Annotated in this window: 61 protein-coding genes and 1 tRNA gene (1 of these 62 only partly in view); 25 read left to right on the forward strand and 37 right to left on the reverse strand. The window is 59.9% G+C overall.

Features of this window, described 5'->3' with window-relative positions:
* Window positions 1-1,369: methyl-accepting chemotaxis protein (locus L8K08_RS10425; protein WP_242196444.1), on the reverse strand; the 1,369-nt coding region annotated here is incomplete at its 3' end.
* Between the two features lie 516 nt (window positions 1,370-1,885).
* Here L8K08_RS10425 and L8K08_RS10430 point away from each other — a divergent pair.
* Together L8K08_RS10430 and L8K08_RS10435 are read left to right on the forward strand one after the other, a co-directional pair.
* Window positions 1,886-2,269 (forward strand): RidA family protein, encoded by a 384-nt coding sequence (locus L8K08_RS10430; RefSeq protein ID WP_242196449.1) that lies wholly within the window; start codon window positions 1,886-1,888, stop codon window positions 2,267-2,269.
* A 395-nt stretch (window positions 2,270-2,664) separates the two neighbouring features.
* A complete protein-coding gene (locus L8K08_RS10435; protein WP_145160945.1) occupies window positions 2,665-3,372 on the forward strand; it encodes a hypothetical protein in 708 nt (235 codons plus the stop codon).
* Between the two features lie 222 nt (window positions 3,373-3,594).
* Here the strand turns inward: L8K08_RS10435 and L8K08_RS10440 are convergent, their stop codons facing one another.
* Window positions 3,595-3,771: a DUF3606 domain-containing protein gene (locus L8K08_RS10440; protein WP_242196452.1), complete on the reverse strand. Its 177-nt coding sequence runs from the start codon at window positions 3,769-3,771 to the stop codon at window positions 3,595-3,597.
* 205 nt (window positions 3,772-3,976) lie between these two features.
* Window positions 3,977-4,063: transfer RNA gene (locus L8K08_RS10445), tRNA-Leu, on the reverse strand.
* Window positions 4,064-4,293: 230 nt separating this feature from the next.
* Between L8K08_RS10445 and L8K08_RS10450 the strand changes: the two genes are divergently transcribed.
* Window positions 4,294-4,683: a VOC family protein gene (locus tag L8K08_RS10450; protein ID WP_242196456.1), complete on the forward strand. Its 390-nt coding sequence runs from the start codon at window positions 4,294-4,296 to the stop codon at window positions 4,681-4,683.
* Here the strand turns inward: L8K08_RS10450 and L8K08_RS10455 are convergent.
* The gene (locus L8K08_RS10455) at window positions 4,661-4,942 is read right to left on the reverse strand and encodes a hypothetical protein (RefSeq protein WP_145160938.1); all 282 of its coding nucleotides are present in this window, start codon (window positions 4,940-4,942) and stop codon (window positions 4,661-4,663) included. The genes L8K08_RS10450 and L8K08_RS10455 overlap by 23 nt on opposite strands.
* Window positions 4,943-5,123: 181 nt before the next feature.
* Here L8K08_RS10455 and L8K08_RS10460 point away from each other — a divergent pair, with 181 nt between their 5' ends.
* Window positions 5,124-5,582 (forward strand): GFA family protein, encoded by a 459-nt coding sequence (locus tag L8K08_RS10460; protein WP_242196459.1) that lies wholly within the window; start codon window positions 5,124-5,126, stop codon window positions 5,580-5,582.
* 2 nt (window positions 5,583-5,584) lie between these two features.
* Here L8K08_RS10460 and L8K08_RS10465 read toward each other — a convergent pair whose 3' ends face one another.
* Window positions 5,585-6,112 carry a DinB family protein gene (locus L8K08_RS10465; RefSeq protein WP_242197891.1) on the reverse strand — a complete coding sequence of 176 codons (528 nt, stop codon included), beginning with the start codon at window positions 6,110-6,112 and terminating at the stop codon, window positions 5,585-5,587.
* Window positions 6,113-6,239: 127 nt separating this feature from the next.
* Between L8K08_RS10465 and L8K08_RS10470 the strand changes: the two genes are divergently transcribed.
* Window positions 6,240-6,929, forward strand: a complete 690-nt coding sequence (locus L8K08_RS10470; protein WP_242196462.1) for a tellurite resistance TerB family protein — start codon at window positions 6,240-6,242, stop codon at window positions 6,927-6,929.
* On the opposite strand, the gene L8K08_RS10475 is transcribed toward L8K08_RS10470, so the two are convergent.
* The 8 genes from L8K08_RS10475 to L8K08_RS10510 form a co-directional block, all read right to left on the reverse strand.
* Window positions 6,926-7,747 (reverse strand): hypothetical protein, encoded by an 822-nt coding sequence (locus L8K08_RS10475; protein ID WP_242196465.1) that lies wholly within the window; start codon window positions 7,745-7,747, stop codon window positions 6,926-6,928. The two genes, L8K08_RS10470 and L8K08_RS10475, sit on opposite strands and share 4 nt — an antisense overlap.
* 18 nt (window positions 7,748-7,765) lie before the next feature.
* Window positions 7,766-8,113 carry a DUF2493 domain-containing protein gene (locus L8K08_RS10480; protein ID WP_106579131.1) on the reverse strand — a complete coding sequence of 116 codons (348 nt, stop codon included), beginning with the start codon at window positions 8,111-8,113 and terminating at the stop codon, window positions 7,766-7,768.
* 63 nt (window positions 8,114-8,176) lie between these two features.
* Window positions 8,177-10,891 (reverse strand): magnesium-translocating P-type ATPase, encoded by a 2,715-nt coding sequence (gene mgtA, locus L8K08_RS10485; protein WP_145160928.1) that lies wholly within the window; start codon window positions 10,889-10,891, stop codon window positions 8,177-8,179.
* A gap of 235 nt (window positions 10,892-11,126) precedes the next feature.
* Window positions 11,127-11,435 (reverse strand): hypothetical protein, encoded by a 309-nt coding sequence (locus L8K08_RS10490; protein WP_242196468.1) that lies wholly within the window; start codon window positions 11,433-11,435, stop codon window positions 11,127-11,129.
* A 317-nt stretch (window positions 11,436-11,752) separates the two neighbouring features.
* The gene (locus L8K08_RS10495; RefSeq protein ID WP_242196470.1) at window positions 11,753-12,364 is read right to left on the reverse strand and encodes a LysE family transporter; all 612 of its coding nucleotides are present in this window, start codon (window positions 12,362-12,364) and stop codon (window positions 11,753-11,755) included.
* A gap of 71 nt (window positions 12,365-12,435) precedes the next feature.
* A complete protein-coding gene (locus tag L8K08_RS10500) occupies window positions 12,436-13,227 on the reverse strand; it encodes an AraC family transcriptional regulator (RefSeq protein WP_242196473.1) in 792 nt (263 codons plus the stop codon).
* A 390-nt stretch (window positions 13,228-13,617) separates the two neighbouring features.
* Complete coding sequence (locus L8K08_RS10505; RefSeq protein ID WP_145160920.1) at window positions 13,618-14,901, reverse strand: arsenic transporter; 1,284 nt, start codon at window positions 14,899-14,901, stop codon at window positions 13,618-13,620.
* A 19-nt stretch (window positions 14,902-14,920) separates the two neighbouring features.
* Window positions 14,921-15,277 carry a metalloregulator ArsR/SmtB family transcription factor gene (locus tag L8K08_RS10510; protein WP_242196476.1) on the reverse strand — a complete coding sequence of 119 codons (357 nt, stop codon included), beginning with the start codon at window positions 15,275-15,277 and terminating at the stop codon, window positions 14,921-14,923.
* A 178-nt stretch (window positions 15,278-15,455) separates the two neighbouring features.
* Between L8K08_RS10510 and L8K08_RS10515 the strand changes: the two genes are divergently transcribed.
* From L8K08_RS10515 to L8K08_RS10525, 3 genes are all read left to right on the forward strand, one after another.
* A complete protein-coding gene (locus L8K08_RS10515; RefSeq protein ID WP_043205333.1) occupies window positions 15,456-15,671 on the forward strand; it encodes a hypothetical protein in 216 nt (71 codons plus the stop codon).
* Between the two features lie 71 nt (window positions 15,672-15,742).
* On the forward strand, window positions 15,743-16,438 hold the full coding sequence (locus L8K08_RS10520) for an AzlC family ABC transporter permease (RefSeq protein ID WP_106579139.1): 696 nt from the start codon (window positions 15,743-15,745) through the stop codon (window positions 16,436-16,438).
* The gene (locus tag L8K08_RS10525; RefSeq protein ID WP_145160914.1) at window positions 16,435-16,746 is read left to right on the forward strand and encodes an AzlD domain-containing protein; all 312 of its coding nucleotides are present in this window, start codon (window positions 16,435-16,437) and stop codon (window positions 16,744-16,746) included. The genes L8K08_RS10520 and L8K08_RS10525 overlap by 4 nt, the downstream gene beginning before the upstream one ends.
* Window positions 16,747-16,886: 140 nt before the next feature.
* Here the strand turns inward: L8K08_RS10525 and L8K08_RS10530 are convergent, their stop codons facing one another.
* Window positions 16,887-17,144 carry a hypothetical protein gene (locus tag L8K08_RS10530; RefSeq protein ID WP_242196478.1) on the reverse strand — a complete coding sequence of 86 codons (258 nt, stop codon included), beginning with the start codon at window positions 17,142-17,144 and terminating at the stop codon, window positions 16,887-16,889.
* Window positions 17,145-17,254: 110 nt separating this feature from the next.
* Between L8K08_RS10530 and L8K08_RS10535 the strand changes: the two genes are divergently transcribed.
* A complete protein-coding gene (locus tag L8K08_RS10535) occupies window positions 17,255-17,608 on the forward strand; it encodes a lipoprotein (protein ID WP_242196481.1) in 354 nt (117 codons plus the stop codon).
* Between the two features lie 142 nt (window positions 17,609-17,750).
* Here L8K08_RS10535 and L8K08_RS10540 read toward each other — a convergent pair whose 3' ends face one another.
* The 8 genes from L8K08_RS10540 to L8K08_RS10575 form a co-directional block, all read right to left on the reverse strand.
* Complete coding sequence (locus L8K08_RS10540) at window positions 17,751-18,455, reverse strand: YoaK family protein (protein ID WP_242196484.1); 705 nt, start codon at window positions 18,453-18,455, stop codon at window positions 17,751-17,753.
* Window positions 18,456-18,524: 69 nt separating this feature from the next.
* Window positions 18,525-20,159: an ATP-binding cassette domain-containing protein gene (locus L8K08_RS10545; RefSeq protein ID WP_242196487.1), complete on the reverse strand. Its 1,635-nt coding sequence runs from the start codon at window positions 20,157-20,159 to the stop codon at window positions 18,525-18,527.
* Between the two features lie 124 nt (window positions 20,160-20,283).
* Complete coding sequence (locus L8K08_RS10550; RefSeq protein ID WP_145160905.1) at window positions 20,284-21,333, reverse strand: DNA topoisomerase IB; 1,050 nt, start codon at window positions 21,331-21,333, stop codon at window positions 20,284-20,286.
* Between the two features lie 73 nt (window positions 21,334-21,406).
* Window positions 21,407-22,486 (reverse strand): molybdenum ABC transporter ATP-binding protein, encoded by a 1,080-nt coding sequence (gene modC / locus L8K08_RS10555; RefSeq protein ID WP_242196491.1) that lies wholly within the window; start codon window positions 22,484-22,486, stop codon window positions 21,407-21,409.
* A 5-nt stretch (window positions 22,487-22,491) separates the two neighbouring features.
* Complete coding sequence (gene modB, locus L8K08_RS10560) at window positions 22,492-23,172, reverse strand: molybdate ABC transporter permease subunit (RefSeq protein ID WP_145160901.1); 681 nt, start codon at window positions 23,170-23,172, stop codon at window positions 22,492-22,494.
* The gene (gene modA / locus L8K08_RS10565) at window positions 23,173-23,946 is read right to left on the reverse strand and encodes a molybdate ABC transporter substrate-binding protein (protein WP_242196494.1); all 774 of its coding nucleotides are present in this window, start codon (window positions 23,944-23,946) and stop codon (window positions 23,173-23,175) included.
* A gap of 113 nt (window positions 23,947-24,059) precedes the next feature.
* Window positions 24,060-25,124, reverse strand: a complete 1,065-nt coding sequence (locus L8K08_RS10570; RefSeq protein WP_242196497.1) for a nitronate monooxygenase — start codon at window positions 25,122-25,124, stop codon at window positions 24,060-24,062.
* A gap of 109 nt (window positions 25,125-25,233) precedes the next feature.
* The gene (locus tag L8K08_RS10575; RefSeq protein WP_242196500.1) at window positions 25,234-26,112 is read right to left on the reverse strand and encodes an alpha/beta hydrolase; all 879 of its coding nucleotides are present in this window, start codon (window positions 26,110-26,112) and stop codon (window positions 25,234-25,236) included.
* 173 nt (window positions 26,113-26,285) lie between these two features.
* On the opposite strand from L8K08_RS10575, the gene L8K08_RS10580 reads away from it, so the two are divergent.
* Entirely contained in the window at window positions 26,286-26,876 is a 591-nt protein-coding gene (locus tag L8K08_RS10580; protein ID WP_242196502.1) for an ABATE domain-containing protein, read from the forward strand.
* 144 nt (window positions 26,877-27,020) lie between these two features.
* Here L8K08_RS10580 and ada read toward each other — a convergent pair whose 3' ends face one another.
* The 4 genes from ada to L8K08_RS10600 form a co-directional block, all read right to left on the reverse strand.
* A complete protein-coding gene (ada, locus tag L8K08_RS10585) occupies window positions 27,021-28,064 on the reverse strand; it encodes a bifunctional DNA-binding transcriptional regulator/O6-methylguanine-DNA methyltransferase Ada (protein ID WP_242196505.1) in 1,044 nt (347 codons plus the stop codon).
* A gap of 75 nt (window positions 28,065-28,139) precedes the next feature.
* Entirely contained in the window at window positions 28,140-28,805 is a 666-nt protein-coding gene (gene alkB, locus L8K08_RS10590; RefSeq protein ID WP_242196508.1) for a DNA oxidative demethylase AlkB, read from the reverse strand.
* Window positions 28,806-28,808: 3 nt separating this feature from the next.
* Window positions 28,809-28,976, reverse strand: a complete 168-nt coding sequence (locus tag L8K08_RS10595) for a hypothetical protein (protein WP_164487941.1) — start codon at window positions 28,974-28,976, stop codon at window positions 28,809-28,811.
* Between the two features lie 25 nt (window positions 28,977-29,001).
* On the reverse strand, window positions 29,002-29,304 hold the full coding sequence (locus L8K08_RS10600) for a DUF1883 domain-containing protein (protein WP_003173824.1): 303 nt from the start codon (window positions 29,302-29,304) through the stop codon (window positions 29,002-29,004).
* A 212-nt stretch (window positions 29,305-29,516) separates the two neighbouring features.
* Here L8K08_RS10600 and L8K08_RS10605 point away from each other — a divergent pair, with 212 nt between their 5' ends.
* A complete protein-coding gene (locus tag L8K08_RS10605; protein ID WP_106579154.1) occupies window positions 29,517-29,867 on the forward strand; it encodes a hypothetical protein in 351 nt (116 codons plus the stop codon).
* A gap of 276 nt (window positions 29,868-30,143) precedes the next feature.
* Complete coding sequence (locus tag L8K08_RS10610) at window positions 30,144-30,374, forward strand: hypothetical protein (RefSeq protein ID WP_145160887.1); 231 nt, start codon at window positions 30,144-30,146, stop codon at window positions 30,372-30,374.
* An 8-nt stretch (window positions 30,375-30,382) separates the two neighbouring features.
* Here the strand turns inward: L8K08_RS10610 and L8K08_RS10615 are convergent, their stop codons facing one another.
* Both L8K08_RS10615 and L8K08_RS10620 read right to left on the reverse strand, forming a co-directional pair.
* Window positions 30,383-30,667, reverse strand: coding sequence for a hypothetical protein (locus L8K08_RS10615; protein WP_145160885.1), 285 nt, complete (start codon window positions 30,665-30,667; stop codon window positions 30,383-30,385).
* 145 nt (window positions 30,668-30,812) lie between these two features.
* Entirely contained in the window at window positions 30,813-30,998 is a 186-nt protein-coding gene (locus L8K08_RS10620) for a hypothetical protein (RefSeq protein WP_028616218.1), read from the reverse strand.
* 309 nt (window positions 30,999-31,307) lie between these two features.
* Here L8K08_RS10620 and galU point away from each other — a divergent pair, with 309 nt between their 5' ends.
* A complete protein-coding gene (gene galU, locus L8K08_RS10625; protein ID WP_003230743.1) occupies window positions 31,308-32,147 on the forward strand; it encodes a UTP--glucose-1-phosphate uridylyltransferase GalU in 840 nt (279 codons plus the stop codon).
* Between the two features lie 104 nt (window positions 32,148-32,251).
* Window positions 32,252-33,610 carry a glutathione-disulfide reductase gene (gene gorA, locus L8K08_RS10630; protein WP_242196512.1) on the forward strand — a complete coding sequence of 453 codons (1,359 nt, stop codon included), beginning with the start codon at window positions 32,252-32,254 and terminating at the stop codon, window positions 33,608-33,610.
* Here gorA and L8K08_RS10635 read toward each other — a convergent pair whose 3' ends face one another.
* Entirely contained in the window at window positions 33,611-34,618 is a 1,008-nt protein-coding gene (locus L8K08_RS10635) for a DNA-binding protein (RefSeq protein WP_242196515.1), read from the reverse strand.
* A gap of 170 nt (window positions 34,619-34,788) precedes the next feature.
* On the opposite strand from L8K08_RS10635, the gene L8K08_RS10640 reads away from it, so the two are divergent.
* The 3 genes from L8K08_RS10640 (at window position 34,789) to ahpF (ending at window position 38,111) form a co-directional block, all read left to right on the forward strand.
* Complete coding sequence (locus tag L8K08_RS10640; RefSeq protein ID WP_242196518.1) at window positions 34,789-35,721, forward strand: site-specific integrase; 933 nt, start codon at window positions 34,789-34,791, stop codon at window positions 35,719-35,721.
* 133 nt (window positions 35,722-35,854) lie between these two features.
* A complete protein-coding gene (gene ahpC, locus L8K08_RS10645) occupies window positions 35,855-36,418 on the forward strand; it encodes an alkyl hydroperoxide reductase subunit C (RefSeq protein ID WP_053255965.1) in 564 nt (187 codons plus the stop codon).
* 127 nt (window positions 36,419-36,545) lie between these two features.
* Window positions 36,546-38,111, forward strand: coding sequence for an alkyl hydroperoxide reductase subunit F (gene ahpF, locus L8K08_RS10650; protein ID WP_145160876.1), 1,566 nt, complete (start codon window positions 36,546-36,548; stop codon window positions 38,109-38,111).
* A 63-nt stretch (window positions 38,112-38,174) separates the two neighbouring features.
* On the opposite strand, the gene gloA is transcribed toward ahpF, so the two are convergent.
* The gene (gene gloA, locus L8K08_RS10655; RefSeq protein WP_106579161.1) at window positions 38,175-38,696 is read right to left on the reverse strand and encodes a lactoylglutathione lyase; all 522 of its coding nucleotides are present in this window, start codon (window positions 38,694-38,696) and stop codon (window positions 38,175-38,177) included.
* Window positions 38,697-38,894: 198 nt separating this feature from the next.
* Between gloA and L8K08_RS10660 the strand changes: the two genes are divergently transcribed.
* Window positions 38,895-39,431, forward strand: a complete 537-nt coding sequence (locus tag L8K08_RS10660; RefSeq protein WP_145161232.1) for a DUF4946 domain-containing protein — start codon at window positions 38,895-38,897, stop codon at window positions 39,429-39,431.
* A gap of 112 nt (window positions 39,432-39,543) precedes the next feature.
* On the opposite strand, the gene L8K08_RS10665 is transcribed toward L8K08_RS10660, so the two are convergent.
* The 3 genes from L8K08_RS10665 to L8K08_RS10675 form a co-directional block, all read right to left on the reverse strand.
* Window positions 39,544-39,909 carry a histone-like nucleoid-structuring protein, MvaT/MvaU family gene (locus L8K08_RS10665; protein WP_145160874.1) on the reverse strand — a complete coding sequence of 122 codons (366 nt, stop codon included), beginning with the start codon at window positions 39,907-39,909 and terminating at the stop codon, window positions 39,544-39,546.
* Window positions 39,910-40,109: 200 nt separating this feature from the next.
* Window positions 40,110-41,651: an EAL domain-containing protein gene (locus tag L8K08_RS10670; protein WP_242196521.1), complete on the reverse strand. Its 1,542-nt coding sequence runs from the start codon at window positions 41,649-41,651 to the stop codon at window positions 40,110-40,112.
* Window positions 41,652-41,752: 101 nt separating this feature from the next.
* Complete coding sequence (locus L8K08_RS10675) at window positions 41,753-42,640, reverse strand: LysR family transcriptional regulator (protein WP_242196523.1); 888 nt, start codon at window positions 42,638-42,640, stop codon at window positions 41,753-41,755.
* A gap of 76 nt (window positions 42,641-42,716) precedes the next feature.
* Between L8K08_RS10675 and L8K08_RS10680 the strand changes: the two genes are divergently transcribed.
* Window positions 42,717-43,640 carry an EamA family transporter gene (locus tag L8K08_RS10680; protein ID WP_242196526.1) on the forward strand — a complete coding sequence of 308 codons (924 nt, stop codon included), beginning with the start codon at window positions 42,717-42,719 and terminating at the stop codon, window positions 43,638-43,640.
* Between the two features lie 245 nt (window positions 43,641-43,885).
* Window positions 43,886-44,962 (forward strand): 4-hydroxyphenylpyruvate dioxygenase, encoded by a 1,077-nt coding sequence (gene hppD, locus L8K08_RS10685; RefSeq protein WP_145160866.1) that lies wholly within the window; start codon window positions 43,886-43,888, stop codon window positions 44,960-44,962.
* 55 nt (window positions 44,963-45,017) lie between these two features.
* Here the strand turns inward: hppD and rarD are convergent, their stop codons facing one another.
* The 3 genes from rarD to L8K08_RS10700 all read right to left on the reverse strand — a co-directional run bounded on the left by rarD (window position 45,018) and on the right by L8K08_RS10700 (window position 48,096).
* On the reverse strand, window positions 45,018-45,899 hold the full coding sequence (gene rarD / locus L8K08_RS10690; protein WP_242196529.1) for an EamA family transporter RarD: 882 nt from the start codon (window positions 45,897-45,899) through the stop codon (window positions 45,018-45,020).
* Between the two features lie 202 nt (window positions 45,900-46,101).
* The gene (locus L8K08_RS10695) at window positions 46,102-47,112 is read right to left on the reverse strand and encodes an aldo/keto reductase (protein ID WP_242196533.1); all 1,011 of its coding nucleotides are present in this window, start codon (window positions 47,110-47,112) and stop codon (window positions 46,102-46,104) included.
* A gap of 81 nt (window positions 47,113-47,193) precedes the next feature.
* Entirely contained in the window at window positions 47,194-48,096 is a 903-nt protein-coding gene (locus tag L8K08_RS10700; RefSeq protein WP_242196536.1) for a LysR family transcriptional regulator, read from the reverse strand.
* A 101-nt stretch (window positions 48,097-48,197) separates the two neighbouring features.
* On the opposite strand from L8K08_RS10700, the gene L8K08_RS10705 reads away from it, so the two are divergent.
* A complete protein-coding gene (locus tag L8K08_RS10705) occupies window positions 48,198-48,902 on the forward strand; it encodes an SDR family oxidoreductase (RefSeq protein ID WP_242196539.1) in 705 nt (234 codons plus the stop codon).
* Window positions 48,903-49,031: 129 nt separating this feature from the next.
* Here L8K08_RS10705 and L8K08_RS10710 read toward each other — a convergent pair whose 3' ends face one another.
* Window positions 49,032-50,342: an MFS transporter gene (locus L8K08_RS10710; protein ID WP_242196541.1), complete on the reverse strand. Its 1,311-nt coding sequence runs from the start codon at window positions 50,340-50,342 to the stop codon at window positions 49,032-49,034.
* A 161-nt stretch (window positions 50,343-50,503) separates the two neighbouring features.
* On the opposite strand from L8K08_RS10710, the gene L8K08_RS10715 reads away from it, so the two are divergent.
* The 4 genes from L8K08_RS10715 to L8K08_RS10730 all read left to right on the forward strand — a co-directional run.
* Entirely contained in the window at window positions 50,504-51,610 is a 1,107-nt protein-coding gene (locus tag L8K08_RS10715; RefSeq protein ID WP_145160854.1) for a sugar diacid recognition domain-containing protein, read from the forward strand.
* A gap of 91 nt (window positions 51,611-51,701) precedes the next feature.
* Window positions 51,702-52,841, forward strand: coding sequence for a glycerate kinase (locus tag L8K08_RS10720; RefSeq protein WP_242196544.1), 1,140 nt, complete (start codon window positions 51,702-51,704; stop codon window positions 52,839-52,841).
* A gap of 54 nt (window positions 52,842-52,895) precedes the next feature.
* On the forward strand, window positions 52,896-53,966 hold the full coding sequence (locus L8K08_RS10725) for a DUF1176 domain-containing protein (protein ID WP_242196547.1): 1,071 nt from the start codon (window positions 52,896-52,898) through the stop codon (window positions 53,964-53,966).
* Between the two features lie 61 nt (window positions 53,967-54,027).
* Window positions 54,028-54,369, forward strand: partial view of a GNAT family N-acetyltransferase gene (locus L8K08_RS10730; RefSeq protein WP_145160848.1) — the 5' portion only. Its footprint extends 171 nt past the window's final position; the window shows 342 of its 513 coding nt (coding positions 1-342); it begins with the start codon at window positions 54,028-54,030; its stop codon lies beyond the right edge, outside the window.

Below are 54,369 nucleotides of genomic sequence, written 5' to 3' on the forward strand. Positions count from 1 at the left end.
CTCGCGTGGTGTAGACCTCAGAGGTGCTCTTGTGCATCAACTCGACTGCGGCTGAAGAACCGGCTTGGATGGTGGATATCATCTGTTCGATTTCTTGGGTCGACGTTTGGGTGCGGTGCGCCAAAGCCCGAACCTCATCGGCCACCACTGCAAAACCACGGCCCTGTTCACCCGCCCGTGCCGCTTCAATTGCTGCATTCAACGCCAGGAGATTCGTTTGCTCGGCAATCGCCCTGATCACACTCAGAACTTTGGTGATGTCTTGAGCCTGGCCTGCGAGTTCTTTCACCTGGGTTGAGGAGACTTCGACCAGTTCCGTCAGTCCGCGCATGGCCGTTAACGTTTCAGTCACTTTTTGATTGCCCAGATCAGCCGCCAAGCTGGACTGCGTGGCCGCTTCAGATGTGGAGTTGGCATTGCGGGCGACCTCTTCGACGGCGGCGCTCATTTCGGTCACTGCTGTGGCTGCTTGCTCGATTTCGCTGTTTTGCTGCTGAAGGGTGCGATCGGCACTTTCGGTGATCGAGGTCATTTCAACCGCTGCGGTACTCAGTTGGGCAGACGCTCCCGAGATTTCCAAGATCGTGTTTCTGAGATTTTTCTGCATCCGATTGAGCGCATGCATCAAGCGTGAGGCTTCGTCTGAACCTGTAACTTCAAGGTCGTGGGTGAGGTCGCCAGACGCGATATCTTCGGCCAACTTCAGCGAGGCGCTGATGGGGCTGACAATGCTTTTAGTGAACAGGGTCGCCAGGACGATGGTTAAGATAAATGCGACTACCAGAACCAAGATCAAGACTTTAACGCTATGCGTATATACATCTGTCGCGTCTTGCCCCGACACCACCGCCTGACGCGCATTTTGCTCACGAAGCGTTGTTAGCTGCTCCTGATAGGCGCTTGCTCGCTGTGCCTGCTCTGTGTTCGCAAAAAGGACAGCTTGGTCATGATCAGAAATATCGAGGGCAAGTACATTCTTGAGACCGTCGATGTAGACATTCATAGCTTGGTTTGTCTTCGAAAACTGGATTTCATCCTGCTCGCCAGAAATCAGATGATCACGGTAAAACGCTGTCTTCGACTGGAGCGTCTGTATGGCGCCTTCGACCAACGACAGCGATTTATCATGCACATCCTTGGTCGTGCTCGACAGCATGCGAATACTTTCAAGGCGAGCATGGAGCAGGGCGATTTGAATGTCGTCAATGACCTGGACGCTGGGCAGGGAGTTTTGCTCGATGTCCTGCTCTGCATTACGTAGGTGATCTATCTGCAAATACGAGAAGCCCGCCAGGCTTATGAGCAGGAGTGTAATTAGCCCAAAGCAGACGAAAGCCCTGCGCGCGATATTCAAGGATCTTAATTTCATATAGGCCTCCGAGGGCCGGGATTTATTGGCGTGGCAACCCACGTCATTTTGTTGAGCGCGAACAAGACAGACTGTTCATGCGGCACAGTGACTCTCGGCTGCAGCTTGGGCGGCAGACGTAAATCCAGGAATACAAAAGAATGCATCGGGATAATAGGCGCGCTAAATAATTGCGCGCTCATGAGTTGCAGGCGCTCATACCGTAAGAGGGTCGGAGGGGAATTTTCGATTAATCCAAGCGGGGGCGTGCCGCAACGACGTGCGCACCGTTGCAGGCTTCGCGCAGTGAACTACGCTGCCGGGAACGCCATGACTTCGATCATTTTGGTAACTGAAAGGGCACGATGGACAAGCGGCTTGCGGGTCTTTCAATACTGCTGACCCTCGGCTGGGTCGCCACAGTGGCGACTGTCATGTGGTATTTCTACGACAATTAATCTAAAGGCCGAATCAATTCAGGCCCCTTAGTCCTCACGTTTCCCACAGCCGTTCTACTGACATGTCGGACACGCCAATATGCCAAGCAATAATATCGAACGTAAAACTTACGCAGCACTTCCTCCTGCCGTGGGGCCCTATTCGCATTCGGTGAAACATGGCAATACCCTGTACCTGTCAGGCTTCACAGCGTTCGGAACTGATGCTCAAGGGCAGAGCCTAGAAAAACAGGCCAATGCTATTTTGGAGCAGATTAAAGCGGTTGCCGCCGAAGAGGGCACCGATATGTCTGCACTCTTGAAGGTGACTCTATTCATCACCGACTTCAGTCAACTCGGCGAACTGCGCAAGGTGCTGATGCAGCACTATGAAGGGCATTTGCCTGCCAGCTCCCTGGTCGAGGTTTCAAAGTTGTTTTCCCCGGAACTGAATATCGAAATTGAGGCTATTTTCGGGGTGTGACAGGCTGTAGAGGCGGCTTTGCATGGTCGAACAGTGTGCAAACTGCCCAAAAAATGGCCATGGAAAAGAAGGCTCAATTTTGCAATCAGGGCAGCCGATGTTAGTTCACCCGGGGATCAGCGAGGAGCGACGCCAGCGCCAACAGCAAGACCTTCGAGCACTTGTTCGTGCCCGGCTTGCGCAAAGGGTGGGTGATCACGTCTTTGGACCGTAGCGAGCGGGGGTTACTGGTTGCGTAATGGCATCCAGTTGTGCGGGCACAGCTCAGCAATTTTGCTCGCTGCGGGAGTTTAAACATTTGGCAACGACATCAATTCAATGAGGCATGGCTTTCATCTTGCTCGCGCCGCTCGCCGAGCATACTCTCGGAGCCGCATTTCTTAGGCCTTACTGCCATGTATTATTGGAACAATGATAATTTCGAAGGGCTTCTGGCGCTTGCGGAGAGCCTTGATGCACATTCTGACCTGAAGCCACTTGCGAGCTATTGTCGATATCGAGAACAAGGGCTACGTCGCGAAGCATTTTCTGCACTTGAACGGTTTCTCGTCGCATCCAGTTCGTTTGATAGCGCCGCCGCACGTCGCGCAGCAATCGAAATTCTCGAAGCCAATTCGCGATCCTCAAAAACCCATCAGTTTCTGACGCAGCCGCTCACCGCCCGGTTTCTGGTGCCTACGTTGAAGGCATGGATGGAGGAAGATGCAGTCACAACCTTACCCGTGCGATGGCTCGGGATGCTCAACCGTGACCCTGAACTGCTTACCAGAGCACTTTCTGGGTTCCCCGAAGATATGCCTGTCCGCAGGATGCTGATCGACTTCGCGCTTGGAGGGATTGACTATGCCACCCATCATCTTGACGAGTCTTTCTTCTTAGGCAGTGTTGACGAGGCGACCTCAGCGCTGGAGCGTGCCAGAAGACTCATAGCAGAAGCTCCTGATCCCGAAGCGCTGGCTTATCTGACATCTGAAGTGCAGCATTTCGATCGCCTCATCGCGGACTGGAAAGCCTATTCGGAAAATCCCATAGGCGGCTTCCCCGAATGGTGCGCGAAACTGGGACGAGACTACAAATATTCCGCCAAGGTCTACTACGAGTAGATGAAGGGGCGACAGATCAAGCGCGCATCAGGTTTCCTCAAGAGCGAGTTGGTTTTCATAGCATTTTGAGAGCGGGGAAGGGATCAAATCTGAATGTGGCATCGGCGTTCCTCCCTGAGACGAACAGCGTAGCAGGGAGCTTCTTCGGTGAGGCGCTGCAGGTTGCCGCAGACACCGCGAAGAAATTGAACACGCCCCGTCAAGCGCAGGGCGCGTCTGACACTATTTGCCGAGCTTCTCACGAACGTCAGTAACCATCGGACCAACAGCTTTAACGGCGTCTTTGAGCTGTTGCTCTGTTACGCCAAACTCCTTCGTCCAGTGCTTTAGCTCCCAAGGTTCTGATGTGTTCACTCGAGCACGATCTTGAGGCCCACGGTTGTTCAGATCATCAGACATATTCCACTCCCTGCGGGTTGGCCTGGAGGGCCCAGGCGACTCCCGATAGAGCATGGGAAGGTATGGGTAGTTCGATTGAGGTTACAGGAGGGTAATTGCATTCGGCAGGACGCCGGAGGAGGGGAATTGCGGAACAGTGTGGAAATTGCGGAACAAAAAATGAAAAGGCCTGCATGAAATTCATCATGCAAGCCCTTGATATCCATGGTGCCCGAACCCGGAATCGAACCGGGACGCCCTTACGAGCGGGGGATTTTAAGTCCCATGCGTCTACCAGTTTCGCCATTCGGGCGGTAGCGCGGTGCAGCAGGGTTGGGAATATATAGACCCAGGCGCTGGGATGCAAGGTCGAACGTTGTGTTTGTTGCATTCGCGTAAAGTTGAAAAAGCTTGCCAGATCAGTGATCTACACGAGGAACCTGGCGTCGAGGCGAGGGTTTTGACACGCCACGACATGCTCCTGTCACTATCTGACACAGCCCCGAATTAGAGTACGCCTGCGTATTCCAGTCAGGTCAGCTCATGAAATTTGCATCTGTTCGCATCGTGACTCAACAGTTTGAGCAACTCATACGGTTCTATCAAAACCTGTCGACTATCGAGCCGCGGCATCGGGCTGATGGTTTTGCCGAGATTGATTTCGAGGGTGTGGTTCTGGCGATAAGCGACGAGCGTTTGGTCCGCTTGCATAACAACGGGTTGGCCGTCGCTGCGAGCAACCGCTCGGCGATCCTGGAGTTTCAGGTGGAGGAGGTCGAAGCTATCCTGCTGCGGGTCAGCAGCACGCAAGTGGTAATGCCTGTGACGATCATGCCATGGGGCAATACTTGCGCACTGCTGCAGGACCCCGACGGGAACCTGGTGAATATTTTCTCAATACCCGAACAGATCAGACAAAGCGCTGCCCACTGAACCCGCGTGGCAAGCGCTGCAACCCGGGCAGGTCGGTCAGGCGTTGTGTCCACGCACTGCGCCAGTCGCTGGCAGTGTGGGTCTGGGTTTTGCGCGCGGAGCGGCGGGCGGCATTGCGTTGTGTGCGGCGCGCTTCTTTGTAGGCTTCGGTATTGCGGCAGGTGCGGCATTTGACTCGGTTCAGCTCGGTGCTGGACGTGAGGTTGCTGCCGTGGTGGCCGCAGGCTAGATGCCCGGCGACCTTGAAGTGAGTGACCATGTAAGCGTCTCCTTCTTATGGGGGTACGCGCATCCCAGACCAGCAGGTGCACGTGAGCAGGGCGGGGCAATTAACCCCGCTGCCTCAGGGTTTGGACCCCGGGCGCGGCGTGGCGTTCGGTTTGTTTCGCGACGGCTTTACGTTACCCTGCGGGGCCAAAAATCATAAAAAGGAATGAATGATGACTGTCGACGTGTTGCCCTTGGAAGGCAGCTGCCGTTGTAACCGGGTGCGTTTCAGCGTGAGCCTGCCGCCGGTGATTACCATGGCTTGCCATTGCAGCGGCTGCCGGAAAATGACCTCAAGCGCTTTCTCCCTCAGCGCCTTGATCCCCGCCAGTGGCTTTACCGTGACCCAGGGTTGCCCGGTCATCGGCGGCTTGCACGGTGTGGACCGTCACTATTGCTGCCCGCATTGCATGAGCTGGCTGTTTACCCGACCCCATGGCATCGACGAATTCGTCAATGTGCGCGCGACGTTGTTGGATGACGCCCACGATTACGTGCCGTTCATGGAAACCTGGACCAGCGAAAAGCTGCCCTGGGTTTCCACGCCTGCTGTCGAAAGCTTTGCGCAATTGCCTGAGCCGCAAGACTTTCCACGCTTGATGCAGGCCTACGCAGCGTTCAGCGCACGCTGAGTTCAGTCAATCAGTGCCAGCAGGTCGGTGTCGCCTACATCCACGCCCGCCTGGGTCAGCAGCGTGGTTGTCTGGCCTCGGTGGTGGGTCTGGTGATTGAAAAAATGCACCAGCAAGCCAAAGAACGGCTTGCGGTTCGCTGCGCCGCGCATGTTGTGATAACTCAGGTGCTGGTCCAGATCGGACTCGCGCAGGCTATGCGCCCACTCGATGATGAGCTGATCCAGCCACGCGCGATGGGCTGACAGCGCGCGGATATCGGCAAAGGCCAGCTGCTTGAGGTCGGTGGGTGTGGCAATCGCACTCAAGGGGGCCAGCGCCGAAAAGCCCGCTGGATGCTCGGCAAAGCGTTTGAGCCAGACGGTATCCCCCAGCGCTAGGTGATTCAGCGTGCCGAGGATTGAGCCAAAAAACGCCTGTCGATCCGCCGCCAGCTCCGCGTCCGTCAGCGTGCCGGCGGCGTCGTAGAGTTTGCGGTTCATCCACTGGTTGTAGTGGGCCATCAATGCGATGTGCTCGATACGGTTCACGGGTGTTCTCTCTCTCAACGGCGCAATGGCGTCATCATAGAGCGTGCCTGCCCGGCGGTCATGGTGTTCCAGCTGCGGCGGGCTATGGTTGTTGAACGCCAACACTGCGCCCTGGGAGGGCAAGACCATGAATACCAGCGATCTATTGGAACAATTGCTGCGCGGGCAGTCAGGCAGCGCCACCTCGGGCGGTGGCCTGGGCGGCCTGTTGGGCGGTTTGCTCAAAGGCACCAGCACCGGCACTGCCTCGGCCGGCGGTGGGCTGGGTGGTTTGTTGGGTGGTCTCGGTGGGCTGCTGCGCGGCGCGCCCGCCGGCGGTACGACGCAGGCGCGTTCCGGCGGGATGAATTACGCGGCACTGGCGTCCCTCGGGATGGCCGCGTTTCAGGCGTATCAGGCCTGGCAACGACAGCAGGCGTCTGCACCCCAGCAAGCCATTCAGACGGTTGACCAGCTCGACGGCCCTGAGGCCGAGGCCCACAGCCATGCACTGTTGCGTGCATTGATTGCGGCCGCCAAGGCGGATGGCAAGATCGACGCGCAGGAGCAGCAGATGATTAGCGCCGAAATCGGCCGCCACACCGATGACCCACAATTGCAGCAATGGCTCGACGCCGAAGTGGCCAAGCCGCTCAATGCTGCCGATTTTGCAGAGTATGCGCGTGACCCGGCGGTGGCGTCGGAGATCTACCTGGCCAGCGTGATGCTGGTCAATGATCAACAGGAAGGCGAGCGTAGCTACCTGGATGAATTGGCAGGGCAGTTGCAGCTCGATCCTGATCTGCAACTGCACCTGGAACAGCAAGCCAAGGCTTAGAAACGTAGGGTGGCGCCGGTCGTCAACCACTGGTCGCGCTCGCCGCTCAGGCTCTGCCCGAGGACGACATCCACGTCCAGCAACGCGCCTAGATGGAAGCGGGGCCCGACCTGCCACGCCTGGTCGCCGCCTTCCTGGCCGTAGCGCTCACCGATCAGCGTCAAAGCATGCGCAAGCTGATATTCGAACCCCGTGCCCCAGGTCAGGCGGTGGTTTTGCTCGCCGCCGTTGTAGGCATGCGTCCAGCCGCCATTCAGGTTCAGGCGCAGCGCTTGGACAGGTTGCCAGGTCAATGGCACATTCAGGTCCGCGCCGTCGAACGCGTGTTGGCGATCCAAGGCAACATGTGACGTTGCCGAAACTGCCAGCTGTAGCCCCAGGGCTTCGCGTGACCACACCTGGGCCTTCACTTGCGGGCTGACCTGCGTTTGGGCATCGCCGGCCTGGCTGGCGCGCGACAATGCGGCGCTCCATTGCACCGAGGGCAGTGCCTTGAAGGTACAGGCCGGGTTCAAGGTTTCACTGTGGCTGTTGCCTTGGTGCCGATTGGCGGTGTACCAGGCGTCCACATTGCATTCGCCTGGGGCGTTGACCGCGCCGTCATCAACCACATAGGCGCCACCGGCTGCGTGAGCTTTGGAAAGCAGCGCGATGAGCAGGACAAGGCCCAGGGTCACGCCGATAAACGTAAGGTTGCGTTGCAGTGCACGCCGCTTGGCCGGCGGCAGCAGCAACAGGGTATGGCGAGCGCCGCGATAGTGACGTGCGCGATATTTGGCAAACCCGTCTTGGCGATGAGGGGTGTGTTTTTTGTGCATGATGCACCTCGCTTGAATTCAGCTTTCTACGGTCAGCACCGAAATGCCGCTGGCTTTGGCCTGGCAGACCAGTTCCGAGGTGTCGTCACCACCCGGCAGGGCGATGACCACGTCGGGGCGGCTGTCGGTCAGCATGAAATGGTTGCGCTGGCGTTCCGCCTGCTTGCCATGGCGTTGCCAGTTGGGCGGGTAGCGCACCACGTCGATGCCGATTTCCCGCGCCCATTCCTCAACGTCACTGCCCAGAAATTGGTTGCCGCCGTGAATCAATACCTGCACCGGGCGCAGGCGGTGGTAAGCGTCCAGCACTTGGCGGGACTTTTTGGTGTCGGCGTAATGACGACCTGCACAGATCAACACGCGCATAGTCAGAATCCTTGTGTTGCACGGTGGCCGCCGGGCGACGGCCACCGTTTCAGAGGCGGGTGATCAGTACCACTGCTTGAAGCGGCGGATGTAGATCGTTTTCATCAGTTGGGCCACGCAGCAGTAGGCGAACAGCGTGCCGACCAGCCATGGGAAGTACGCCAGCGGCAGCGGCTGCAGGCCGACCAGGGTGCCCAGGGGCGAGAACGGCACGTAGATCCCCAGGCCGATGACGAGGGCGGTCATCATCAACACCGGCCAGGCGGCCGTGCTCTGGAAGAACGGGATCTTGCGGGTCCGCAACATGTGCACCACCAGGGTTTGCGAGAGCAGCCCCTCGATAAACCAGCCGGACTGGAACAGGGTCTGCATTTCCACACTGTTGGCGCTGAACACGTACCACATCAGCGCAAAGGTGGTGATGTCGAAGATCGACGAGGTCGGCCCGATCCAGATCATGAAGCGGCCGATGTTTTTCGCATCCCACTTGCGCGGTTTGGCCAGGTATTCCTTGTCCATCTTGTCCCACGGCAGGGCCAGCTGGGAGATGTCGTACATCAGGTTTTGCAGCAGCAGGTGGATCGCCAGCATCGGCATGAACGGAATGAACGCACTGGCCACCAGCACCGAGAACACGTTGCCGAAGTTGGAACTGGCGGTCATGTTCAGGTACTTCATGATGTTGCCGAAGGTTTCGCGGCCCTTGAGCACGCCTTCTTCCAGCACCATCAGGCTCTTTTCCAACAGGATGATGTCGGCCGATTCCTTGGCGATGTCGGTGCCGCTGTCCACCGAGATGCCCACGTCGGCATCGCGCAGCGCTGGCGCATCGTTGATGCCGTCGCCGAGGAAACCGACGGTGTGACCGTTGGCTTGCAGCGCTTTGAGCACCCGGGATTTCTGCAGCGGCGTCAGCTTGGCAAACACGGTGCGTTCTTCCACGCGGCGCAGCAGCGTCGCGTCGTCCATCGCTTCGATTTCTACGCCCAGCAGTGGTTGACCAGGCTCCAGGCCGACCTGGCGGCAGATTTTGCTGGTGACCACCGCGTTGTCGCCGGTCAGTACCTTTACTGCCACGCCAATTTGTTGCAGCGCCGCAATCGCCGGGCCTGCGGTTTCCTTCGGTGGATCCAGGAAGGTCAGGAAGCCCTGGATGATCAGGTTGCGCTCATCGGCGGTGGTGTACTGCTGGCGAGCCAGGGATTTGGGGATGTTGCGGGTGGCGACCACCAGTACACGAAAGCCATCCTCGTTGTAGTCATTGGCCAGTGCCAGCAGCTCGTCACGGCGACGATCATCCAGCGGCACTGCAGCGCCATCTTCCATGACGTGGGTGGAAATGCTCAGCATCTCTTCCACCGCGCCTTTGCACACCAGCAACTGGTCACCGGCGGCGTCCTTGACCACGATCGACAGGCGACGGCGCACGAAGTCGAACGGCAATTCATCGACCTTGCTGTAGGCAAATGGCCGCTGGAACTTGGGGTTGTGTTCCGAGAACTGCACCACGGCCTGGTCCATCAGGTTTTTCATGCCGCTTTGGTGGTAGCTGTTCAGCCAGGCCAGGGACAGCACCGCATCATCACGTTGGCCAAAGGCGTTGACGTGGTGTTCGAGGATGATCTTGTCCTGGGTCAGGGTGCCGGTCTTGTCGGTGCACAGCACGTCCATCGAGCCGAAGTTCTGGATCGCATTCAGGCGCTTGACCACCACTTTGCGCTTGGCCATGGCGGTAGCGCCCTTGGCCAGGTTGGCGCTGACGATCATCGGCAGCATTTCCGGGGTCAGGCCCACCGCCACGGCCAGAGCGAACAGGAATGCATCGCCCCAGTCGCCTTTGGAAAAGCCATTGAGCAGGAACACGATCGGCACCATCACCAGCATGAAGCGAATCAACAGCCAGCTGACGCTGTTGACCCCACGGTCGAACGCGGTCTGCACCCGCGAGCCGACAATCGCCTTGGCCAGCGAGCCAAAGTAAGTGCGCGGCCCGGTGGCGACCACCACGGCCTTGGCGCGGCCACTGACCACGTTGGTGCCCATAAAGCAGATGTTGGGCAGGTCCAGCAGGTTGCCCTGGTCGGCCGCCAGCGAAGAGGCGGATTTTTGCGTGACATCGCCGAGCGTGTCGTATTTTTCGACCGGCAAGGCTTCGCCGGTCAGTACGGCCTGGCTGATAAACAGGTCGCGGGATTCGATCAGCCGCACATCGGCAGGGATCATGTCGCCGGCCGACAGTTGCACGATATCGCCGGCGACCAGGTCGCGCATCGGCACTTCGCGCAGGGTCGGCTGAGCGCCGACTTGCTCACGCCGCAGCACAGTGGCGGTGGTGCGCACCATGGCTTTGAGTGCTTCGGCGGATTTGGCCGAGCGGTGTTCCTGCCAGAAGCGCAGCAGGCTGCTGAGCAGCACCATGGTCATGATGATGATGACTTTGGTCAGGTCGACTTCTTCACCGGCCTGCAACGGCAGCCAATAGTCGGTGACAAAGCTGATGCCCGCCAGGGTCAGCAACACGTAAATGAAGGGATTGTTCAGCGCCTGCAGGAACTGTACGATGGCGTGAGGCGGCTTGTCGTGGGCCACTTCGTTGTAGCCTTCGCGTTGCAGACGCGCCGAGGCGTCCAGTTCGGTCAGGCCATCCTGGGTGGCTCGCACGTTGGCGAGGGTGGCCTGCAGGCCGTTCTGGGCTTCGCGGGCGGCGCGCATCGACAGTTTGGTGTCGGTGTCGGTGCCATTTTTCTTGTGCAGAGGCGTGTTTTTTACGGCGCTCATTGTCTGTACTCCTGTCGCCAATTCTCGACAAAACATACCCGGTACTTACCTGAAGACAGGCGAGCGAAAGCATGCCGAGCCGCAAACTTCGCGATCGGTTTAAATAAGGTGTTCACATAACTTCTACAGCGCCCGCCACGCGCGCGTTAGTTAACTAACGCGCAGCGGGCTACTACTGGACGTGTTCATAAAGAACTCCAGAACATCAATTAGAAAGTTGCTGTTTCCAGCCGGGTTAAGCGCTGCGAGTGCTCAGGTAAAGTCCGAACATCAGGCTCGCTTGAGCCAGCATGGAAACCTGGGGTCTCTGCGGGTCTTGAGGGTCGGCATGGTCCCAGTGCTGCAGCAGTTGGCCGCTGGCAGGGCACAGGTGCCAGTGCGCCAACACCGGGGCCGGACGCGCTTGGTCTTTACTGGCTTGAGGGGAGGGTGCAGCAAACGTGGCGCGGGTAGGCGAAAAGCCTGCGGGCTCGCGGCACAGCTTGGCGCGCAGGGCGGCGGCCAGCGTACGTACATCGGGCAAAGCAATGAGTTGGAAGGTCATAACACACCTCGGGACCGGACGGGCGACCGGTGAGGCAGTTACGGTGGAGCATCAAGCTCTAGCGCAGCTTACCGGACCTGGAAGGCGAGTCCTGTCATATTCTGGGTTTGGCGCCCGATGCCCGCTAAAGCGGTGCTCGGACAGCGACTAGATACTGTGTCCATTGGCTTCTTTTGTGAGGTTTAAAAAAGGCCCCAGTTGCGGGCACGGGCAATCTACTCAGGCGGTTACAAAATGTCAACGCATGATTAATTAAATCAGTCCGCGTTCAGAGTTTATTCAGACAAGGGGCACGGTTAGTTATGGGATATATAACTTCATACGCCCTGTGCAGCCAGAACTGCCAGATAGATCAACACTAAACCACACGCGCCGTAACTGACGCGCTGCCACAGCGGCGAGGCGTTTTTGCGTAACAGATTGACCAGCGCCGCAATCAGAAAACACGACAGCACCGACGCCAGCATGAAACCTGCAAAAAACATCAGGGTTTGCCCAGGGCTGGGCGTGGCGCCGACGATCCCGGACAAGGCGCTGCCCAACGCGCCCCAGTACACAATGTTCTTCGGGTTAGCCAGGGAAATGGCCGCGCCCACTGCCAGCGCATTCTGTCCGGAGCGGACCGGCCCGCTGTCCGCCGCGGGCAGGTGCCAGGCGTCGATCAGGCTGCGCACACCGAGCCAGGCCAGGTACACCGCGCACACAATCGTCAGTGGAACACGCACGGTTTCATGCTCAATCAGCAGGGCGATGCCAGTGAGGCCGATCACCGCCCAGGCGGCGTCGCCCACCAGCGAACCGATCTGTACCAGCAAGGCAGCGGTGAACCCATGGAGCAAGCCACGGCGCAAGGTTTCTGCCAGCACCGCGCCGGGTGAGAGGCAAAACACAAAACCGAATACCAGCGCGTAAAAAAAGATCGTGACCATGCCGCTTTCCTTCAACAGAGGCGCGCAGTGTGCGGCTGTGTGGCGCAGGTGTCTTGAACCAGATTGCGCTTTCAGCGTTTCAACAGGCTTTGATAGCGGCCTGGGGTGATGCCATAGGCGGCGCGAAAGTGTCGGTTGAGATGGCTTTGGTCAGCAAACCCCAGCTCATGCGCGACGTCGCTGGCCGAGGCGCCGCGGCGCAAGAGTCCCTTGGCACGACACGTACGCAATTGCATCGCCCACTGCCTGGGGCTCAGCCCGGTTTCTTTCTGGAAGGTGCGCAACAGATGGAATTTGGACAGGCCCAGCTCATCGCCCAACTGGTCCAGCGGCAGCGCTTGGCTCAGTTGCTCGGCGAGCAGCTCCTGGGCGCGGCGGATCATGCCTTTGCCGCCCGTGGCAACACCGGGCAGGCGCACGCCGCTAACACCCACCACTTCACCCAGCAGCAAAACCAAGGCGTCTTCGTTAATCTCGCGGAGCAATGGGTCGTCGTTCAAGGCACCTTTGACCGCCGCAGCCAGGCGCTGTGCCAGGTCGGGCTGCAAGCAGAGCGAGCGATCAAATTCCACCTGGGCCAGCCCCAGGTCAGCCGCCAACGCGTCGGCCGCGACGTACAGGCTGACAAAATGCCAGGGTGCGCCATCAGCCGCGCCGCCGCCTTGAATCTGCCCGGGGTTGTACAAGGTGATGCTGCCAGGCCCGGCCTGGAACTCGCGGCGGTCGAGCCAGACGCTTTCCTCGCCGACCAGGTTTACGCCGATCACGCATTCATCATGGCTATGGCGGGCAAAGGTCAGGCCCGTGCAGCGTGTATGGGTGACTTCGTAGTTGCCCAGCCAGGCATGTTGCATGGCGCTCATAGGGTCGGCTCGATAGAAAATCAGCCGTGAGCATACGCTGACGAGGGTGTTCAGATCGACCACTGGCTGCAACGTGCGCCTGAGGATACACACCGTGGACCGGTGGCTATTTGGGGGGCGAGCTTACTGGGCAGGATGACTGTTCAGTAAGCTCTGCACCTTCCAAAAAGAGGTTCAGGGTTTTAAATATTTCATTGATGCAAACGAGGACGCGTGTTTTTTATAAATACGCTCGTCATCACTATCGATATCGGTAACTGCCCAGGTAGTCAGGGTTGCTGGCGACGACAATGACGCCGGGACGATCAAGGTCGCGATTACCTTTTTTGTAATGCTGGATGCTGACATCGGTTGCCCAGCTCATCCAGAGTCGGTTCACCGCACATGTCTTCACAGACTCAGGCGCAAGGCGAGCGCCGCCAGGGTGATCAACAGCACCGGCAACGTCAGCACAATTCCGACCTTGAAGTAGTAGCCCCACGTGATGCTGATGCCTTTGCGCGCAAGAATATGCAGCCACAGCAGCGTGGCCAGGCTGCCGATGGGAGTGATTTTCGGGCCCAGGTCGCTGCCGATCACGTTGGCGTAGATCATCGCGTCCTTGACCACGCCCACGGCATGGCTGGATTCGATGGACAGCGCGCCGATCAACACCGTCGGCAGGTTGTTCATCGCCGACGACAGCAGCGCCGTCAGCACCCCGGTGCCCATCGCCGCGCCCCACACGCCGTAGGTGGCGAAGGTGTCGAGCCAGGTTGCCAGGTAGGTGGTCAAACCCGCGTTACGCAAGCCGTAGACCACCAGGTACATGCCCAGAGAAAACACCACGATCTGCCACGGGGCGTCCTTCAGCACTTTGCGCGTGGAAATCTTGTGGCCTTTGGCGGCGATCACCAGCAGCAAAACGGCGCACACGGCGGAGATCGCACTGATCGGAATGCCCAGCGGCTCCAGGGCGAAACAGCCGACCAACAAAATCCCGAGTACCCACCACCCGGCACGAAAGGTCGCACGGTCGTGGACGGCGCTGGCCGGGTCATCAAGGTCGGCGGGGTCGTAGGCCTGCGGAATATCGCGGCGGAAAAACCACAGCAGCACCGCCAGCGTCGCAGCAACGCTGACGAAGTTGACCGGCACCATGACCGCTGCGTATTCGTTGAAGCCGATCTTGAAATAATCCGCCGAGACGATGTTCACCAGGTTCGACACCACCAACGGCAAGCTCGCCGTGTCGGCGATAAACCCGGCGCCCATCACGAAGGCCAGGGTGGCCGCCGGGGAAAAGCGCAACGCCAGCAGCATCGACATCACGATCGGTGTGAGGATCAACGCCGCGCCGTCGTTGGCAAACAATGCCGACACCAAGGCGCCGAGCAGCACCATATAGGCAAACAGGCGCCGGCCACGCCCCCGGCCCCAGCGTGCTACATGCAACGCGGTCCAGGCAAAGAACCCGGCTTCATCGAGCAACAGGCTGATGATAATCAGCGCGACAAAGGTGCCGGTGGCGTTCCAGATGATGTGCCACACCACCGGGATGTCAGACAGGCTGATGACCCCGCACGCCAGGGCCAGAATCGCGCCCATGGTTGCGCTCCAGCCGACCCCAAGGCCTTTGGGCTGCCAGATGACCAGAACGATGGTGAAGATAAAAATCGCAATTGCGACAAGCATGAATAAACGCTCCGATGGCTCAGCAGCAGGTGCCGGCCCGTTGTGGTCTGTTGCCCATTGCATCAAGACGCTGCGCGTCGTTTTGCAACCATGGCTGGTTAGCTTGCAAGGTGGTGTCCAGCACTTGGATGACCCAGTCGGGCAGTGCCAGATTGATGCGGTAGTAGATCCATTGACCCTGGCGACGATCCAGCAAAAGCCCACCACTGCGCAGTTGCGCCAGGTGGCGGGAGATCTTGGGTTGACTGTCGCACAGAGCATGGATCAGTTCGCACACGCAAAGTTCGCCCTCGCGCAGGATCAATAACATCAACCGTACGCGCGTGGCATCGGCCAGGCATTTGAACAGCTCGGGCGGAGAGAGGGGGGCGGACATGATCAAGGTCTTGGTATGGATAGCGTTGCGAATATATGGTTTGCCATATATGTAGGTCAAATCCTGAATTCCGTTGATGTGGATCAAATGCCCGACAATCAGCCACAAGTGTCTGAAATTAAAATGAAACACGAATGTCCTAAAGTGCCTGCCCATTGCTGATGAAGGAAGAACTCGCGTGACCCGTGCCACTCGCAACCTGCGCAAAACCCTCGATTCTGTCGCGGACAATAACGAAACCGCGGCGTTTGACCTGATGCGCGCCGTCGAAAAACTCGGCGATGAAGTGCTGCGCCAACGCCTGCTCAATACCATTCACCGGCTCAACCAGGATGCCCATGAGTTGCGCGAAGCGCGTGACTCGGTGGAGCAGGTCTCGGTCAGGCTCGCCTGAGCACGATCGTTCAAGACACGCCTCGTATCACGCTGGCATGCTTGTCGACTGTCTGTCGATGAGCCGTCTCCATGCCTACAGCCTTACCTCATTACGCCTTCGGTCGCGGCGCCCTTGCCGTTATTCCACTGTCTCTGGCCTGTGCGCCCTGGGGTTTGTTGGCCGGCTCCATGGCGATTGATGCGCAATTTACTCCGCTGCAAGCTCAGGGTTTGTCCGCCATTGTGTTCGCCGGCGCCGCGCAGCTGGTGGCGATCGGCATGGTCAAGAGCGGTGCCAGCCTGATCTCGATTGTGCTGACCACCTTGCTGCTCACATCCCAGCATCTGCTTTACGGCATGCACATGCGCCCGACGCTCTCGTCGCTCAATGTGCGCTGGCGCATGAGCCTGGGCTTTTTGCTGACGGACGAGTTTTTCGCGCTGGTCAACCACTATGACCGTCAAACCTTCAATCGCTGGTATGCGCTGGGCGTCGGCCTGACGTTCTACATCATCTGGAACCTCTTCACCCTGGCGGGCATCGTGCTCGGCAAGAGCATTCCGGGGCTTGATCAACTGGGGCTGGAATTTTCCATTGCCGCAACCTTTATCGCCTTGATTACGCCGGTGGTGCGCGACGTGCCCACGGTGGTCTGCGTGGCGGTCTCGCTGTTGTGTTCGGTATGGCTGAGTTACTTGCACTGGGAGTCGGCGGTGGTGGTGTCGGGCGTGCTGGGGATGGGCGCAGGGTTTGCCTGCAAGCGGCTGGGAGTAGGGCAGCGATGATCTACATCATGATTGTGGCCATGGGTTTGGTGGTGTTTCTCAACCGCTACTTGTTCATCGAGCCGCGTCTGCCGGTGCGCCTCAATCGCGGCGCGCGCGAGTTTCTCGGGTTTGCCGTGCCGGGAATGCTGACGGCGATTTGCGGGCCGATCATTTTTCTCGCTGAGCATAAGCTCAACGTGAGTCCGGCCAATCCTTACCTGCTGGCGGGGATCTGCGCGGTGGCGTTGATGTTCTGGACGCGCAGCGTGTTGATCACGGTGCTGCTGAGCATGGGGCTGTTTTATTTGTTTCGTTGGTGGTTTTGATGCGCGGGTAAGTAGCTGGAGGTCATCCACCAACACCCAGGCAAAAAAAAGCCCGCGGGAGGGCGGGCAGAAGTGAGACTTCTTAAAAATGAGCCTGCCAACTATAGGCAGCGTGAGCACCCTTCACAGTGAAACTAAATTCATCCGGCCGCAGGTTTAGACGGCTTCTTGGCTTTGGCCTCCGCCGCCAGGCATTCCAGGGCGAACTGCTCGGTGTAGGTCATCTGGATTGGCGTGCTTTCACCCTTTACCGTGCGTTCGCCATCGAGGATGTAGCGGATGCGCTTGTCGGTGACGCCGATGCGCTTGGCGATCCACGTCGGCGTCTGGCCGATGCGGCTGATCAGCTTGTCGGCGTAGTCGGTGGAAGGGTTATAGCGTTCGGCGTTGGGCGTCATCGGGTTTCCAGGGGCAAGCGGGGGCATAAGTAGGCGACAGCGTGACGTAATAATCCTTGAGTGTCGCCTGCTAATGGTAGAGTCGCGTTTTTTTCCAAGGAGGCGATGGCATGCGAAAGCTGGTAATTGGCGCATTGGCACTGGCAGTACTGTCCGGTTGCGCGGGCTCGAAAATGAACAATGCGCGCACCGGCGTGCCGTACAAATCGCTGGCTTCGGACAAGACGCCGTTGGTGGTTGCCCAATGCATTCAGTTCGGCTGGCAGGACGAGGCGGTATTTGGCGTTGACGCCGGAGGCTTCAAGGAGCCGATCGAAGCAGGCGGTTTTACCGTCTACACCACCGGCGGCGATTATTTTGTCGACGTGCGCAGTGCCGGCGCCGGCTCTACCGTCAATTACTTTGCCGTCGCCGACACGATGCCCGCCAAGCGCCGACTGGCCGCGCTCGCGACCTGCCTGTAATCCTTTGCCTAAGTGATATTCGGAAAAGCCCGGCGGGACAGCCGACGGACATTGGCTTATCATTCCCCCGCTCGCTCGACGTGATGGCTCTTTACCAGTACATGGACGTCGAGGCCGCAACGTCGAGCGGGCCTCTTTTCTCTTAGCGTGGCATGTAACCCAAGTGCCAGCGCCGCGGAATCTTCAGCGACACCAAGCCCAGCAACGCGGCGAACGCGCCACTGACCAGCAGCGCCTTCAGGCCGAGCTGGTGCTCCAGCACCGCGCCGATCACCGCGCCCACAAACATGCCGCCCCACGGAATCAGTTGCACCCTCCAGCCATTGCGCCGTTCTCCCAGCACCCAGCGGCCCAGCCCGCGCCCGAAGCGTGAGAGGGCGCCTGTCACATAAGTCAGGCCCACCGGCAAACCGTTTACCTCTTCCACTGCGGCGTTGAGCATACCCATCGCCACAATCGCTGCCAGCAGCGCGGGCAAGGTGTCGTCGAAGGGCCACACGGCGGCGCCGCACAGCAAGGCCGCAATGCACAGCAGCAAGGGCAGCGCGTGCCGGCGGCTGAGGCGGCTGATCACCACGCCCAGGGCGTTGCCGACGACAAAGGTTGCGACCAGCAACAACAAGCGCCCGGTAAGGCCCAAGTCACCTGCGCTGATCGCCACGGCCAGGCGCGTGGTGTTACCGCTCATGAACGAAACAAAATCGCCGCTGGCCATAAAGCCTATCGCATCGGTCATGCCGGCCAGCACGGAAAGGCTGGCCACCAGCATCAAGCCAACCCGCCCGCGCCAACGTTGACGGTGGGCGAGTGCGGCGTTGGCGTAGGGTTTGCGCGATGAAGGCAGCATGGCCCCAGGTTCCTCGGTGAGATTATTCGGCCACTACCGTAGGACGCTTTGGTTGCGCGCGCAATGACCTCAGACACACTCCAGCCGCCAGCCCTGACGCTGCCAGGTCAAAAAATGCGTCGGCCTGACGGCCTGCACGAACGTTTCGTCATGGGAGACCACCACCATCGCTCCGGTAAAACCCTGCAACGCCTGTTCAAAGGCCAGCACGGATTCAAGGTCCAGGTGGTTAGTCGGCTCGTCCAGCAACAGCAGTTGCGCCGGTACCTCGCGCCACAAGGCAATCGCCATCGCGGCCTTCAGGCGTTCGCCGCCGCTCAGCTGGCGGGTGGGTTGAGTCACCCGCAGGGCATCCAGTTGCAGCAACGCCAAACGCGTGCGCAGCTCGGCTTCGGCCAGCGGGGTGTCAAGCAGGTTGAGCTGTTCGACAATGCTACGGTTGCCATCCAGGAGTGTCAGGTGCTGGTCGAGATAGGCACTGGCCACATGCACGGCGCATTCACCACTGACCACCGGCCATTGGCCCGCAAGCACCTTGAGCAACGTGGATTTGCCGCAACCGTTCGGCCCGCGTACGGCCATGCGCATCGGGCCCGCCAGGTTGAGCGTGACGTAGCTGCAGGTGTGGTGCGGATCAAGCCAGGGCAGTTGAGCGTTTTCCGCGCTCAAAACCTGTCGGCCATTGGGCACTACTGAGCCAGGCAGGGCCAACAGCGTGGGCGAGTGATCCTCCACACGCTCATGGGCTTGGCGTACCTGCGCATCGAGCTCGTGTTTGTATGCGTGATGCGCGCTGCGCACGCTGCTGACGATTTCCTTGGCGGCGCCTTTCCAGCGGGCTTTGGTAAACCCGGTGACGTTGGCGGTTTCTGCGTGTTTACGTGCGCGGGCGGCGTTGCGCTGCAGGTTGTCATGATCCTTCTGCAGACGTTTGCGTTCGCGGCTGCGCGCCAGGCGGGCGTGTTCCAGGGCGGCCATGGCCGCGTGCTGTTCGCTGTCGCGTTGCAAGCGATAGGCATCGTAGTTGCCGCCATACACCTGCGCGCCAAGCGGCGACAGCTCAATGATGCGCGCCATCGCATTGAGCAGTTGCCGGTCATGGCTCACCACCACCAGGCCGCCGGGCCAGGCTGCCAGCGTGCGCAACAGCCAGTCACGGCCGGCGCTGTCGAGGTGGTTGGTTGGCTCATCGAGAATCAGCAACTGCGGCGTGGCCAAAAGCGCGCCGATCACTGCAACCCTGGCCAGTTGGCCGCCACTGAGTTGATCGGCTGGCGTGGCAGCGTCGAGTTGCTGCAACCCGGCTGCACCCAGCGCGGTGCGCAGGCGTTCGGCAAGGTCCCAACGATCATCGATCAGCGCGAGATCATCCGCGCGCGCCTCACCGCGGGCCAGCCGCTCAAGGGCGGCCAACACCTGGGCGGTGCCGGTGATGTCGGCGACGGTTTCGCCCGGTTGGACGGCCAGCGCCTGCGGCACATATGCCACGCTGGCCGCGCTTTTCAACGTGCCGCCAGTGGGCGCCAGCAGCCCGGCAAGCAGCTTGGCGAGCAGGCTTTTGCCCCGGCCATTACGCCCGACAATCCCGGTGGGCGCGTGATCAATCGACAGGTTGAGGTTGTTCAGCAGGGTTTCGCCATCGGCGAACTGCAAGGACAGGTGTTGCAGTGAAACGAGTACGGGCGGCCGTTTGACGTCAGTCATCAGCACCTCCAAAAAAATGTCGGACAGGCCAACAAGCGCGCCAAGCGGCTCGTTGCAGGTACATTTTGGAAGGCTTAGTTGTTCACGTCGGCGTGCATCCCGTGAGTCAGAAGAGGCGCAAAGGCTAACCCACCTTGGCGTTTTTCGGCAAGTCCGCGGCCAATTGCTCAAGGAACATTGCCAGCGCAACTTCTTCGGCTTTCAGGCCCTTGCGCACTCGGGGTTTGGGCAGCTTGGACAATTCGCCCAGGCTGAAATGCTCCAGCACGGCGGGGTGGATATAGCACTTGCGGCACACCGCCGGGGTATTGCCCAGTTGCTTGGCAACGTCCTTGACCATGGCGACCACATGCCGCTTGGCATCCGATTCCGGTTGCCACTCCAGTTCGCGCAATACAGCCAAGGCCAGGGCGGTGCCGGCCCAGGTGCGGTAGTCCTTGGCAGTGAAGTCGGCGCCGGTGAGGCTGTGCAGGTAGGCGTTGACGTCATGGGAGCTGACGGTATGCCGTTCACCGTCCTCATCCAGGTACTGAAACAGGTTTTGCCCTGGCAATTCCAGGCAACGCTTGACCACCGTGGCCAGGCGCCGGTCCTTGACGCTGACCTGATGCTCCACGCCACTCTTGCCACGAAACTGGAACAGTATCTCGCTTCCCTTGATGTCGACATGGCGGGTGCGCAGCGTGGTCAGGCCGTAGGATTTGTTGTCCCGCGCGTACTGGGTGTTGCCCACGCGAATCAGCGTGGCATCGAGCAGCATCACCACGGTGGCCAGGACTTTTTCGCGGGTGAAACCGGGCGCGGCGATTTGTGCTTCCAGTTGCGCGCGCAGTTTCGGCAGAGCATTGCCGAACTGTTGCAGGCGCGAATATTTGTCGGTGTCGCGCACCTCACGCCAACGCGGGTGGTAGCGGTATTGCTTGCGGCCACGGGCATCGCGGCCGGTGGCTTGCAAATGGCCGCGCGGGTCGGCGCAGATCCACACGTCGGTGTAGGCGGGTGGCACAGCCAATGAGTTCAGGCGTTTGATTTCGTCGGCATCGGTGATGCGCTCACCGTTGACGTCGAAATACTGAAACTTGCCGCGCAGCTTCTTGCGGCGGATACCCGGTTGGGTGTCGTCAACGTAATGCAGGTCGCGGGGCAGGTCGGCAAGCAACGCGGAGTCGGGCATGGTGCAAATTCCTTGGCAGTAATCAGGCCGGTATGTCTGATTGACCGCAGGGTTTTGCGCTCGTGCCAAATTCTTAAGCCAGCACTGCCACCGCCTTGATTTGCGCCCACAGCGCCTGGCCGGGATGCAGCTGCAACTGGTCGCGGGAAAACCGTGTGATGCGCGCCAGCAAGGGCGTGCCGCCGGCGTCGAGGCGCACCAGCACATGGGCGTTGTTGTCGGCACAGATCTCCCCGGTCACCGTCACCGGCAAGCGATTGAGGATACTGCTGGGTTCCTGCGCCTGCAGGCTGAGGCTGACATCGCGTGCCTGCACTTTGATGCGCAGCTGTTTGCCCAGCGCCAACGGCGCATGGGCAACGCGCATCGATAACGCACTGTCGGGCAATTGCAGCGTCAGCAGGTGATAGTGCGCGTCGTAGGCACTGACGCTGCCATTGATCACTACCCCGGCATCGTCACCCAGGGCCATGGGCAAATCGAGCCGCGCCAGGGTTTCACCGATGGGGCCGCTGGCCAGCGCCTGGCCGTCACTGAGTAACACGATGTGATCGGCCAGCCGCGCCACTTCGTCCTGGGCATGGCTGACGTACAGCACGGGGATATCGAGCTCGTCGTGCAGGCGTTCGAGGTACGGCAAAATTTCACTTTTGCGTTTGCTGTCCAGCGCCGCCAGGGGTTCATCCATCAACAGCAATTGGGGGCTGGTGAGCAGCGCGCGGGCGATGCCGATGCGTTGGCGTTCACCGCCGGACAGATGCTGCGGGTGGCGGTCGAGCAAATGGGCGATACCCAGCAGTTCGGTGGCGTGAGCCATGTCCACGCGCCGCTGCTGACGAGCAATACGCTTGAAGCCGAATTCCAGGTTGGCCCGCACCGACAGGTGGGGAAACAGGCTCGCTTCCTGAAACACATAGCCCAATGCGCGTTTGTGCGGTGGCACAAAGAGCCCGTTGCGGCTGTCTTGCCAGACTTGATCGTTGATCTGCACAAAGCCGTCTTCGGCACGCTCCAGCCCGGCGATACAGCGCAGGCAAGTGGTCTTGCCCGAGCCGGAATGCCCGTACAAAGCGGTGACGCCACGGCCGGGCAATTTCAAGTCCACCTTCAGCGCAAAGCCTGGGTAGTTCAGTTGCAGGCGTACCTCAATCATCGCGATCAGCTCCAGCCCATCTTGGTTTTACGGCTGGAGTAAAGCGCCAGCAATACGAGGAAGGCGAACACCACCATGGAGCCGGCCAGCCAGTGCGCCTGGGCGTATTCCATGGCTTCGACGTGGTCGTAGATCTGCACCGAGACCACGCGGGTTTTGTTGGGGATATTGCCGCCGATCATCAGCACCACGCCGAATTCACCGACGGTGTGCGCAAAGCCGAGAATCGATGCGGTGATAAACCCCGGGCGGGCCAGGGGCAGGATCACCGTGAAAAAGGTGTCCCACGGATTGGCGCGCAAGGTTGCGGCCACTTCCAGGGGGCGAGTACCGATGGCGCCGAAGGCGTTTTGCAACGGCTGCACCACAAACGGCATGGAGTAGATCACCGAACCCAGTACCAGCCCGGTGAAGCTGAAGGTCAGGGTGCCCAGGCCCAGCCATTGGGTGAATTGGCCGAAATAGCCATTGGGGCCCATGGTCAACAGCAGGTAAAACCCGATGACCGTCGGCGGCAATACCAACGGCAGGGCGACGATTGCGCCGATGGGGCCGCGCCACCAGGAACGGGTGCGCGACAGCCACAGCGCAATCGGAGTGCCGATGACCAGCAGGATCACGGTGGTCAGTGACGCCAGTTTGAGGGTCAACCAGATCGCGGAAAAATCGGCACTCGACAGCGGCATTTACTGGCCCAGCTCGTAACCGTAGGACTTGATCACCGCAGCGGCTTTCGGGCCTTTGAGGTAGTCGACCAGGGCTTTGGCTGCGGCACTGTCTTTGCCTTTGGTGAGGATCACCGCGTCTTGCTTGATCGGATCGTGCAGCGAGGCCGGCACAATCCACGCCGAACCGCGGGTGACTTTGCCGTCCTTGTAGATCTGCGACAGGGCGACGAAGCCCAGTTCAGCGTTGCCGGTGGAGACGAACTGGAAGGCTTGGGTGATGTTCTGCCCGGTGACCAGCTTGTCTGCGACCTGCTCGCTCAGACCTTCCTTGGCCAGCACTTGGGTGGCGGCGAGGCCGTAAGGTGCAGTTTTGGGGTCGGCGATGGACAAGTGCTGGTACTGGTTTTTCTTCAGCACCTCGCCTTTGGCATCGACGTAGCCCGGCTTGGCCGACCACAGCGCCAGGGTGCCGACCGCGTAGGTAAAGCGCGAACCTTTGACGGTAGCGCCTTCGTCATCGAGCTTTTTGGGGGTGGTGTCGTCTGCGCTGAGGAACACTTCGAACGGCGCGCCGTTCTTGATCTGCGTATAGAACTGGCCGGTGGCGCCATAGGCTGCAACGAGTTTGTGGCCGGTGTCTTTCTCGAAGTCGGCAGCGATTGCCTGGATCGGCGCGGTGAAGTTGGCGGCCACGGCCACCTGCACTTCGTCGGCCTGCGCCGAGCCCAGGGCAAAGGCGGCGATCAGGGTGGCGAGGGCTGTGGGGGCCAGGCGTGAGGCGCGGATCATCATGAAGCAGCTCCTTTGAGGCTGTACGGCTCGTTATAGATAGAAGGTTTTACCGCTATGTAGGGGAATATATAGCGGTTGGCCGTCGCCGGTACAGCGCAAAGTTGCCCTTGACGTCAGTTCTGCTTGAGCTTTGCCAGCGCCTGCGCGGCCAGCTCGCGAGTCAGGTCATAAGTGGATGCATCTTTGCACAGGCGCAGTGCCTGGCCCGACCACAGGTTGCTGAAACCCGCCTCGTCCTTGGCCTTGAGTGGCATCAGGGCACCGCCGGACGTGGGGAAGGCAGGCGCCGCCGGATTGATCGCGCCCAGTTCACGCATCACGCGGTTGACGATGCCTCGCGCCGGCCGGCCGGTGAACAGGTTGGTCAGCGCGGTTTCGCTGGCCTGGGCACGACGCAGCGCAGCGGCGTGGGAGGCGCTGACGTTGGCTTCGGGCGTAAACAGGTAGGCGGTGCCGATTTGTACGGCTGATGCGCCCAGAGCAAAGGCCGCGACGATGCCGCGCGCATCAGCAATACCGCCGGCCGCAATCACGGGCACGCTGACGGCGTCGACGATCTGCGGTAACAGCGCCATCAAGCCGATCTGGGTATTGAGATCGTCGCTGAGAAACATGCCACGATGCCCGCCGGCCTCAATGCCCATCGCAATGATTGCGTCGCAGCCATGCTGTTCCAGCCAGACCGCTTCTTCCACGGTGGTGGCGGATGACAGCACTTTGGCGCCGGTGGCTTTTACCCGGTCGAGCAAGGTTTTTTCCGGCAGGCCAAAGTGAAAACTCACCACCTCGGGGCGGAACGCCTCGACCACCTGGCAGGCGGCCTCGTTAAACGGCGCGCGGTTGGAAACGGGTGTTGGCGCATCAAAATCGGCGCCCAGTTCGCGGTAGTAGGGTTGCAACAGGTCCTTCCAGCGCCGGTCGCCGGCCTCATCGGCGTCGGGCGGTTGATGGCAGAAGAAATTCACGTTGATGGGACGCGTACTTGCCTGGCGGATCGTGCTCAAGGCTTCGCGCAGTTGCTCGATGGTCAGCGCTGCGGCGGGCATCGAGCCCAGCGCACCCGCTTGATTGGCGGCAATCACCATGGCGGTGGTCGTGGCACCGGCCATGGGGGCTTGGATGATGGGCAGTTGAATGCCCAGCAGGTCGATGATTCGCGAGTCTGGCCAGGTGCTCATGGGATGCGTCTCCAGCGTGAGTAGGACTTTGCGCTGTTTTAACAGGGCCATTAGCACCCGGCCAGTGCGTATTATTCACTGGACGAGAGCAGGGTTTCGTGCAGCGCCATCAGTTGATGGCATGCCCCAGCACCGCGTGAATACGCCCGGCAATATGGGCCGCATGAGTTTCCAGAGCGAAGTGGCCGGTGTCCAGCAGTTCAACCACCGCGTTGGCGTTGTCGCCCTTGTAGGCATGGGCGCCAGGCGGGATGAAAAACGGATCGTTCTGACCCCAGATCACCAGCGTCGGCACCTGGCTGGCTTTGAAAAATGCCTGGAACGCCGGGTACAGCGTGAGGTTATTGCGGTAGTCGAGAAACAGGTCCAGCTGGATTTCGTCGTTGCCCGGGCGTTGCATCAACAGCACGTCCAGCATGTAGGACTCCGGTGCGACCAACTCCGGCTGACTCACTCCATGCAAATACTGGTAGCGCGTGCCTTCCAGGCTGATGACCGCGTTGCGGATCACCTCGCGATTGGCTGCGCTCGCGTCGGCCCAGTAGGCGCGAATCGGCGCCCAGGCATCGCCCAGCCCTTCCAGATACGCGTTGCCGTTTTGCGAGACCAGCGCGCTGACCCGTTCTGGATGCGCCACCGCCAGGCGCAGGCCCACGGGTGCACCGTAATCGAAAACGTACAGGGCGTAGCGGCTCAGTTTCAGCGCATCGACGAAATGCCCGATGCTGATCGCCAGGTTATCGAAGCTGTACTGGTAATCGCGCTCGACGGGCACCTCGGTGAAGCCGAACCCTGGCAAATCGGGCGCGATGACTCGAAAGCGCGTGGCGAGCAGCGGGATGAGGTTGCGGTACATATGCGACGAGCTGGGGAACCCGTGCAGCAGCAACATGACCGGAGCCGAAGGATCGCCGGCTTCACGGTAGAACATGCGCACACCATCGACATCAACGTGGTGGTAGCGAACGACGGGGGTTGCGATAGACATGATGAGGACACCTGTGTAACTGGATTGGTCGGTAATACGGGTTACTGATTTAGAGGCTGCGCCCAAATATGTAACCTGTCAAACCAGTTATTGAGGTTATCTGTTTTTGGGGGTGTAACTATCCAGATCCAAAAATAGCGGTTACGATTGCGCGGTGCTCAAGAGGACAAGCCATGGCCACCCTTACGCCCCATGCCACACCATCACAACCCTATGTACTGGCCGACGAGCCGGTGCTGGACATGCTCAATACCCTGGCGAATGTCGACGGCCAGCCGGTGGATTTTTGGCACACCGACGCCGACGTTGCGCATTGGCTGGTGCGCCTGGAGTGGGTAGCGCAAGCGAGCATTCCCACGTTCGAAGAAGGTGCTTTGCTGGGGGCTGCACGCCAACTGCGCGAGGTGATCCGTGAACTGGTGGCCGCGCGCAAGAGCGGTGAGACGGGCAATCCGGCGGCGCTCAACAGTTTTTTACGCAAGGCGGTCAGCTATCCGCAGTTGGTCTGGCCTGCGTCCGGGCAGCCTCAACTGGAGCGCCAGCGCAAGCAACAGACGGCGGAGCAGTTTTTGTCGCCGATTGCCGAAGCAGCGGCTCAGTTATTGGTGGCCGGCGATTTCAGCTTGATTCGCCGCTGCGAGCATCCGGAATGTGTTCTGTGGTTTTATGACCGGACCAAAGCGCACAAGCGCCGTTGGTGCAGCATGGCGCTGTGTGGCAACCGGCATAAGGTTGCGCAGTTCCGTAAACGCAAAGCCTTGTAAGCGCACACTGACGCTTTAAAAGAAGAGGGCAGTGCAAGCAATTTCGGGTGGCCGGGCTCAACGTGCGCACACGTAATGCGGATGAGGCCTAGCCTGCAGCGTAAAAAATCGGACCGGTGTGGCGCTGATTTGTGCGCTGAGTCTTTACTGAGTTTCCCGTTCCAGCAACTGCCGCTTGCGCTCAACCCCCCAACGGTACCCGGAGAGTTCGCCATTGCTGCGTACGACGCGATGGCAGGGGATCGCCACAGCCAGGTGATTGGCGCCACAGGCCTGGGCCACCGCACGAAAGGATGTGGGCGCGCCGATGCGCTGGGCGATCTGCGCGTAGCTGGCCGTGCCGCCCACCGGAATGTCGCGCAGTGCCCGCCACACGCGCTCCTGAAAGGCGGTTCCGCGCAAGTCCAGGGGCAAATCCAGGCCCAGCGCCGGTGCTTCGACGAAGCCCACGACCTGGGCGATCAATTGTTCGAAATGCCGATCCGCACCCACCAACTCGGCCTTGGGAAATTGATCCTGCAGGTCGCGCACCAGCGTGTCCGGATCGTCCCCCAGCAAAATCGCACACACGCCCCGTTGGCTCTGCGCCACCAGAATGGCCCCCAGCGAGCACTGGCCCACGGCGAAATGGATCTCGCTGTTAGTGCCACCGGCCTTGTAATCGCTGGGTTTCATGCCGAGTAACTGATCGGCGGACTCATAAAAGCGGCTGTTTGAGTTAAAGCCTGCGTCGTACACCGCGTCCGTCACGGAATGCTCGCCCTTGAGGCCAGCACGCACTTTGCGCGAGCGAAGGGCGCTGGCGTAGCCCTTGGGCGTCAGGCCGGTGATGGCTTTGAAAACGCGATGAAAATGGAACGAGCTCAACCCGGCCAGGCGCGCAAGTACGTCCAGGCTGGGCGGCGTTTCGGCCTGTTCTATATGCCGGCACGCGTCGGCGACTATCTGCGCGTGGTGCGCGGCCAATTGGGTCTGGTCGCCCGCGGCGCGTTTACTCGGCCTATAACCCGCCGCCTCGGCCTGCGCAGGGCTGTCAAAAAATTCGACGTTCTCTGGCCGTGGCAAGCGCGAGGCGCTGCTGGGGCGGCAATAAACGCCGGTGGTTTTTACGCCGTAGACAAACAGCGCGTCAGCCTTGGCGTCGCGGGCGACGATGGCGGCCCAGCGAGGGTCTTGTTGGTTGTTCATGGCCTGCACTCTTGACGGGTCACGGGCAGATTAACCGCGCAGGTTGCGCTCGACACTCCGAAGCTTGCGGTCAAATCAACCGGCCGTGCGAAACGTCAGGTTGATTCGTTGCGGGCCCATCACCGGATGCACGCCGTCCTTGATCGGCATCACCCCATGAAAACGTAAACGATCGACGCCACCCCAGACCACGACATCGCCGTGAAACAACGAGATTTTCTGCGTGCGGTTACCACGCTCATGCCCGCCGAACAGAAAAATGGCGGGCAGCCCGAGGGACACGGAAACCACCGGGGCGCTATAGCAACGTTCGTTTTTATCCTGGTGCAGCGACATTTTAGCCCCGGGCACATAACGGTTGATCAGGCAGGCATCCGGGGAAAAGTCATTGAAGCCGGCTTCTGTGGCCGCCAGCTTGGCGAGCTCGCGCAAAGCCTCCGGCATCGCCGGCCAGGGTTGCCGGCTGCGCGGATCAACCGGGCTGTATCGATAGCCGGAGCTGTCGGTGGTCCAGCCCAGTGCGCCGCAACTGCTCAGGGCCGCCGACATGGTAAATCCGCCGGGTGTGACCATCTGCCGGAACGGTGATTGAGCCAATACGCGCCGCAGTTCAGGTAGCAAGCGATCAATCCAGGGCAGGGCATACCCCCTCAGCACGTAAGACTCTTCGCCGATCTGCTCGCGCCCGGCCGGTTGTTGCAGCGCATCGTCGGCGAACAGATCCGCCGTAGGGCCGGACATCGCTTACAGCGCCTTGCTCACGGTGATGTCGGTGATTTCGTCACTGGCATCGTGGATTTTCGCCAGCGCCTGCTGGGCTTCTTCGACACTGTTGGTGTGCAATTGCGCGAACTCAAAGCGACGTTCGCCGTTGAGTTTGTACTTGATGACGTATTTGGTAGTGGTAGTCACAGTGTTTTCCTGTCGAGTGTTCGGGTCAGCTCAGTTTGGTACTGGTGCGACGAACGATGCGAATCTTGTGAGACAACGCTGGCTTACGCGTGACGCTGATGGCGCGGCGTGTCACTACATCCAGGGTGATGTTCCAGAAACCGGTGCTGGGTGCGGTGATTTTTGCCGGAAATTTGTCGAACGCGCCGCCGTGATAAGTGTGGCGGCCACCGTTCTTGAAGCTGCGAAAATTGGCGTCGCTCATCAGGCGAATGTTGCACGTTTGTGAGCATTCGATGACAACGATGTCGCCCTCGTTGAGGTGCTCGCGCTGGTGGATGAATTTCATGGGGTGTCTCCAGAAGGGCTTTTTCTGAAAAATCAGAATGATACGTAGGTTAAGATAGAGTTTATCAGCCCCAGCGCGTTTATTATCGGGTCGTCGTCGACGACTTCGACAATTTAAAACAGTTATTTCCCGAGTTTTTAGAGATAAATCCTACATTGGCGGGAGAAATCTACTCTCTACGCTGTCGTAGGATCTTTATCGGAGGTTTAAGTATGAAGTGGAGTGTGTTGGTTCTGGCCCTGGCCTTAGGTGGGTGTGCTTCGGTTGCAGATATCAAGCAGACCCCGCCAACATTGGTGGTTATTTCAGGTAAAAAACCGCCGGAATATGCCGCGTGTGTCGTGCGCAAGCTCGCCGCCACCCGCAGACCGCCGCAGATCGAACCGCACAAGGACGGTGTACAGGTGATTGTGCCGCAGAAATTCTCGGCTGATCCGTCGGCGATCTTCGAGATTGAAGAACGCTCCAGCGGCAGCAGTATCAAACTTTATGAAAGCATGTCGAACGTGCCCATTCGACCTGGTGATGTGAAGAAAGCCGCAGAGGATTGCATCTCCGGCTGAGCCCCAGGCTCATTGGGCGCTTGAATCCGATAAAAAAGCCTGAGGCTGCAGTGCAGCGTCAGGCTTTTTTTTGCAATGCGTTTGGGTGTTGTCGCTAGAGGTCTATTTCCCTGCCATTTGTAAACTTATGCGCTTGTGATCTAAGCCTATAAAAATGGAGCGGTGATGAGCGTGTTGATCAGGCAAGGCATCCGTTAAACTGTCGGGTATTCAATGCAAAAAATGCCGCGCAACCTCAACGATTGCGTGGCATTTGTCTTTTTCTGGAAAACCGTCATGAAGCGTGAACACGTCAAAGCCCACCAGGCCGAGGGTCAGATTTCGGCCACCCATGTCATTCAGAACCCTGCCGATCTTGGCGAGTGGATCGTGTTTTTCAAAAAAAGCGGCGGGCGCAGTTTTTTTCTGGTGGACGAGCAGGATGAAGTCGAATCATTCGCGCGCCTGGATGACCTTATCGAGCTTCTGCGCGGGCTGGGCATCAAGTTCGCCGAAATACACCTGTAGCCGTCTGGCTATTTGCACACGACCACTACGCTTCGGCTCTTGAAGTTGCCTACGTCTTTGCCCAGGGTCTTGTCGTCTTCCTTGAGCGAGGGCGTGCCTTCGGTACCGACGATACGGTAGCCGGTGCCTGCGCAGGAGGCGTCGGCTTTCTCGTAGCAGCTGGCCCACGAGTTGGCTTCGCCCGAGCAGTCGATGGTCAGGCCTTGCTCGCCATTTTTCAGGAAGGTGTCGGAGGTGGTGGTGCAGCCGGTCATCAGCGCCAGGGTTGCAGTCAGTGCCAGAATCTTGTTCATGAGTTGAGTCGTCGTCGAGGGTGTTGGAGGGAGCGCTGACACTGTCGTGGGGCGTTCGCAGCAGATTATAGCGAACTGCCACCTAGGTACAGACAAACACAAAAAAGCCCCGTTAATCGGGGCTTTTTGCGCAAGTCGCCGTGGCTTACTTGCCTTTGGGTCTTTTGCTCGATGCGTGGCCGGCTTCGTCCACAAACACTTCGGCTACCGCGATAGCCTGGCTTTCAGTCGGAAATACCCCGGCAACGCTGTCACCGTGAAAGTTGATCAAGTGCCAGCCGTCTGCTCGCTGTGTGATCAGGTAGCCGTTTACGCCTTTTGGTTCTGACATCTATTAACAATCTCGTGGTCTGGTTCAAGCCCGTCATGATAGCGCCAAATGCCGGGGGAAAGCGCAAGTTGTTGCAGGTCAGTGTGACGCGCGGCAAAGCGTGCTAAAACAGTTATACCCCTTTTAATCATTGGGGGATGGCATGTTTTGCCGAACCGCTGGGCAAGCTCTTGGCAGGATCAGCGGAACTTACGCCGACATTTTTTCTCTATGATGACATCGCAACGCCAGCAGGACCCATTGTAAGGTGACTGCGGCCTCATTAGACTGCGCCGAATTCCGTACGCACAGCCCTTTGTAAGGACTCATATGATCAAGAAATGCTTGTTCCCAGCAGCCGGTTACGGCACTCGCTTCTTGCCAGCGACCAAAGCCATGCCCAAAGAGATGCTGCCGGTGGTGAACAAGCCACTGATTCAGTACGGCGTCGAAGAGGCATTGGATGCCGGTCTGAACGAAATCTCCATCGTCACCGGCCGTGGTAAGCGCGCACTCGAAGACCACTTCGACATCAGCTACGAGCTGGAAAACCAGATCAAGGGCACCGACAAGGAAAAATACCTGGTCGGTATCCGTAAATTGCTCGACGAGTGCTCGTTCTCCTACACCCGTCAAACCCAGATGAAAGGCCTCGGCCACGCGATCCTCACCGGCCGCCCGCTGATCGGTGACGAACCGTTTGCCGTGGTACTGGCGGACGACCTGTGCGTCAACCTGGAAGGCGACGGCGTACTGACCCAAATGGTCAAGCTGTACCAGAAATACCGTTGCACCATCGTTGCGGTGATGGAAGTCAATCCGGCAGAAACCAACAAGTACGGCGTGATCGCCGGTGACGACATTGGTGATGGCCTGATCCGCGTACGCGACATGGTCGAGAAGCCAGCGCCAGAAGACGCGCCGTCGAACCTCGCGATCATCGGCCGTTACATCCTCACCCCGGACATCTTCAAGCTGATCGAAGAAACCGAGCCAGGCAAGGGTGGCGAGATCCAGATCACCGACGCCCTGTTGAAGCAAGCCAAAGACGGTTGCGTGATTGCCTACAAGTTCAAAGGTCAGCGTTTCGACTGCGGTGGCGCTGAAGGCTACATCGAGGCGACCAACTTCTGCTACGAGCACTTCTACAAGACTGGCAAGGCTTACTGATTCACGCTTGCTGAGTGTTTTAAGAGAAAGCCACCCTCGGGTGGCTTTTTCGTTTTTCAGCCCCATCTAAATCGGTATGCTGATGACCTGCCGAGGAGAGTGAAATGGCCTACGATTTTGACCTGTATGTAATTGGCGCCGGTTCTGGCGGTGTTCGCGCGGCGCGTTTTGCCGCTGGCTTTGGCGCCAAGGTGGCCGTGGCGGAAAGCCGCTACCTGGGCGGCACGTGCGTTAACGTCGGTTGCGTACCGAAAAAACTGTTGGTGTACGGGGCGCATTTCGCCGAAGACTTCGAACAAGCGAGCGGTTTCGGCTGGTCGTTGGGTGAAGCTGACTTTGATTGGGCGACCCTGATCGCCAACAAGGATCGCGAAATCAACCGCCTCAATGGCATCTATCGCAACCTGCTGGTCAACAGTGGCGTGACCTTGCATGAAGGGCATGCGCGTCTGGTGGATCCGCACCAGATAGAGATTAATGGCGAACGCTTTACCGCCAAGCACATCCTGATCGCTACAGGTGGCTGGCCACAGATTCCAGAGATTCCAGGGCGCGAACACGCTATTGGTTCGAATGAGGCATTCTTCCTCAAGGCGCTCCCCAAACGTGTGCTGGTGGTCGGCGGTGGCTACATTGCCGTTGAGTTCGCGGGCATTTTCCATGGCCTGGGCGCTCAGACCACGCTGCTGTATCGCGGCGATCTGTTCCTGCGCGGTTTCGACGGTTCAGTGCGCACCCATCTGAAGGAAGAGCTGACCAAGCGCGGCCTCGACCTGCAGTTCAACGCCGACATCGAGCGTATCGACAAGCAAGCCGATGGAAGCCTCAAGGCCACCTTGAAAGACGGCCGCGTGCTCGAGGCCGATTGCGTGTTCTACGCCACTGGCCGCCGCCCGATGCTGGACAACCTGGGCCTGGAAAATACTGGCGTCAAGCTGGACGAGCGCGGCTTCGTTGAGGTGGATGACCTGTACCAGACCGCTGAGTCGTCGATCCTGGCGATCGGCGATGTGATTGGTCGCGTGCAGTTGACGCCAGTGGCCCTGGCTGAAGGCATGGCGGTGGCGCGTCGTCTGTTCAAGCCCGAGCAGTACCGCCCGGTGGATTACGCGATGATCCCGACAGCGGTGTTCAGCCTGCCAAACATCGGCACTGTCGGCCTGACTGAAGAAGAAGCGAAAAAGAACGGCCACAAGGTGCAGATTTTCGAAAGCCGCTTCCGGCCTATGAAGCTGACGCTGACCGATTGCCAGGAAAAAACCATGATGAAGCTGGTGGTCGACGCCGACACCGACAAGGTGTTGGGTTGCCATATGGTCGGCCCGGATGCCGGCGAGATCGTGCAAGGCCTGGCGATCGCGCTCAAGGCGGGCGCGACCAAGCAGCATTTCGATGAAACCATCGGCGTGCACCCTACGGCGGCGGAAGAGTTCGTCACCATGCGCACGCCTGTGGCTGACTGATCAGGCTTGCGGTGTTGCCTCTGGCGCCGTTGCAACGGCGGCCGCCAGGCGCAATGCCTCGATACTGGCCTGGGCCTTGATAAGGTCCAGTTCCAGGGTTTTGTTGGCAAGCTGGTGTTCGGTCAGCGATTCCTGGCGCGATTGACTCTCCAGTACCGCCACCCGCAGGCGTTCCTGAAGCAGGGTGCGTTCGCTTTCAATCAGGTTTACCTGTTCGCCAAGCTTTTGCTGCAGGGCCTGGTCTTTGCGGGTTTGCGCTTGCAGCGCGGTCAGTTCCTTCATGGTCACGCGGTGTTCAATCAATAACCGCTCGTTGTCGCGATGCAGCTGCGTGATTTCGTCCTGGCGCACCATGGCGCTTTGCTGAGCCTGGCGCAGTTCCGCCTGCACTTGTTGCAGTTGGCCTTCGTGGCGTCGCTGTTCCTGCTCGCGCTGCTCTTTGATTGCAGTGCGGTAATGCTCCAGCGCCTCCCGGGCGTGCAGGTGTTTTTCTTCCAGTGATCGAATCTGTTCGTCCTTGTCCGCAATCCTCAACTCGTAATCGCTGCACGCCTGGCTGAGCCCGGCGTTGCGGGTTTGCTCGGTCTGCAGGCTGGTACTGGCGGTTTGCAGGGCGGCGCTTTCTTCTGCCAAGGCGGCGGCCTGGATATCAAATTGTTGCTTGAGCTCGGCGTGAGCCGCCTCCAGCGCCTCTACCTGGGCGAGCAGGGCGGCTTTGTGCTGTTCGAACTGCGCCAAGGCCAGGTCGATAGGTTCTTGAGCCTTCTCTTTCAAACGTAAAGCCAGCCGTGCAACCAGCTCGCCGAGCTCGTCATCGATTGGCGCTTCGGTGATCGTCAGCCGGCTTTCGCTATCGTCCAATTCCTTCAAATAGCGATGAATCGTGGTTTTCGAGCCGGTATTGCCCATCTCGATGCGCACCGCGTCGATGCTGGGGTTTTCGCCGCGGGCAAGGATCGCCAAGCGTGCCGTTTGAACTACTGCTTTGTTTATGCCGCCGCGAGCCATGGAGTCTCCGTCGATTTCGTACTGTGGTACAGAGTATGTATATACATACTGTAACATAAATAAAAATGCGTTTAAATTCATGATTTAACGGATGGGATATTGGCGTATTATCCCGTGTCATAGCGGTTTTTAGCGCGGATTCACCTTGCAGCAGTACGAATAGGCCTTTCATGAGCGAACTGGATCGATACCTCAACGCCGCCACACGCGATAACACTCGCCGTAGTTACCGGGCGGCCATTGAGCACTTCGAGGTGAGTTGGGGCGGTTTCCTGCCGGCGACCAGCGACAGCATTGCGCGCTACCTGGTGGCGCATGCCGGCGTGCTGGCGGTAAACACCTTGAAGCTGCGGCTCTCGGCGTTGGCGCAATGGCACAGCAGCCAGGGGTTTCCCGACCCGACCAAGGCGCCGGTGGTGCGCAAGGTGCTCAAGGGCATTCGCGCGGTGCACCCAGCGCAGGAGAAGCAGGCCGAGCCGCTGCAGCTCAAGCACCTCGAGCAGGTGGTTGCATCGCTGGAGGCAGAAGCGCGACAGGCGAGCAGCGACCAGGACGCGCCTCGCTTGCTGCGCGCCAAGCGCGACACCGCGCTGATTTTGCTGGGCTTCTGGAGAGGGTTTCGCAGCGACGAGTTGTGCCGCCTGCACATCGAACACGTGCAAGCAGTGCCTGGCGCTGGCATCAGCCTGTACCTGCCACGCAGCAAAAGTGATCGCGACAACCTCGGCAAGACCTACCAGACCCCGGCGTTACTGCGGCTGTGCCCGGTACAGGCCTACAGCGACTGGCTCAGTGCTTCGGCGTTGGTGCGTGGCCAGGTGTTCCGCGGGATTGATCGCTGGGGCAACCTGGGCGAGGAGGGCTTGCACCCCAACAGCGTGATCCCGCTGCTGCGCCAGGCGCTGGAGCGCGCGGGCATTCCGGCCGATCAATACACCAGCCACTCCCTGCGTCGAGGTTTCGCCACCTGGGCTCATCGCAGTGGCTGGGACTTGAAGTCACTGATGAGTTATGTCGGTTGGAACGACATGAAATCTGCCATGCGCTATGTTGAAGCGACGCCCTTTCTTGGCATGACCTTGGCCACCCAACCGTTGATTTGAGATTTCTTCTATTAATACGGTTACCTGATAGACAAAACCAATCGTCAGCATCAGGTTTGCCAATGAGCCAACGGTCAAGAGAGTGGGTAGGATTCACCCCATCAACTTCTTAACCCCTGACGGAGAGTCAACGATGCCTATCATCAACAGCCAAGTAAAACCGTTCAAAGCAACTGCTTACAAAAACGGCAACTTCGTAGACGTGTCGGACGCTGACCTGAAAGGCAAATGGTCCGTCGTGTTCTTCTACCCAGCCGACTTCACCTTCGTTTGCCCAACCGAGCTGGAAGACCTGGCTGACAACTACGCCGAATTTCAGAAACTGGGCGTCGAAATCTACAGCGTTTCCACCGACACCCACTTTGCCCACGCTGCCTGGCACAACACTTCGCCAGCCATCGGCAAAATCCAGTACACCATGATCGGCGACCCAACCCTGACCATCTCCCGCAACTTCGACGTACTGATCGAAGAAGCTGGCCTGGCAGACCGCGGTACCTTCGTGATCGACCCAGAAGGCAAGATCAAGATCGTTGAACTGAACGACGGTGGTGTTGGCCGTGACGCTTCCGAGCTGCTGCGCAAAATCAAGGCCGCTCAATACGTAGCTGCCCACCCAGGCGAAGTGTGCCCAGCCAAGTGGAAAGAAGGCGAAGCGACGTTGGCTCCGTCCCTGGACCTGGTCGGCAAGATCTAAGTCTGTGAAGTATCAAGGGCGGAACTCCGCACTTAAGTAAGCTGCATCCGCCCTCAAAACGCCCGGGCGAGATTCGCTCGGGCGTTTTTTTGTCTGCAATAAACCGAATTAATAGGAAATCGCCCGTATGTTGGACGCCAATCTTAAAGCTCAGTTGAAGTCATACCTGGAACGGGTCACCCAGCCGATCGAGATCGTCGCCTCCCTCGACGACGGTGCGAAATCCCAGGAAATGCTTGCCCTTTTGCAAGACGTAACCAGCCTCACCACGCTGATTACTCTGAAAACCGATGGCGATGATGCGCGCAAGCCGTCGTTCTCCATCAACCGCCCGGGTGCCGATATCAGCCTGCGTTTCGCCGGCATCCCCATGGGCCATGAATTCACCTCCTTGGTGTTGGCATTGCTGCAAGTCGGCGGCCACCCCTCGAAGGCCAGTGTCGAAGTGATTGAACAAATCCGCGCCCTCAAAGGCGAGTTCAGCTTCGAGACGTACTTCTCGCTGTCCTGCCAGAACTGCCCCGACGTGGTCCAGGCACTGAACCTGATGGCCGTGCTCAACCCGAACATCCGCCACGTCGCCATCGACGGCGCGCTGTTCCAGGCTGAAGTCGATGAGCGCCAGATCATGGCGGTACCGAGCGTGTACCTCAATGGCGTGAACTTCGGTCAGGGCCGCATGGGCCTGGAAGAAATCCTCGCCAAGCTCGACACCAGCGGCATCGAAAAAGCCGCAGAAAAAATCAGCGCCAAAGACGCCTTTGATGTCCTGGTAGTCGGCGGTGGCCCAGCCGGTTCGGCGGCCGCTATCTACGCCGCACGTAAGGGCATCCGCACCGGTGTGGCGGCTGAACGCTTCGGCGGGCAAGTGCTGGACACCATGTCCATCGAGAACTTCATCTCGGTGCAAGAGACCGAAGGGCCGAAGCTGGCCAGCGCGCTTGAAGCCCACGTGCGTCAGTACGACGTGGACATCATGAACCTGCAGCGTGCCAGCAGCTTGATCCCTGCAAAAAACGCCGGTGACCTGCACGAGATTCGCTTCGAAAGCGGTGCGACCCTCAAGTCCAAGACCGTGATTCTGGCCACGGGCGCCCGCTGGCGCGAAATGGGTGTGCCGGGCGAGCAGGAATACAAAGCCAAGGGCGTGTGCTTCTGCCCGCACTGCGATGGTCCGCTGTTCAAAGGCAAGCGCGTGGCAGTGATCGGCGGGGGTAACTCCGGCGTTGAAGCGGCTATCGACCTGGCGGGTATCGTCAGCCATGTGACCTTGCTCGAGTTCGACAGCAAGCTGCGCGCCGACGCCGTGTTGCAGCGCAAGCTCTACAGCCTGCCGAACGTTGACGTGATCACCAGTGCGCTGACCAGTGAAGTCAAAGGTGATGGTCAGAAAGTCACTGGCCTGGCGTACAAGGACCGCGACAGTGGCGAGTTCAAGACCATCGACCTGGAAGGCATCTTTGTCCAGATCGGCTTGTTGCCCAACACTGACTGGCTCAAAGGCACGGTGGAGCTGACCCCGCGTGGCGAGATCATTGTCGATGCGCGTGGTGAAACCTCGCTGCCAGGTGTATTCGCCGCCGGTGACGTAACGACCGTACCGTACAAGCAAATCGTGATTGCGGTAGGCGAGGGCGCCAAGGCTTCCCTGAGCGCGTTCGATCACCTGATCCGCACGTCCGCACCTGCGTAAAGTCGGACCCGGAAATGAAAAACCCCATGAGTGATCATGGGGTTTTTTTATGGCGCGAGGCTTTTACATCGGTGCTGGTTGAATAATCTCGACCCAGTACGCATCCGGGTCCTTGATGAAAGCCAGGCTTTTCATGCGGCCGTCGGTCAGGCGCTTCTGGAAGTCACAGCCCAGGGCTTCGAAGCGTTCGCACGCAGCGACGATATCCGGCACCGAAATGCAGATGTGGCCAAAGCCACGCGGGTCGGTGTTGCCGTTGTGGTACGCGAAGTCGGCATCGTTTTCGGTGCCGTGGTTGTGGGTCAGTTCCAGGATGCCCGGGATCGACTTCATCCACTGGGTGCGTTCAGCGGCGTCGGCCGGGATCTGAGCCTTGTCCACCAGGGCCAGGAAGTACAGGCTGAATTCGGCTTCCGGGAAGTCGCGCTTTTCAACCAGGGAAAACCCCAGGACGCGGGTGTAGAAATCCAGCGACTTGGTGATGTCTTTGACCCGCAGCATGGTGTGGTTGAACACGAAGTTCGTGGTGGCGGTGTCAGGCTGGGCAGTGACGCCCGGGAAAGTGTTCAGTTCGTGCAGGCTCATGGGCCCTCCAGAAAAAAATGGGGCAAACGCGACTTGAAATGATAGGCGCGGTCCGTTGGCTTGCGGCAAGCGTCCATGCAGCCGAGCCATGATACGCAAGGGCCGCCCGGTGCGCCAAATGAAAAAGGTCACGCAGCGCTTGCGACCAGCGGGTGCCGGGCTCAAACTTTGACGCTTGAACCTTGGGCGTTTTTTGCAATGATCGAATTTCGTAAATCGCTGTTGAGCTCGTTGTGTTTACTGCTGGTTAGCCCGTTCGTACTGGCGGCCGATCCGGAAATTCACTGGCCCAGTGGCTGGCAAGTCGAGGAAGTGGAGCCGGACGGCGAAGCACCGGTAAAACCCCAGGCCGTGTCTCGTCAGCGCGCGATCAAGAACGACGAAAATGGCAATACCTTGATGGTCATGGAGTTGACCGGCACGCCGATCGAGGCGGGTCATAAAGTTAATCTTCAAGGCGTGTTGCTGGAAATGCGTAAATCCATCCAGAAAGATTTTGCCGGCAGCGGTTATCAAAGCGTGTGCACCAAGATGCACCCAACCACATTGAGCCGTCTTGATGCGTTGGAAACAACTTGCGTGATTACCGAGAATGGCCGACACGTGTTGTCGCAAACATTAGTCGGTGCGGTAGATACCGACACAGCCTATGTTTTTTCATACGCCGGCCAAGCCCAAGCCTATGAGGCCAGCCAGAACGAAGTCGGATCGGTACGCGACAGCCTGAAACTTTGAAGGTGTCAGATTGATCGGATTTGAACAAAATGAAATGTTAGTTAAGTTCGTTTTCGAATCCTTAAACAAAAAAAGCCCCGCATCAGCGGGGCTTTTTGTTAGTGCAATGCGATCAGCCGCGAAGCCAGGAATCTACAGTGGCGGCGCCATACTGTTCTTTCCAGGCTTTGAGGCCGCGGTGGTTGCCGCCTTTGGTCTCGATCAGCTCGCCGGTGTGCGGGTTGTGGTAGACCTTGACCACACGTGCGCGGCGCTGTTTAGGGGCGGCGGACGTTGCAGCACCGGCCTTGGCAGGGTGTGGATCAAGGATCGCGATGATGTCGCGCAGGCCTTTGCCGTAGTGTTTCATCAAGCCTTGCAGCTTTTCTTCGAATTCGATTTCTTTCTTCAGGCCGGCGTCGTTCTTCAGGGATTCCAGCTGTGCAAGCTGCTCTTGAAGGGCTTTTTCTGCTGCGCGAAATTCGGCGAGTCTGGACAAAATCTGTACTCCAATAATGTAGTTTGCTGATATCAACTGCAGACAAAGCTATAAGCCAAGCGCTTATAAAGTGACTCAAAGAAAGAGGCCTTTCTGCGAGTTCAGCACAGGCAGGAAAAATTGTAGTAGTTAATGCCCCACGAGTAAATCACGTCGTTTACCTAAATAAGATTATTTCATCAAGGGTAATGAGTGGCTATTCAACGGCTGGCCAGCGACTTAATGAACTCTTCACCGGGGAGTGGTCGGCCAAACAGGTAACCCTGCAGAAAATCCACACCGTGCGCCGCCAGATATTCACATTGCTCTGCTGTTTCCACGCCCTCGGCCACGATGCCCAGGTCCAGCTTGCCGGACAGTTCGATGATGCTGTCGAGGATATGCCGTGAAAGTGCATCAGCGCCAATCATCGCCACAAAGCTTTGATCGATTTTCAAGTAATCGACATTGAAGTTGCGCAAGTAACCCAGGCTGGAGTGCCCGGTACCAAAGTCATCGATGGCAATCATCACCCCCAATTGATGCAACGCGTCGAACAGCCGCCGCGTGATATCCGTAGGCTTGATCAGTTCACGCTCGGTTAACTCCAGCACTAGCGTCACTTGGCCTGGGGTGAACGCGGCGAGAAACGTTCGACAATCTTCCACCAGGTCCAGATCCTCACAGTGGCGTGCCGTGATATTCACGCCAACATGAAAGCCCGGACTGAAACGCGCGGCATGCGGGGCCAACTGCGCGGCGGTCTGGCGCAGCAAGGCGCGGGTCATCGGCACGATCAGGCCGGAATGCTCCGCCAACGGGATAAACAGGTCGGGACGCACCAGGCCTTCTTTTGGGTGCTGCCAACGCATCAGCACTTCACAGCCGGCCCATTCACGCGTGTCGCCGCGCACCACTGGTTGAAAGTATGGAATGAACTCGTTGGCACCCAAGGCGCGTTGCAGTTCATGGGTGGGCGCAGACGAGCGCTTTTGCAGCCAGTGCGCAAGCACGCCCGACAGCACGCCAAAAAACACCAGCAGGCTGAACAGTGCCGGATAGCGCGCTTCCATATACCGCCACACTTCACCGGCCGGCATGCCGGCGTCAACACTGTAGTGATAGCGCTCTGAGGCTAGGTGGTGATGGGCCACCTCGAACACCGGCACGGGCGTGTTGTGCACCTTGCCGTCGGCATCCAGCCAGTTGGGGCCCACTTGCAGCACCAAGTGTGCGTAACGGCTGATCAGGCGCAAGACGTTGGCCAGGTGAAAGCCATCAATCGAGGCGAACGCGGCCTTGTCGCCTTCGACCAGCCGGTTAACCAGCAGCGCGGTATCCGGTGTGACCGGGTTGCCATTCATCAACCACAGATTCCCGTCCACGTAGTCATCCGGGTTGACCGCCGACTGGTAGTGATCGCCAAACAGCGAGCTGCAATAGATGTTCTTCTGCCAGGACAACGTTGTCGCGCGCACAAAGGGCCGGCGCGTGACCTGTTCACGCAGCGCCAGCTGCGCGCCGTTGTCGCACGGCTGACCGGCCAGTGGCAGCAAGGCCTGGGCGGCGAGGGTGGTGTTATCGAGCATCAGGTCAAACTGGCGCACGGCTTCACGGGCGGTTTGCGCAGTGCTTTGTTGCAGGGTGCGTTCGGCTTGCCAGTGCAGGATGACCAGCCCCAACGCGATGGGCAGCAGGCCACTGAGGGTGGTAATCAAATAGCGGGTGGCGCGTTTTCGCGGGCCGTTTACGGTCAGGGGCATGGAGAGACGGCCTGTCGCAGGATGGGAAAAGCCCCGAAGGGCTGATCAGATAGATCAAATGATAGATGGCGCGTGCGAAATAAGCTCGCTGTACCTCGCGGTCAGATGAGTCCGGACCGCTGGAAATTCAGCGTCTGCGCCAGTTGGATGAACGCCAGGGTCGCAGGTGTCGACTGGCGTTGGTCCAGCACCGCCAGGCCAATATCACGGCCCACCCGTGGCGACAGCGGGCGCACCTGGTAACGTGCGTCCGGCGTCTGCGGCAAGGACGCCTGCGCCACTACACTCACGCCGTCGCCGCGGCTCACTGCCTCAAGCGTACTGAGCAGTTGCGAGCAGCGATAACGCACATTCGGGGTCAGACGCGCGCTGCTGAACAACCGCGAGACCAGCTCCTGCGAGCCGGCGTCGGTGAGAATGAACGGGTCGTCACACAGCGCCTTCAAGGTCACGCAAGGTTGCGCAGCCAGCGGGTGCGCAGCGGGCAGCAGGGCGACCATCTGGTCATTGAACAGCGCAAACGTATCGAAGCGCTCCTGTTCGAGCACCACAAACCCCACGTCGATGCGCCGCTCGTCCAGCCACTGGATCACTTGGCGGTCCGGGCCTTCGTCCACGTGCACCTCAATGCCCGGGTGCTGACGCCTGAATGGCTCGAGAATGCGCGGCAGCAGGCGGTTGGATGACGTCGGGCCAAAAGAGCCGATACGCAGCGTGCCGCGCTTCATGCCTCGCGCATCCGAGGCTTCCTGTTGCAGGGTGTCGGCCACGCCCAGCAGGGTGCGCGCACGCATCAGCAATTGCTGGCCGATATCACTGAGTTCGACCTGGGACTGATGGCGCCGAAACAGCTCAACGCCCAATTCCTGCTCCAAGGCCTTGATGGCATGCGACACGGCTGACTGGCTGATGCCCAGGCGGTGGGCGGTGTGGGTGAAGCTTTGCAGCTCGGCCACCCGCGAGAAGATTTGCAGTTGCGTAAGGGTCATGAGCAATTACTCATTTTACGATGATCGGTCATTAGCTACAGGATATCCCAATCCTGACATTCACAGAGCCTCACCAATGACGTCCTCTCCCGATCGCATGACTTACCTCAAACTTGCCGCTGTCACCATGATCTGGGGCGCGACCTTTGTGGCCGGCCGCTACCTGGCAGCCGACGTGGAGCCAATGCTGGCTGCCACGCTGCGTTTTGTGTTGGCCAGCGCGGCGCTGCTGGGCTTCATGGCCCTGGCACGCGTGCGCCTGGCTCGGCCCAGCGTCACGCAACTTGCGCAGTTGGCAATGCTGGGGTTCTGCGGGATCTTTTTCTACAACCTGTGTTTCTTCTACGGCCTGCATTACATCAATGCGTCGCGGGCGTCGCTGATCGTGGCCTTGAACCCGGCCGTGATCGGCCTGGGTTCATGGTGGCTGTTCAAGGAGCGGCTAGGCACGGCCAAATGCCTGGGCATTGCCTTGTGCCTGGGCGGCGCGGGTGCGGTCATCCTCAGCCGCAATCCGCATGCGCTGCAGGGTGCGACCAACACCTGGGTGGGCGATCTGCTGATTTTTGGCTGCGTGTTGGGGTGGGGCGCCTACTCGCTGTGTTCCCGCAGCCTCAACCAGAGCCTGGGGCCATTGCAGACGGTGACCTGGTCGATCTTGCTGGGCACGGCGATGTTGACGCTCACCACGCTGATCGGTGGCAAGCTCACCGTAAATGCGCTGAGCGCGATCCACTTACCGCAACTGCTCAGCCTGCTGTACCTGGGCGTGTTCGGCTCGGCGCTGGCCTACATCGCCTGGTATGACGGCATTCGCCGCATCGGCGCGACCCGCGCCGGCGTGTTCATCGCACTCAACCCGCTGACAGCGGTGATCTGCGGCGCCGTGCTGCTGGATGAGCACCTGAGCGCGCCGATGCTGGTGGGCGGGGCGGTGATCCTGCTGGGCATCCATCTGTGCAACAAACCCCTTGCGCAGCCCAAGCCATTGGGGATTTGATAAGAGTGCGGACAAACCCTGTTACGCTGTGTAGAATCGATTTACGCATACAAGAATATGGACTTGCGCTCACGCAAGCCTCGGCCGTCAGAGACTGATGTAACCATGAAGCTACTCGGCTCCCCCCTCATCTTTGGTGATTTCCTCGCGCGCAGCGTGCGAGGCCTGTCCTGTGCGCCACCCTGCAACCTCATCCTTGCTCGCAAATAAACCTGTGTTAACGACAAGAATGATGAGGTGCCACCATGGCAGACCAATACGAAAACCCAATGGGCCTGATGGGCTTTGAATTTATCGAATTCGCATCGCCAACGCCGGGCACCCTGGAGCCGATCTTCGAGATCATGGGCTTCACCAAAGTCGCCTCCCACCGCTCCAAGAACGTGCACCTGTATCGCCAGGGCGAAATCAACCTGATCCTCAACAACCAGCCCGACAGCCTGGCCTCCTACTTTGCGGCCGAACACGGCCCGTCGGTGTGCGGCATGGCGTTCCGCGTCAAGGATTCGCAGCAGGCCTACAACCGCGCACTCGAACTCGGCGCCCAACCGATTCATATCGAAACCGGCCCGATGGAGCTGAACCTGCCAGCCATCAAGGGCATCGGCGGCGCGCCGCTGTACCTGATCGACCGTTTCGGCGAAGGCAACTCGATCTATGACATCGACTTCGTGTACCTAGACGGTGTGGACCGCAACCCGGTGGGCGCCGGCCTCAAGGTCATCGACCACCTGACCCACAACGTGTATCGCGGGCGCATGGTCTATTGGGCCAACTTCTACGAGAAGCTGTTCAACTTCCGTGAAGCGCGCTACTTCGATATCAAGGGCGAATACACCGGCCTGACGTCCAAGGCCATGAGCGCTCCGGACGGCATGATCCGCATCCCGCTGAACGAAGAATCGTCCAAGGGCGCGGGCCAGATCGAAGAGTTCCTGATGCAGTTCAACGGCGAAGGCATCCAGCACGTGGCGTTCCTCACCGACGACCTGGTCAAGACCTGGGACGCGCTGAAGAACATCGGCATGCGCTTCATGACCGCGCCGCCAGACACCTACTATGAAATGCTCGAGGGCCGCCTGCCTAACCACGGCGAGCCGGTGGACCAACTGCAAGCGCGCGGCATTCTGCTCGACGGTTCGTCGATTGCCGGTGACAAGCGCCTGCTGCTGCAAATCTTCTCGGAAACCCTGATGGGCCCGGTGTTCTTCGAATTCATCCAGCGCAAGGGCGATGATGGGTTTGGCGAGGGCAACTTCAAGGCGCTGTTCGAGTCGATCGAGCGTGACCAGGTGCGTCGTGGTGTACTGACCGCCGACTAAGCGTAAAAAAGCCCGGCCGAGGTAACCCTCGGCCGGGCTTTTTATGGCCTGCGCATCACGCTTTGCGCTGACGCACCAAGTGCTTGAAGCCTTCGTACACCAGCACCATCACCGCCAGCCAGATCGGGATATAGGTCAGCCACTGGCCGCCCTTGATGCCTTCGCCCAATATCAGCGCCACCGCCAGCAGCAACACCGGCTCCACATAGCTGAGCAGCCCGAACAGGCTGAAAGGCAGCTGCCGGCTGGCCACGATATAGCTGACCAGCGCCGAGGCACTGATCACGCCCAGCATCGGAATCAATGCATACAGCTTGGGATGACTGTCCATCACGGCAAAGCCTTGTTCGCCGTGCTGCACAAACCACCAGGCCAGGGGCAGCATCAGCGCCATGTCCAGCCACAACCCGCCCAGGTGATCTGTGGTGAGGTATTTGCGCACCACAAAATAGATCGGGTAACCAATGATCACCACCAGGGTTGCCCAGGAAAAACCACCGGCCTGATACAACTCGTTGAGCACGCCGAGCGCGGCAAAAAATACCGCGATCTGCTGCAGGCGCGACAAGCGCTCGCCGTACACCAGGCGCCCGGTCAACACCATGGTCAGCGGCAGCAGAAAGTAGCCGACCGACACATCCAGGCTGCGCCCATTGAGCGGTGCCCACATAAATAGCCACAGTTGCACGCCGAGCAACGCCGACGACAACAGCACACCGCCGATCAGCCGCGGCTTGGCCGCCAGCATCCGTACCAGCTCCCATACCCGCCGCCATTCGCCGCTGACGATCATGAACACGGTCATGCACGGCACGGTCAGCAACATGCGCCAGCCGAAAATTTCCAGGCCGCTCAATGGCGTGAGCAGCGAGGTGAAGTAATACATCACGGCAAACAACACCGAGGCCAATACCGACAACACAACACCTTTAGACACACTGTCCTCGCGAAAACGAATAGCTACAAAAGAGGGGGGATATTTCAGGAGGGGATTATGGTGCTTTTGGCGGCAGACGGTTGCGCTGTTTTGGGGCGTTTTGCAGGAAATTTTCTCGCCACACCAGGTTCAGCCAAATCGCCTAAGGCAAGCGGGCGTAGCGGGGCAAGCCCGCTCGCCACACACCTACACGTTGCAGGCGCTAGGCGCGCGCCACGCGGCCCGAGACAAAATGGCCCACATCATTAAACCCCGGTGTGGACGAATGCCCCGGCGTCACCAGCGAATCAATAAAGGCCTCATCTTCAGCGCTGATCTTCACTTCCAGCGCGCCGGTGTACGCGTCCCACTGCGCTTCGGTGCGCGGCCCGACAATTGCCGAACTCACGGCCGCGTTGTTCAGCACCCAGGCAATCGCAAACTCGACCATGCCGACGCCGCGCCCTTGGGTGTACTGCTGAATCTGTTGGGCGATGCGCAGTGACTCCACGCGCCATTCGGTTTCCAGAATGCGCTTGTCCTGACGCGCTGCACGGCTGCCAGCTTGGGGCGTGACGTCGGGTGCGTACTTGCCGCTGAGCACGCCGCGCGCCAGCGGGCTGTAAGGCACCACGCCCAGGCCGTAGGCGGCTGCGGCGGTGAGCTGCTCGACCTCGGCCTGGCGATTGACGATGTTGTACAGCGGTTGGCTGATGATCGGCTGGTCCACGCCCAAACGCTCGGCCACGCGCATCACTTCGGCGATGCGCCAGCCCCGGTAGTTGGACAGGCCCCAATAGCGGATCTTGCCCTGGCGGATCAAATCGCCAATCGCCGACACCGTGACGTCCAGCTGCGTGTCATGGTCTTCGCGGTGCAGGTAATAGATGTCCAGGTAGTCGGTGTCCAGGCGCGTCAAGCTGGCTTCCAGCGCGTTGAAAATGCGCTTGCGGCTCAACCCTCTGCGATTCGGCACGCCGTCGGCCGGGCCGATGCCGACCTTGGACGCCACCACCCAGTCCTGGCGATGACGAACGATGGCCTCGCCGACGATTTCTTCGGAACGCCCGCCGGTGTAGACGTCGGCGGTGTCGATAAAATTGATGCCCTGGTCCCAGGCCTTGTCGATGATGCGCAGCGAGTCTTCGGTGTTGGTCTGTTCGCCAAACATCATGGTGCCCAGTGTCAGTGCGCTGACCTTCAACCCGGACTGGCCCAATGTGCGGTAAATCATACAAAGCTCCTCATGGCAGGGAAACGTGAACCCTGCAATACCAGACTCGAGGGCTCTGGAACAAGCCCGGCGCGTGTTTCTTCATGCACTGAGCAAGGCCTGACAGCGTGTCTGCAGAAATCGGTGCAGCACTTTCACCCGTTCCGACACTTGCAGGCGGTGCGGGCACATCAGGTTGAACGGCGTGGGTTCGCCTTGCCAGTCGGGCAACAGCGGCACCAGGCGCCCGGCCTTGATATCACTGGCGATGTCCAGGTTGGCCTTGTAGGCAATGCCATGGCCGGCCAGCGCCCAGCGCCGCACAATTTCGCCGTCGTCGCTGAGGTAATCGCCCGTCACCTCGACTTCCTGCAGCAGTGCGCCCTGGCGGAAGTACCAGGTGTTGTTGGCCTGCCCACGGCGCATGTAGCGCAGCGTGCTGTGCTGGGCCAGGTCTGCCGGCGTGCGCGGTGTGCCATGGCGTGCGAGGTAGTCGGGGCTGGCACAGGGAATGCGGTGGTGGCCAGGCACCACCGGCAGCGCGACCAGGCTGGAGTCGCGTGGCACGCCAAAGCGCAGGGCAATGTCGACGGTGTCGCGGAATAAGTCGGCGTTGCTGTCGTTGAGCAACAACTGCAAGCGGATGTTCGGGTGTTCGAGCTTGAATTCGTCCAGCCAGCCCAGCAGCACATTGCGGCCAAAATCCGAGGGCGCCGCCAATTGCAATAAACCGCTGAGGCTCTGGCCTTGTTGCTTGATCGCCTGCTCACCTTCCGACAAAGCTTCCAGGGCGACCCGAACGCTGTCCAGGTAGCGCCGGCCTTCTTCGGTCAGGCGCATGCTGCGCGTGGAGCGGGCCAGCAGGCGGATGCCCAGCCGCGTTTCCAGGCGCTTGAGCGCAATGCTCGCCGCAGCCGGTGTGAGGTTGAGGCTGCGCGCAGCCGCTGACAGGCTGCCGGTGTCGGCGGTGCGCACAAACACTTCAAGGTCGAGGGTTGAGCTCATTTGTAAAAATCCTTTAAAGATCTTGTCGTTTTACCGGGATTTTTCGCTGATTGCCAAGCTGAGAAGATCAACGCTCACTTTCTTAGTCAGGTAGTTAACCCATGGCATCTTCCCTCAGCGGTAAAACCGTCATCGTCATCGGCGGCAGCAGCGGTATCGGCGCCGCCGTGGCCAAAGCGGCCACGGCGCGAGGCGCACAGGTGGTGCTGGCCGGGCGACGGTTGACGTCCGGTGTCGCCGGCGGCGTACGCAGCGAGCCGGTGGATGTGACCGACACTGCATCCTTGCAACGCTTGTTCGAGGCGGTGGGGCGCTTTGACCATCTGGTCTACACCTCTGGGCCGTCGGTGCGCGCCAAACCCTTGCTCGACACCGACCTGGATGAGGCCCAGGACAATTTCGACGTGAAGCTCTGGGGCTCGCTGCGCGCGATTCAACAGGCGCTGCCATTTCTCGACGAGCACGGCAGCATCACGCTGACCTCTGGCCAACTGGGCCGTAAATTGGCGCCCGGCCAGTTCATCAAGACCGGCATCAATGCCGCGACCGAGGCGCTGGGTAAACAACTGGCGAAGGAACTGGCGCCACGGCGGGTCAATGTGATCAGCCCGGGCGTGATCGACACGCCTGCTTATGCAGGCTTGGCAGAAGAACAGCGCCAGGCGATGTTTGCCAAGACCGGTGGCGCGTTGCCGGTGGGGCGCGTGGGGCAGGCTGACGAAGTGGCAGCGGGGTACGTGCTGGCCATGGAGAATGGCTTTGTCACTGGCGCCGTGATCGACATCGACGGCGGTGGCCTGTTGTAAACCCGGCAACAAAAGTGGGAGCGGGCTTGCTCGCGAAAGCAGTGCGTCAGTCACCGAATGTATCGACTGAACCACCGCATTCGCGAGCAAGCCCGCTCCCACATTGAACTGATTGCTGCCGGGCGCGCGTTATACCTTCAATGTGCGCGTCATGCGCAGCGCCAGCACACTGCCGGCAACGATCACCGCCGCCAGCAAGTACAACGCCACATCCGTGGACCCGGTGGCATCCTTCACAAACCCTACGATATACGGGCTGAGGAAGCCGGCCATCTGGCCCATGGAGTTGATCAGCGCCAAACCACCGGCCGCAGCGCCGGCACTGAGCATGGCGGTCGGCACCGGCCAGAACATCGGCAGGCCGGTGAGGGCGCCCATGGTGGCAATGGTCAGGCCAAGAATCGCAATCGCCGGGGTGGTGGCGAAATTCACGGCGATCACCAAACCGATAGCCCCCATCAACATCGGCACCACCAAATGCCAGCGACGCTCCTTACGCAAGTCGGCGGAGCGGCCCACCAGCAACATGAACACCGCGGCCAGCAGGTACGGAATCGCGCTGAGCCAGCCAATCACCAGGTTATCGCTGAAGCCCAGGCTCTTGATGATCGACGGCAGCCAGAAGTTGATCGCGTACACGCCGCTCTGGATGCAGAAGTAGATCAGGCCGAACGCCCAGATGGCAGGGTTCTTGAACACCTCGCCGAGCGAATCTGTGGTGGTTTTCGGCTTGTTCGCCAGATCCGTTGCCTGGTCGGCCTCCAGCACTGCACGCTCATGCGGCGTAAGCCACTTGGCATTGGCAAAGCTGTCGCTGAGCAGGAAATAGGCGAGCGCGCCCAGGATCACCGTCGGGATGCCTTGCAACACAAACATCCACTGCCAGCCGGCCAGGCCACCCTGGCCGGCGGCAAAGTGGTTGAGGATCCAGCCGGAAAACGGGCTGCCGAGCAGGCCGGACACCGGGATTGCCGACATGAACAACGCCATGATCCGCCCACGGCGAAAGGTCGGGAACCACTGCGAGAGGTACAGCACCACGCCTGGGAAGAACCCGGCTTCAGCGGCACCGGTCAACAGGCGCAGGCCATAGAAGTGTGTTGGCGTGGTCACGAACAGCAAGCATGTGGAGAGCGTGCCCCACACGATCATCATCAGCGCAATCCAGCGCCGCGGGCCGAACTTGGTCAGCGCCAGGTTGCTCGGCACGCCGCACAGTACGTAACCGATAAAGAAAATCCCGGCCCCCAGGCCGTACACCGTTTCACTGAATTTCAACGCATCGAGCATCTGCAACTTGGCAAAACCAACGTTTACCCGGTCAAGGTAATTAAACAGGTAGCAGATGAAAATGAAGGGGATCAGGCGCAGGGTAATGCGCTTGTAGATGGCGTTTTTATCGTCATCGGTGGCCAGTGTGGCAGCGGCGCTCTGTGACATGTCAGTCTCTCTTTATTATGATTTTTCGCGATGCGAAGGTAACGTTGATCGCCCAATGAGTCTCGGCCACCTTGCGGGGTGCTGTCTTTGTGCTTGCGCACAGTCAAGCACGCTTTGCGCTGTGCCTATGACCAACTCGCTTTTTTCAGGAATTTAGCCCCATGTTCGAGCTGGATCATGACCTGGCGCAGGATATCGTCAATCGCACCATGGCGATCCTGCCCTACAACGTCAACGTCATGGACAGCCAGGGCCTGATTCTGGGCAGCGGCGAGCCGGAGCGCATCAATACCCGCCATGAGGGCGCGCAGCTGGTGCTGGCCAACGGCCGGGTAGTCGAGATCGACGGCCAGACTGCCAAGCACCTCAAGGGCGTGCAGCCGGGCATCAACCTGCCCTTAATGCACGACCAACGCCTGATCGGCGTGCTGGGCATTACCGGTGAACCCGAGCTGTTGCGCACCTACGCTGAACTGGTGCGCATGACCGCCGAGATGTTGGTCAGCCACCGTCATCAGCAAGCCGAGCAGCAATGGCGACGCCAGCGGTGCGATGACCTGCTCGCGTTATTGCTGGCCGAACGCGGTGAATCGCCGCGCCTGGTGGACGAGGCCCAGCAACTGGGGCTCAAGCCGCACATGCCGCGCACGCCGTACCTGTTTGAACTGGGCGTGGGTCAGTCGGCCGAGGCGCTGAGCGCGTGGCTGACCAGCCGTTACCCGGACAGTTGGTGTGTCAGCTCTGCGCAATTCTCTCTGTTGTGGTGCCGGCCGGCGGCCGTGCAGGTGGACAACCCACGGTTGCTGGAAAAACTTCAGGGCCTGGGCTGGAACATCCTGCGGGTTGCCGTCGGTGGGCAAGCCGATGGCCTGGCGGGCTTGCGCCGGTGTTATCGCCGGGTCGGCGATCTGCTGGCCTACGGTCGTGACATCTTGCCTCACTCACGCTTGTTGACGCTCAACCGCTATCGCCTGCCGGTGATGCTCTGGCGCCACCGCAACGATGATGCGCTGGATGAACTGCTGAACCCGTTGCGCAAAGTCCTGGCCAAGGACACCAATGGCCAACTGCTTGCCACGCTGCGCAGTTGGTGCGACCACGACGGCCAGAGCCAGGCCTGCGCCGACGCGCTGGGCATCCACCGCAACAGCTTGCGCTACCGAATGGAACGCATTGCCGAGCTCAGCGGCGTCGACCCGTTGACCCTCGACGGCATGCTGGCCCTGTACCTTGGCGTCCAGCTTTTGCCCCAGGCTTTGTCGGAATGAACAACAAAGCTGCGCCACACTTGTGCATCGGACCGGCGTCATTGCCGCAGCCAACTGGCAGCATGGGCGTTATAAAAACCGGAGAACGCCCATGAAAATCATCATCGCCCCCGACTCGTTCAAAGACAGCCTGAGCGCCGAAGGCGTCGCCCAGGCCATCGCCGAAGGCTTGGCCGAGGTCTGGCCGCAGGCACATCTGGTGCAGTGCCCGATGGCGGACGGTGGCGAGGGCACGGTGGATTCGGTGCTTGCCGCCTGCAATGGCGAGTTGCGCAGCCAGACGGTTAGAGGCCCCTTGGGCGCGTCGGTTGAGGCTCGCTGGGGCTGGTTGGCCGACAGCCATACCGCGATTATCGAAATGGCCGAAGCCAGTGGTTTGCAACTGCTGGCGCCGGGCAAGCGCGACGCCTGTTCGAGCAGCACTTACGGCACGGGCGAACTGATCCGTGCAGCCCTGGACGCCGGTGCCCGGCGCATCATTCTGGCGATTGGCGGCAGTGCGACCAACGATGCCGGTGCCGGGGCGATGCAGGCGCTGGGTGTGCAACTGTTCGATGCGCAAGGTCAGGCACTTGCCCCGGGTGGCCTGGCGCTGGCGCGGCTTGCGCGGATCAGCCTTGAACAACTGGACCCACGTTTGGCTCAGGTGCGTTTTGACATTGCTGCCGATGTGAACAACCCGCTGTGTGGCCCGCACGGCGCGTCTGCCATTTTCGGCCCGCAAAAAGGTGCCAGCGCGCAGCAGGTCCAACAACTGGACGCAGCCCTTGGTCACTTTGCCGATCACTGCACCAAGGTCCTGCCCAAAGACGTGCGCGATGAACCCGGCAGCGGCGCCGCCGGTGGCTTGGGTTTTGCCGCCAAAGCGTTCCTTGGCGCGCAATTTCGCGCGGGTGTGGAGGTGGTGGCCGAACTGGTTGGTTTGGACGCAGCGGTGCAGGGGGCTGATTTGGTGGTCACCGGCGAAGGCCGTTTCGACGCCCAGACCCTGCGCGGCAAAACCCCTTTCGGCGTGGCGCGCATCGCCCAGCAGCACAACGTGCCCGTCATCGTGATTGCCGGCACCCTGGGCGAGGGCTACGAGCACATGTACAGCCACGGCGTGAACGCCGCATTCGCCTTGCCGTCCGGGCCGATGAGCCTCGAACAGGCGTGCAGCGATGCGCCGCGCCTGCTGCGCGAGCGTGCGGCAGATATTGCGCGACTGTGGCGCACCGCGACCGGGCGCTGACGCAACGCCGTGAACGTGGGACAATCCGCGCCGTTTTTCGACACGGAGAGTCCCATGCTGCGCACCGCATTCCTGGCCCTGTTGCTGACTGGCATCAGCGCCCCGGCCCTCGCTCAACCCGCGACTGAAACCGTCCCGCTGCTGCGGGAAATCAAGAATTGGGTCATCGGCTGCGACAACCTGCGCAATTGTCACGCCCTCAGCGCGCCCAGCGGCGTTGACGAGCAAGACGCCAGTTCCCTGACCTTGCATATCTGGCATCAAGCCGGCCCCGAAGGCTACCTGCGTTTGCGCGTTGATCATCGCGGTGAGGCGCTGGACCTTTCGACCCTGCAATTGGATGGAAAGCCCCTGGGCCAGGCACTGATGCGCAGCCTGCAGGTGCAGTTGGACGATCAGCGTGTTGATCCCCAAATGCAATCCTACGGCGTGATCGAGGACGCGCCGGCGCGGCTCTGGCTGCAGCGCTTGCGCAACGGCCAGCGTTTGCAGTTACCTGGCGATGACACCGCGCATGTGTCCCTGAGCGGGCTAAGTGCCTCGCTGCTATTGATGGACGCGGTGCAAGGGCGGGTGGATAACGTCACCGCACTCGCGCGGCCTGGCAAGGGCGCGGCCAGCGGCGTGCCGGCACGCTTGCCGCCACCGGTGCTGCGCCCGTTCACGTCGGCGCCAGCGCTCAACTACCAGGAACAGGCCGCACTGGCCGCCGCAGCGGTGAAGGCGATCAACAGCACCGACACCGCGATGAAACCCGAGGCCGAAGTCGGCGCCCTGAGCGAGGCTCAAGCCCTGACAGTGGTTCGCTATGACTGCGCGGCCTACACCTGCGAGTACGAAGTCAGCAGCCGCGAGCGCAAGGCGCCGTACTCCGAAACCACCTTGAGCATTCAACCGTTGCCCTTGGACGGCGCTGCCCTGCAAGGGTCGGTGGACTACGACCCAACCACCGGCACCTTGAGCTATTTCTACAAACTGCGTGGCGTGGGTGATTGCGGTGAGGGCGGTGTCTGGGTGTTCGACGGCAAGGCTTTCCAGCTGCGCGAGTTGCATCAGATGCCGCGCTGCAATGGGGTGGGTTACGGCGATTGGCCGTCGCTGTGGACGACAGTGCCAGCACCCTAGCCAGCCTGCGGGCTTGGCCTCTACACTGGGCGGCCACTTGTTTTTCCAAGGAAGAAACGCAATGCACACACCTGAATCCCCTGTCGTGATCCAGCGCTTCACCGAGGCCCACCTTGAAGGCGTCGCTGCGCTCTACAACGAACCGGCTGTGTGCCGTCAGGTGCTGCAAATGCCTTTCCAATCGGTGCAGGCTTGGCGTAACAAACTGGCGCTGGATGACGAGCGGCGGCTGCAGCTGGTGGCGATGCATGCAGGGGAAGTGATCGGCCAGCTTGGCCTGGAGCAAACCCTGCGTGTGCGCCGCAGCCATGTCGGTTCGTTCGGCATGGGCGTCGCCAGCGCCTGGCAAGGCAAGGGCGTCGGCTCCAGGCTGTTGGCGGCCGCGCTGGACGTGGCCGACAAC

Origin of the sequence: Pseudomonas sp. TREG-RG-20F-10-E-6-01 (assembly GCF_022662455.1) — a bacterium.
Taxonomy (GTDB): Bacteria; Pseudomonadota; Gammaproteobacteria; order Pseudomonadales; family Pseudomonadaceae; genus Aquipseudomonas.

Coding starts and splice junctions, on each gene's coding strand:
- L8K08_RS10430 (WP_242196449.1), top strand. CDS start 1,886: ATGCCAAGCAATAATATCGAACGTAAAACTTACGCAGCACTTCCTCCT.
- L8K08_RS10435 (WP_145160945.1), top strand. CDS start 2,665: ATGTATTATTGGAACAATGATAATTTCGAAGGGCTTCTGGCGCTTGCG.
- L8K08_RS10440 (WP_242196452.1), bottom strand. CDS start 3,771: ATGTCTGATGATCTGAACAACCGTGGGCCTCAAGATCGTGCTCGAGTG.
- L8K08_RS10450 (WP_242196456.1), top strand. CDS start 4,294: ATGAAATTTGCATCTGTTCGCATCGTGACTCAACAGTTTGAGCAACTC.
- L8K08_RS10455 (WP_145160938.1), bottom strand. CDS start 4,942: ATGGTCACTCACTTCAAGGTCGCCGGGCATCTAGCCTGCGGCCACCAC.
- L8K08_RS10460 (WP_242196459.1), top strand. CDS start 5,124: ATGACTGTCGACGTGTTGCCCTTGGAAGGCAGCTGCCGTTGTAACCGG.
- L8K08_RS10470 (WP_242196462.1), top strand. CDS start 6,240: ATGAATACCAGCGATCTATTGGAACAATTGCTGCGCGGGCAGTCAGGC.
- L8K08_RS10475 (WP_242196465.1), bottom strand. CDS start 7,747: ATGCACAAAAAACACACCCCTCATCGCCAAGACGGGTTTGCCAAATAT.
- L8K08_RS10480 (WP_106579131.1), bottom strand. CDS start 8,113: ATGCGCGTGTTGATCTGTGCAGGTCGTCATTACGCCGACACCAAAAAG.
- mgtA (WP_145160928.1), bottom strand. CDS start 10,891: ATGAGCGCCGTAAAAAACACGCCTCTGCACAAGAAAAATGGCACCGAC.
- L8K08_RS10490 (WP_242196468.1), bottom strand. CDS start 11,435: ATGACCTTCCAACTCATTGCTTTGCCCGATGTACGTACGCTGGCCGCC.
- L8K08_RS10495 (WP_242196470.1), bottom strand. CDS start 12,364: ATGGTCACGATCTTTTTTTACGCGCTGGTATTCGGTTTTGTGTTTTGC.
- L8K08_RS10500 (WP_242196473.1), bottom strand. CDS start 13,227: ATGAGCGCCATGCAACATGCCTGGCTGGGCAACTACGAAGTCACCCAT.
- L8K08_RS10505 (WP_145160920.1), bottom strand. CDS start 14,901: ATGCTTGTCGCAATTGCGATTTTTATCTTCACCATCGTTCTGGTCATC.
- L8K08_RS10510 (WP_242196476.1), bottom strand. CDS start 15,277: ATGTCCGCCCCCCTCTCTCCGCCCGAGCTGTTCAAATGCCTGGCCGAT.
- L8K08_RS10520 (WP_106579139.1), top strand. CDS start 15,743: ATGCCTACAGCCTTACCTCATTACGCCTTCGGTCGCGGCGCCCTTGCC.
- L8K08_RS10525 (WP_145160914.1), top strand. CDS start 16,435: ATGATCTACATCATGATTGTGGCCATGGGTTTGGTGGTGTTTCTCAAC.
- L8K08_RS10530 (WP_242196478.1), bottom strand. CDS start 17,144: ATGACGCCCAACGCCGAACGCTATAACCCTTCCACCGACTACGCCGAC.
- L8K08_RS10535 (WP_242196481.1), top strand. CDS start 17,255: ATGCGAAAGCTGGTAATTGGCGCATTGGCACTGGCAGTACTGTCCGGT.
- L8K08_RS10540 (WP_242196484.1), bottom strand. CDS start 18,455: ATGCTGCCTTCATCGCGCAAACCCTACGCCAACGCCGCACTCGCCCAC.
- L8K08_RS10545 (WP_242196487.1), bottom strand. CDS start 20,159: ATGACTGACGTCAAACGGCCGCCCGTACTCGTTTCACTGCAACACCTG.
- L8K08_RS10550 (WP_145160905.1), bottom strand. CDS start 21,333: ATGCCCGACTCCGCGTTGCTTGCCGACCTGCCCCGCGACCTGCATTAC.
- modC (WP_242196491.1), bottom strand. CDS start 22,486: ATGATTGAGGTACGCCTGCAACTGAACTACCCAGGCTTTGCGCTGAAG.
- modB (WP_145160901.1), bottom strand. CDS start 23,172: ATGCCGCTGTCGAGTGCCGATTTTTCCGCGATCTGGTTGACCCTCAAA.
- modA (WP_242196494.1), bottom strand. CDS start 23,946: ATGATGATCCGCGCCTCACGCCTGGCCCCCACAGCCCTCGCCACCCTG.
- L8K08_RS10570 (WP_242196497.1), bottom strand. CDS start 25,124: ATGAGCACCTGGCCAGACTCGCGAATCATCGACCTGCTGGGCATTCAA.
- L8K08_RS10575 (WP_242196500.1), bottom strand. CDS start 26,112: ATGTCTATCGCAACCCCCGTCGTTCGCTACCACCACGTTGATGTCGAT.
- L8K08_RS10580 (WP_242196502.1), top strand. CDS start 26,286: ATGGCCACCCTTACGCCCCATGCCACACCATCACAACCCTATGTACTG.
- ada (WP_242196505.1), bottom strand. CDS start 28,064: ATGAACAACCAACAAGACCCTCGCTGGGCCGCCATCGTCGCCCGCGAC.
- alkB (WP_242196508.1), bottom strand. CDS start 28,805: ATGTCCGGCCCTACGGCGGATCTGTTCGCCGACGATGCGCTGCAACAA.
- L8K08_RS10600 (WP_003173824.1), bottom strand. CDS start 29,304: ATGAAATTCATCCACCAGCGCGAGCACCTCAACGAGGGCGACATCGTT.
- L8K08_RS10605 (WP_106579154.1), top strand. CDS start 29,517: ATGAAGTGGAGTGTGTTGGTTCTGGCCCTGGCCTTAGGTGGGTGTGCT.
- L8K08_RS10610 (WP_145160887.1), top strand. CDS start 30,144: ATGAAGCGTGAACACGTCAAAGCCCACCAGGCCGAGGGTCAGATTTCG.
- L8K08_RS10615 (WP_145160885.1), bottom strand. CDS start 30,667: ATGAACAAGATTCTGGCACTGACTGCAACCCTGGCGCTGATGACCGGC.
- L8K08_RS10620 (WP_028616218.1), bottom strand. CDS start 30,998: ATGTCAGAACCAAAAGGCGTAAACGGCTACCTGATCACACAGCGAGCA.
- galU (WP_003230743.1), top strand. CDS start 31,308: ATGATCAAGAAATGCTTGTTCCCAGCAGCCGGTTACGGCACTCGCTTC.
- gorA (WP_242196512.1), top strand. CDS start 32,252: ATGGCCTACGATTTTGACCTGTATGTAATTGGCGCCGGTTCTGGCGGT.
- L8K08_RS10635 (WP_242196515.1), bottom strand. CDS start 34,618: ATGGCTCGCGGCGGCATAAACAAAGCAGTAGTTCAAACGGCACGCTTG.
- L8K08_RS10640 (WP_242196518.1), top strand. CDS start 34,789: ATGAGCGAACTGGATCGATACCTCAACGCCGCCACACGCGATAACACT.
- ahpC (WP_053255965.1), top strand. CDS start 35,855: ATGCCTATCATCAACAGCCAAGTAAAACCGTTCAAAGCAACTGCTTAC.
- ahpF (WP_145160876.1), top strand. CDS start 36,546: ATGTTGGACGCCAATCTTAAAGCTCAGTTGAAGTCATACCTGGAACGG.
- gloA (WP_106579161.1), bottom strand. CDS start 38,696: ATGAGCCTGCACGAACTGAACACTTTCCCGGGCGTCACTGCCCAGCCT.
- L8K08_RS10660 (WP_145161232.1), top strand. CDS start 38,895: ATGATCGAATTTCGTAAATCGCTGTTGAGCTCGTTGTGTTTACTGCTG.
- L8K08_RS10670 (WP_242196521.1), bottom strand. CDS start 41,651: ATGCCCCTGACCGTAAACGGCCCGCGAAAACGCGCCACCCGCTATTTG.
- L8K08_RS10675 (WP_242196523.1), bottom strand. CDS start 42,640: ATGACCCTTACGCAACTGCAAATCTTCTCGCGGGTGGCCGAGCTGCAA.
- L8K08_RS10680 (WP_242196526.1), top strand. CDS start 42,717: ATGACGTCCTCTCCCGATCGCATGACTTACCTCAAACTTGCCGCTGTC.
- hppD (WP_145160866.1), top strand. CDS start 43,886: ATGGCAGACCAATACGAAAACCCAATGGGCCTGATGGGCTTTGAATTT.
- L8K08_RS10695 (WP_242196533.1), bottom strand. CDS start 47,112: ATGATTTACCGCACATTGGGCCAGTCCGGGTTGAAGGTCAGCGCACTG.
- L8K08_RS10700 (WP_242196536.1), bottom strand. CDS start 48,096: ATGAGCTCAACCCTCGACCTTGAAGTGTTTGTGCGCACCGCCGACACC.
- L8K08_RS10705 (WP_242196539.1), top strand. CDS start 48,198: ATGGCATCTTCCCTCAGCGGTAAAACCGTCATCGTCATCGGCGGCAGC.
- L8K08_RS10710 (WP_242196541.1), bottom strand. CDS start 50,342: ATGTCACAGAGCGCCGCTGCCACACTGGCCACCGATGACGATAAAAAC.
- L8K08_RS10715 (WP_145160854.1), top strand. CDS start 50,504: ATGTTCGAGCTGGATCATGACCTGGCGCAGGATATCGTCAATCGCACC.
- L8K08_RS10720 (WP_242196544.1), top strand. CDS start 51,702: ATGAAAATCATCATCGCCCCCGACTCGTTCAAAGACAGCCTGAGCGCC.
- L8K08_RS10725 (WP_242196547.1), top strand. CDS start 52,896: ATGCTGCGCACCGCATTCCTGGCCCTGTTGCTGACTGGCATCAGCGCC.